The 57,671-nt window shown below is 49.3% G+C and carries 19 protein-coding genes (2 of these 19 only partly in view); all 19 read right to left on the bottom strand.

The window, feature by feature from the left end:
• Positions 1-1,504, bottom strand: partial view of a hypothetical protein gene (locus KVT36_RS06175; RefSeq protein ID WP_217602628.1) — the 5' portion only. It extends 596 nt beyond the left edge of the window; 1,504 of the gene's 2,100 nt are visible here — the first part of the coding sequence; it begins with the start codon at positions 1,502-1,504; the stop codon falls past the left edge of the window.
• Positions 1,505-1,522: 18 nt separating this feature from the next.
• Positions 1,523-3,274, bottom strand: a complete 1,752-nt coding sequence (locus tag KVT36_RS06170; protein ID WP_217602627.1) for a carbamoyltransferase — start codon at positions 3,272-3,274, stop codon at positions 1,523-1,525.
• Between the two features lie 58 nt (positions 3,275-3,332).
• On the bottom strand, positions 3,333-5,714 hold the full coding sequence (locus KVT36_RS06165) for an ABC transporter permease (RefSeq protein WP_217602626.1): 2,382 nt from the start codon (positions 5,712-5,714) through the stop codon (positions 3,333-3,335).
• A 74-nt stretch (positions 5,715-5,788) separates the two neighbouring features.
• Positions 5,789-10,513, bottom strand: coding sequence for a non-ribosomal peptide synthetase (locus KVT36_RS06160; protein WP_217602625.1), 4,725 nt, complete (start codon positions 10,511-10,513; stop codon positions 5,789-5,791).
• A complete protein-coding gene (locus KVT36_RS06155) occupies positions 10,494-11,219 on the bottom strand; it encodes a thioesterase II family protein (protein WP_217602624.1) in 726 nt (241 codons plus the stop codon). Before KVT36_RS06155 ends, KVT36_RS06160 begins: the two co-directional genes overlap by 20 nt.
• 4 nt (positions 11,220-11,223) lie before the next feature.
• On the bottom strand, positions 11,224-12,879 hold the full coding sequence (locus KVT36_RS06150) for a cyclic peptide export ABC transporter (RefSeq protein WP_217602623.1): 1,656 nt from the start codon (positions 12,877-12,879) through the stop codon (positions 11,224-11,226).
• A gap of 38 nt (positions 12,880-12,917) precedes the next feature.
• A complete protein-coding gene (locus KVT36_RS06145) occupies positions 12,918-20,072 on the bottom strand; it encodes a non-ribosomal peptide synthetase (protein ID WP_217602622.1) in 7,155 nt (2,384 codons plus the stop codon).
• Between the two features lie 20 nt (positions 20,073-20,092).
• Positions 20,093-27,157: a non-ribosomal peptide synthetase gene (locus KVT36_RS06140; RefSeq protein ID WP_217602621.1), complete on the bottom strand. Its 7,065-nt coding sequence runs from the start codon at positions 27,155-27,157 to the stop codon at positions 20,093-20,095.
• Entirely contained in the window at positions 27,154-28,776 is a 1,623-nt protein-coding gene (locus KVT36_RS06135) for an MBL fold metallo-hydrolase (protein ID WP_217602620.1), read from the bottom strand. Before KVT36_RS06135 ends, KVT36_RS06140 begins: the two co-directional genes overlap by 4 nt.
• Before the next feature lie 19 nt (positions 28,777-28,795).
• On the bottom strand, positions 28,796-32,008 hold the full coding sequence (locus tag KVT36_RS06130) for a condensation domain-containing protein (RefSeq protein WP_217602619.1): 3,213 nt from the start codon (positions 32,006-32,008) through the stop codon (positions 28,796-28,798).
• 13 nt (positions 32,009-32,021) lie between these two features.
• Positions 32,022-33,953: a methylaspartate mutase subunit E gene (locus tag KVT36_RS06125; protein WP_217602618.1), complete on the bottom strand. Its 1,932-nt coding sequence runs from the start codon at positions 33,951-33,953 to the stop codon at positions 32,022-32,024.
• 29 nt (positions 33,954-33,982) lie between these two features.
• The gene (locus tag KVT36_RS06120; protein ID WP_217602617.1) at positions 33,983-34,708 is read right to left on the bottom strand and encodes an aspartate/glutamate racemase family protein; all 726 of its coding nucleotides are present in this window, start codon (positions 34,706-34,708) and stop codon (positions 33,983-33,985) included.
• Between the two features lie 15 nt (positions 34,709-34,723).
• Positions 34,724-35,101, bottom strand: a complete 378-nt coding sequence (locus KVT36_RS06115) for a TauD/TfdA family dioxygenase (RefSeq protein WP_217602616.1) — start codon at positions 35,099-35,101, stop codon at positions 34,724-34,726.
• Entirely contained in the window at positions 35,005-35,688 is a 684-nt protein-coding gene (locus KVT36_RS06110) for a TauD/TfdA family dioxygenase (RefSeq protein ID WP_217602615.1), read from the bottom strand. Before KVT36_RS06110 ends, KVT36_RS06115 begins: the two co-directional genes overlap by 97 nt.
• Positions 35,689-35,715: 27 nt before the next feature.
• Positions 35,716-37,593 (bottom strand): asparagine synthase (glutamine-hydrolyzing), encoded by a 1,878-nt coding sequence (gene asnB, locus KVT36_RS06105; RefSeq protein ID WP_217602614.1) that lies wholly within the window; start codon positions 37,591-37,593, stop codon positions 35,716-35,718.
• Between the two features lie 21 nt (positions 37,594-37,614).
• Complete coding sequence (locus tag KVT36_RS06100; protein WP_217602613.1) at positions 37,615-41,565, bottom strand: condensation domain-containing protein; 3,951 nt, start codon at positions 41,563-41,565, stop codon at positions 37,615-37,617.
• Between the two features lies 1 nt (position 41,566).
• Positions 41,567-43,237, bottom strand: coding sequence for a carbamoyltransferase N-terminal domain-containing protein (locus KVT36_RS06095; RefSeq protein WP_217602612.1), 1,671 nt, complete (start codon positions 43,235-43,237; stop codon positions 41,567-41,569).
• Positions 43,234-44,958, bottom strand: a complete 1,725-nt coding sequence (locus KVT36_RS06090; protein ID WP_217602611.1) for a carbamoyltransferase N-terminal domain-containing protein — start codon at positions 44,956-44,958, stop codon at positions 43,234-43,236. Before KVT36_RS06090 ends, KVT36_RS06095 begins: the two co-directional genes overlap by 4 nt.
• A gap of 17 nt (positions 44,959-44,975) precedes the next feature.
• A protein-coding gene (locus KVT36_RS06085) for a non-ribosomal peptide synthetase (protein ID WP_217602610.1) crosses the window boundary here: on the bottom strand, positions 44,976-57,671 show its 3' portion. 1,761 nt of this gene lie beyond the right edge of the window; 12,696 of the gene's 14,457 nt are visible here — the last part of the coding sequence; its start codon lies off the right edge, out of view — the gene reads right to left on this strand; its stop codon occupies positions 44,976-44,978.

The raw sequence follows: 57,671 nt of genomic DNA, 5'->3' as shown, positions 1-57,671 counted from the left end.
GTCCTCCTTCATACTGCCGCATTTCCCCATCTGAGATTATTTCTTCAAATGACTTACAAAAGAAGGTAGATGCATGCCTGGATGAAAAATCAATGAAGCGCAGCATAGTGTCTTTTATCCGGTTGGAGAATCCAACGGATCTATTGCAGTGATATTGAAGAATAGCCTGTGGCTGACCGTTATGCGCATTATGTATGGCTGCGCCAAAGTGTGCAACAGCCTGCACATGCCTATCGGGATACAGGGCAGATGCATGGATGCTTTCAGCATCAACGGGTTTACCGGTAGCCAGCCCTATTATAGCAGCTGCAGTATGCCGCATGGCCAGTTTGATGCCTTCTACGGTAAGGTGGCAATAATCAAGGAACAGGCTTTTGTCCGGTATTTTATCCGGGAAAGCGGAGGCAAATACCGCTGGCAGATCTATTATTTTAATTCCCAGCCGGGGCGCTTCAGCTAAGATCTGTTCCCGTATAACTTTATAACAACGGGGTTTTGTGACGCCCCCGGTAAATAACACCGTATCCCTGGATGATTCAAAACAATCCCTTGCAGCTGCATATTGCCTGCCGGTAGCGTAGTAATGGCCCAGCAGCTCATATCCCAGTGGATTGGATGGATTCAGCGCTACCATGCGGGCAGCTGCTGTGCCCAGCTTTTCCATGTCAGCGCCGGCCTGCTCTGCCAGATCTTTAGCCTGCAGCCATTCCTTCATTTTCTCCTCCGGCAACCACAACAGCCCTTGTTCTATATGATCACTTTTCCAATCCATCAGGTTAAATTCCGGGATCACAAAAACAACCGGTATGCCTTTTACTGTTAAGGAGGCGGACAGCTGTTCGAGGCATTGAGTAACCAGGTCCCTAAACCTGTTTGACAGGAAGTCTTTTATGCCGGGAAAACCATCCTGCCTGAATATTTCCAATATGGTATTCACATCTTCCTCATTCAGTGTATCTGCCAGGGCAGGATCCCAGTTATTACCGGCAAAGATCACCGCCATATCCGGCTCCAGGGCGGTGCAGGCGTCCGCCAGCTCCAGCAGCTCTTTCATACTTATGCTGGTCTTTGCAAGGTCTACTACTTCTGCATTCCAGGGGCTGCTCTTTTCATTAAGGATCGCTTCCAGCTCCCTGGCCACATTATAGTGCGGATCATACAAATATCCTCTTGCTACAGATTCACCTAACAGCACTAATCTTTTTTTACTGCTTTTTGCCGGTAACTCATTTATATTGGCCCATAATGCCCATTCAATCTGCCGGGCTGCATCCCTGCTGTAAAAGCTTTTCCCATCTTCCACCGTTTTTTTCCAAATGCCTATTGCAGTATTATGCGCTGCTTTTGTTCCGCTATCAGCTGCCTCCTCATATGCGGGATCATATTTATTACCAGCCAGTTGCGCCAGCAGCGGTTCACATGCTGCACTGATGTTACCCGCGCTTATGTGACGGGCAAGTTCCGCCGCAATAATTTTCAAGTCGTCAGACGGCCTGTTTTCCATATCGTATTTTATAAGGAGTTATATAAAGGTGTATACATCGTGCTGGATCCCGCTTTTCCCGGGAAAAGTATAGAGCAAAAGGTATTTCAGTATGTCCAGGCTGTTCTCCTCCCTGTCAATGATGAAATCTTCTATTACCAGGCAATCAATGTCGGTGGTAACAAAACAGCGTATAGCATCTTCAGGGGTGCATACTATCGGTTCGCCTTTGATATTAAAAGAGGTGTTTAATAAAATAGGGCAACCCGTAAGGGAGCCAAATGCTTCCAGCAATCCATAAAAACGTTCATTTGTATCCCTGTGCACGGTTTGTACCCTTGCAGAACCATCTACATGCGTAATAGCAGGTAATTCCAGTGATGAAATAACCTGGCAGGTTTCCAGCATGAAGGGGGAATGATGATCCAGGTTAAAATGCTCCCGCGCTTTTACATCCAGTATTGCGGGGGCAAATGGCCTGAAGCCTTCCCGTTTTTTAACCATGGCATTTATACGGTCGCGCATATCGGGATTCCTGGGATCAGCGAGGATAGACCTTGCTCCCAGGGAGCGGGGACCAAATTCCATACGGCCCTGGAACCAGCCGATCACTTTTCCTTCACTGATCTTCCTGGCTGTAAGCTCCAGCAGCATGTTCTCATTTTCCCTGCAGTTAATGTATTCAACAGAAGTAGATTCCAGTAAGCGGTGCACTTCATCAGTGCTAAAAGAGGGGCCCAGGTATACATGCTGCAGCCTGTTCCGGGCCGGCCTTTCACCATTCAACTCTAAATGCGCCATTGCAGCAGCGCCTATTGCACCGCCGGCGTCATTTGCTGCCGGCTGCACAAACAATTTTTTAAAAGGCCCGTTCCTGAGTATGTGCCCATTGGCTACGCAATTCAAGGCTACTCCGCCGGCCATGCACAAATTTTCTGTATTGACTTTGTTGTGCAGGTAAAAGGTTTTTTCAAGCAATATTTCTTCCAATACTACCTGCAGGCTTTTGGCTATATCTGCATGGAACTGGTTTAAGGGAGCATCCTCCTGTCGGGGCGCTTTTCCAAATAATTCCGGCAGCAGATCAGTATACATGCAGCGGCTGCTCATAAAGCCAAAGTATTGCATCTCCAAACGGTACTGCCCTGCTTCTTTTACTGATATTAATTTCCGGATGTTATCTGCGTATAAGGGTTTGCCATAGGGCGCCAGGCCCATTACTTTATATTCACCATCGTTTACGCCAAATCCAAGGTAACTGGTAATGGTGCTATACAGCAGGCCAAGGGAGTCAGGAAATTCAACCTCTTCAAAGATCTGCAGATTATCCCTGTCACCTTTTCCGTAAGTGGTAGTGGCCCATTCGCCTACACCATCTACCGTGAGTACTGCTGCTTCTTCAAATCCCGAAAAAAAGAAGCTGCTGGCGGCATGGGATAAATGATGGTCTATAAATTTAACCTGCCCCTCAAAGCCTAACTGTTCCCTGATTGCCGATGCCACCATATTGGGTTGCAGCCGGGTTAAAAGTCCGGGCTTATTTCCCCATACGCCGCTCCATAACTGGCGCGCCAGCTTTTTTTCAGGGTTTTCATAATAGGCAATACAATCTATGTCCGCAATAGTAAGGCCTGACTGTTCCAGGCAATATTTAAAGGCCTGTACCGGTATGGAGGGATCGGCTTTAATACGGGTAAAGCGCTCCTCTTCCGCAGCTGCTTTTAGTATGCCGTCCTGCAATAGGCAGCAGGCCGCGTCATGAAAGAACGCGGAGATTCCTACAATATTCATAATTAATCCTGTTTTAAACGGGAAGCAGAGAGTAAGGGGTAAATAAATTAACGGGCGTTTATTCTGATCTTAAACTTTTCAGGGGATTTGCAACCGCTGTTCTAACAGCCTGGTAGCTGGTTGTAACGGTGGTGATAAAGATCGCAATAAAAGCTGCTGCTAAAAAAGCGCCAACACCTATATTGATACGGTAAGCATATTTTTGCAGCCAGTTTTGCAGAAAGAACCAGGCCAACGGCGATGCAATCAGGCAGCTGATAGCTACCAGTATCATAAAATCTTTAAGCAACAACATCCACAGCTGTAAAACGGAAGCTCCCAGCACTTTCCTGACGCCTATTTCCTTGGTGCGCTGCTCTGCCACATAAGCTGCTAATCCCACAAGACCCAGGCAGGAAATAAGAATGGAAAGGCTTGCAAATAAGCCGGCTAGTTTCCCTAAAAAAAGTTCAAGATTAAATTTACCGGCATATACTTCACTTACAAACCGGTAATTGTAGGGATACCCGGGGCTATACTTGTTAAATACCTGCTTAAGCTTCTCCACCACCAGCTCAGGATCTGCATCAGGCGTTAACCGGTACATAATAGTATTACCGACGCTCTGGGCGGGATTGTAAACAAACATGGTAGGTTCTACAGAGGCGAAAGGTGATTCCATCAATGCATCCTTCACCACGCCGGTTATTCTAAGCTTTACGGTATCATGCCAGGTTATGCTCTGGTCCAGCGGTTCCTTCAGGCGCAACCTTTTTACTGCGGCTTCATTCAGGATCACACTCAGGGAATCCGCGTCAACACTTCCTAAAAAGTCCCTCCCCTGCTTAAGCTGCATGCCCAATGTTTTAAAATAATCTGTGGCAATAGCAATAGTACCCATGCTGCCAAAGGTTTCATCTGCACGTTTACCCGGCCAGTAATCAATTTTGGAATGCGAATAAATATTGGTGGCCGGGCTGGATGCTTTGGTCACACTTTCCACAATGCCACTTTGCAGCAATTCATCTTTAAGCGCAACATAATTATGGCTCAGATCCTCATTGTCGTTTGTCATCATTAAGCGGCTGATGTTGTAACCTATGGGGCGGTTCTTTGCGTGCTGCATTTGCTGATAAACAATGATGGTGCTTATGATCAGCGCTACGGAGCAGGAGAATTGCAGTACGATCAGCACTTTTCTTGGGATGGTACCTCCTTTCCCTGTTTTTAAATTTCCTTTCAGCACTTTCACGGGTCTGAAAGAAGAGAGATAAAAGGCAGGACGGCAACCGGCTATAAAACCCGTGATCAGCACATAAGCTATCATTAAACACCAGAACGTACCGCTCAGGAACGGGATGCTTAACCTACGCCCGGTTAGTACGGCAAAACCAGGCAGCGCCAGCTGCACCAGCACTATTGAAATGATGAAAGCAAAAAAAGTGATCAGGATGGATTCTATTAAAAATTGCATCACCAGGTGGCTCTTCCGGGAACCCAGCGCTTTCCTGATCCCAACCTCCTTCGCCCTTTTTCCCGAACGGGCCGTGGAAAGGTTTATAAAATTTATACACGCAATCAACAATACCAATATGCCTATTATCCCAAACATCCGTATATAGTCAATAAACCCGCCTGCTTCTTTTCCGTTCTTATAATCAGAATACAGGTGCCAGTTCTTCATTGGCTGCATAATGATCTCTGTATTCACGCTGGGATCATTATTTTTTGCAATATTTTTCATTTTGTTCGCCACCTTTTCATAACTTGCTTTCTCCTGCAGCTGCGCAAACACCTGGAATGAGTTTTCCTTCCATCCCCCTCTCCTGGCGGCTTTCACCCAATCTGTTGTTTGTTCAAAAAAGCTGAAAGGGATCAGGTATTTAAACTGAAAGGTAGAATTAGCCGGTAAGTCCGCCAACACACCTGTAACCTTCAGGTCATAGATATTATCAACCCGTACTATTTTATCCAACGGATCTTCATTGCCAAACAAAGCGGCTGCGGTGGATGCAGTTAATACAATTGAATAGGGCTGCTGCAATACGGTGGCAGCATTCCCCTGCAGTAAGGGATACCGGAACATTTTTAAAAAGTCCGCTCCAACCTGCCCGCCATTCAGATAGAATTTGCGGTTACCTGCCATTAATCCATGCGGTCCCATCCAATCTGTTTCCGCTACATATTTAATTTCAGGAATACTCATGCGCAGGGCATCTGCCAATGCCAGGGAAGTAGAGCTGTAAGTGGTTATTTCCCCGTTGTTATCTGCATTCATCTTAACCTGGTACAGATCTTCATAACCAGGCAGGAACCTATCATAGGACTGTTCACTGTATACCCATAACCCGATCAGCAGGGCCACTGCCATGCCAATAGCCAGGCCCAGTATATTCAGGGTTGTATAAACCTTATCATTAACAATATTTCTCCAGGCTGTTTTAAAATAGCTTCTAAACATAACTGCTTATTTTATTCCTGTAAAGCGGGGGATGGGATAACACTATTAAGACACTTTATTTTCTGTATAAAGGTTTAAAGCCCCTGCATATAGGTAATAAAGTCATCTATCATGGCGCGGATAGACTCACTGGTGTACAGGCTGCTATCATATTCTGCGCTGATGGTCAATCCTTCTTCAGTGGTCACAAATCCAAGCTGCATATCAAATGGGGTTAACATGATACTGTTGGCCGGATCCGGTAATAATTTTATATCAAAACCGTTGGTCAGCTCACGGAACACCTGGTCACTTACATGATAATGAGCGGCATCATCATATTTCAGGTTCACTTTCCACACGGTAGTCCGAAGGTCTACACCCGGCGGCGTTAATTCCAGTAAATATCCAAGCAGGCTGGCTGCAGTATACCGGATCATTTCCAGGTTAGCCTGTTTTACTTTATACACCTGCGCTGCAAAATCGTCCTGCTCTTCAAAGGTGGTCCTTACTAATACAGCCCTGGAATAACTGCCTATCTGATCTTCCAGGCCGGCGTGATCCCGTCCATGAAGATCCGCTCCGATCACAATATCCAGCTGCCCGGTCTTATGATGAAGGTAACTTTTAAAAGCGGCCTGCAGTACTACAAAAAGGCTTGCTGAAAAACGGCCCGCATATATTTTTAACTGCTCATACAAAGGACGCTGAACCGGAAAATGAAGTTCATGAACAATGCGCTTTGAAAAGTCACCAGAGCGTTCCTTTTGCTCAGCCGGAATAATGAGATCGTCCGGGAGGGTAGTATAACGCTGCCGCCAGTAAGCATCATGCGATTGCCAGTTTGCCCTTTCATAGGCCAGTACAAAGGAAAGATACTCTTTGAACTGGTACCGTAAGGGGGGCAGCTGCGGCAGCTGTTGCTGATCATAAGCTTTATAAGCAGTGAACAGGTCCCTGGCCATTATTTCTATAGTCCAGGTATCTGAAATTACATGATGGATCCTTATAGACACGATATGTTTATCATGACTGATCTTTAACACGCGTACCAGGAACAAAGGCCCCTGTTCAAAATCAAACTGGTGATCCTTAAAATAGATAAAGTTTGCGGCAGCTTCATCCAGTATATCTTCCTGTACAGCTTCGCTATACTCAGGAAAATGAGAAAGGGCTGCCTGATCCAATATTTTCATCACACATTTCCCATCCAGGAAACGGAAAGTGGCACGCAGGCTTTCATGCCGCTCAATCAAAAACTGCACTGCTTTTTTAAAGGGCCCGATATTAAAGCCACCATTTATTTCCAGAATAAGCGACATTAATCCATGCCGTTTATCATGCTGCTTATATTCCTCATCATGATACATGTTCACCCAGTACTGCTGGCCGCCTGTAACTTCATAAAAGGTTTCATTGCCTGCTTCTATCCGGAAAGTATGGCCATTTATTTCAGCGGGCGAATTATGCTGCTGGTCCTGCTTCTTTAATTCATTGCACAGCGCCCTTATAGTTGTATATGTAAAGATGTTGTTGAGCGTTGTTTGCACACCAAATGCTTTATAGATCAATGAGATCATTCTTATTGCCTTTATCGAGTGCCCGCCCAGCGCAAAGAAATCGTCTGATACACCTACTTTTTCGCGATAAAATACTTCCTCCCATATCTCCGCCATCTTTTGCTCCATCTCATTTTCCGGGGATATGTAACCAGGTCCCTGCAACAATTCCGGTAATGGAGGCAACTGCTTTTTATCTATTTTACCACTGGCAGTAAGCGGCAGATCGTTCAAACTAACATAAACGGCCGGATGCATATATAAGGGCAGGCAGGAATGCAGATACATCCGTACTCCTTCCTCATCCGGCTGCCCCTCCCAGATAATATATGCTGCCAGCATATTGTCGCCGTTTACCTGGCGGGCCACTACCACCCCATCTTTGATGCCTTTATATTTTATTAAGGCGGCAGTTACTTCCTCCAATTCAATACGGTATCCCCGGATCTTTACCTGGTCATCATCACGGCCAAGGAATGCCAGGTTGCCATCCCATAACCAGCGGGCTATATCACCGGTATCGTATAAACGCCCTATTTCCGGGTGCTCAATAAACTTCTTTTCTGTAAGCGCCTGGTTATTCAAATAACCCCTTGCCAGCTGAATGCCGCCAATAAACAAACGCCCTTTGGCGCCCAGTGGCTGCAGTTTATTGTTATTATCTAGTATATATAAACCGGTATTTGCAACCGGCTTTCCTATTGGTACCTGGTTTAATGCCTGTGCATTTTCCGGCAGGCGCCAGTAGCTCACATCTATAGCCGCCTCTGTTGGCCCATACAGGTTGTACAGGGATGCATGCCCCATGCTTTCCTTAAATTTAAGCACGTGATTTACTTTCAGCGCTTCCCCGCTGCATATAACTCTTCTGAGCGATGAACAATCATCTTTTTCTACATCTGCCAGGAACACTTCCAGCATAGATGGTACAAAGTGAAGAGTGGTAATAGCTTCCCTTTCTATCACTTCTTTAAGGTAACGGTTGTCTCGGTTCCCACCCGGCACAGCCACTATTAACCGGGCCCCGGTGCATAAGGGCCATAAAAATTCCCATACCGATACATCAAAACAAAAAGTTGTTTTTTGCAGCACCCGGTCGTCTTCCTGTAACTGGAAATATTCCTGCATCCAGTAAAGACGGTTTACGATCGCAGCATGTTCGATCATTACTCCTTTTGGCCGGCCGGTAGAGCCGGATGTATAGATCACATAAGCCAGGTTGCGGGGATCAGGATCCATATCAATGTTTGCATCCGGCATAGACTGAATCATGCTCCGTTCAGCGATCATATTTAAAACCTCCACGCCGGCTATATTTTCTATGAAGGACGCAGCACCGTCTGTTATTACCAGCTTTGCACCGGTATCCTGTAAAATATAGCGAACACGTTCTTCAGGATAAAGCGGGTCAACCGGCACATAGGCCGCCCCTGCCTTGAGTATGGCAATAATAGCTATCACCATTTCCATAGACCTTTCCATGCATACCGGCACAAGCGTTTCTGTAGTTACGCCCTTCTGCATTAACAGCCTGGCTAACTGGCTGGCTACCTTATCCAGCGCTTTGTAGCTTAACCGTTCTTCTTTAAAAACAACGGCTACGGCATCGGGGGTACGCTTTGCCTGCTGTTCCAGTAAATGCTTAAGGGTTAAACCGGGAGTATAAACCCGGTGTGTATCATTAAACCCGTTCAATAACACATGCTGCTCCCTCTGGCCTAGATACTCCAGCTCCTGCAACGGCAGGTGCGGGTAAGTGATAACAGCGTGCAGCCATTGTTTGAAATGAGCTGCCATATTTTCAATACGCTGCGGAACAAACAATTCCTTATTATATACAATTGACAGCTGTAGCCCATCTTCTTTTTCCTGGAAATCATAGGTCAGATCAAACATGCTTACTTTACTGCTCAGCAATTCCTGCGATTCCAGCGTTGTGCTTGTATTGGCGTTATACTCATCTTCTTTTTTTTCATAAATGATCATCAGGTCAAACAACGGGTTCCTGCTGCGGTCCCCGGCTACATCCAGGTCTTCTATCAGCAGATCAAACGGATAGAGCTGGTGCTCCAATCCATCCAGCACTACCTGCTTCACGTGCCGGAGCAGCTCATAAAAAGTATTTTCACCGGAAAACCTGCTGCGGAACACGACTGTGTTCACATATAATCCTACCTGCCCATCCAGGTCCGCATGCGACCTGGCGCTGACCGGCGTACCTATCATAATATCCTGCTGGCCGGTATAGCGGAAAAAAATACCACTCAGCGCGGCTACCAATACTGCAAAAATGTTGGTGCCTGCTTCTAAACCCAGCGCAGTTAAACGGTTCTTTAATTCCTGGTCCAGCCAAACTTCTTTGCTGCTGCCCTCATACCGCCTGATTGCAGGCCTTGGGTAATCAGTAGTTAGATCCAGCACTGGCAGATCGCCCTCCATTTGCATATTCCAATAGGCGCGATGGCTGCCAGCGCCCTTTTCCTGCAATGTCTGGCGCTGCCATGCTGTGTAATGCCGGTACTGGACCGGCAGCGGCGCCTCTGCTGTGTGCTGCTGCGTGAGATTTTGCTCATACAACCATTGCAGCTCATTTAACAACAGCTTCATGGACCAGCCATCTGCAATAATATGATGCACATTGAAACAGAAGATATATTCCCTGTTACTGCAGTAAATCAGTTTAATGCGGAACAGGGGGCCTTTTTCCAGATCAAATACGTAACTGGCCTCTTCCTCTAAACAATCCTGCAACAAGGTTTGCTGCCGGGCCGCATCCTCAAGATGTATATACAAAACCGGGGAAGGCAATATTCCTTTGTTGCAGACCCGTTGTTTTATTTCCCCGTTCAGTGAAAAGAATACAGTACGCAGGCTTTCATGCCTGTCCATCAGCTGCTGTACGGCTTTTTCCAGCATCCGGGGTTCCGGGATCCCTTTAAACCCGGATATAGAGAGCGTATTATAGGCACTTTTCCCTTCTTCCAGCTGGTGTATGATCCATAACCGCCGCTGGGCATATGAAACATCGTAGTATTCCTGATCCTCTATGAGTGGAATATTACTGTGTTTCTTATAGGAATAACCTTTCAGCGCATTAATGATATCAACCTTTCTTTCCTTTATCTGCTCCAGTATACCTGATGACAGCTGCTGCCGTGCGCCGCTTATTTTCAGCTGTTCACCGGCCAGCTGCATATGAATATCAGCTGCATGCAGCTGTGCAATAAAGTCAAATATGTTATCAGATTGCACCGTTTTCATCTTTCAAAGCGTAAGTGTAAAGCGCGTGGGTGATCATTTCCAGGATCTCCCGGCCGTAATTGAAAATAAAGAAATGGCCTCCGGGCAGCTTGCGGAACGTTACTGTAGCAAAGGTCTCCAGCTGCCAGGGTTTTATTTTTTCGTCTGTTATACTTTCCTCACTGCCTGTTATAACGGTAAAGGGTATATCCAGCCGGGCAGGCTCCTCATAACGGAAACTTTCCACTGCCTGGAAATCTGCTCTTATAATGGGCAGGAACAGATCCAGCAGCTTATGGTCTTTCAGCACAATGTCCGGCATACCACCCATTTGCTGCAGGTCTGCAACCAGCTCCTCCTGTGACATCCGGTGCCGTACCTTCCTGCTGAACAGAATGGAAGGAGCGCCTTTCCCGGTCAGGAACAGGTGCAGCGGTGCATTCAGCTTTTCCTGAGTTATTCTTTTGGCCAGCAGGTAACATAAGAGGGCGCCCATGCTATGCCCGTATAAGGCGTATGGCTGGCTCAGGCGCGGCCTTATCTGCGCCATAATATCCTCTACCATAACATGCAGGTCTGTAAGCAGGGGTTCTGAATAGCGTATACCCCTGCCCGGTAGCTCCAGCGGTATAATGGTTAAGGCTTCCGGGGCCAGCTCCGTAAACCGGTAATAAGCGGTTTTACTACCGCCTGCAAAGGGAAGACAGAATAAATTGATACGCAGCATATACTTATTGTAAGGAAAGCGTACGGTCTGTTCTTTGATCTGACAGCACTTTACCGTAACCAAACTTTATAATACGATCGCAGCAATGGTAAAAATCATCATCGTGCGTAATGGCTACAATGGTTTTTCCTTCTGCTTTGAGATTGGATAATAGAATTTCATAGAAGTAGTGGCGGAAGGCAGGATCCTGCTCTGCGGCCCATTCATCCAGCATTATAAACGGGTTCTCTTCCAGCAGGGCATAGATCAGCGCCAGGCGTTTTTGCTGACCTTTTGATAAATGAATGTCCAGCATATTATGCTTGTCATCCATCCTTAAAATGCCATTAAGCTTTAATAAGGCTATCAGCCCTGCCAGCCGTTCGCCTTCAGGGTTCAGATCAAAACCATCATAATTTTCACCAAACAGGTAACCATTGGTATAAATGGCCGACATACGGTTGCGGTACACCGCCCTGTTATCCTCCGTTACCGGTATATTATTCAGGTAAATAGTGCCTTCTGATGGGCGGTACAAACCGGTGAGCAAATAGGCAAAAGTGGTTTTGCCACTGCCGTTACCTCCTGCTATAAATACGGTTTCATGTTCTTTTATTTCAAGGCTCAGAGGGCCCAGCACAAAGTTGCGCTGTTCCCGGGTATCAAAGTATTCAAACTTCACCTGTTCAAAACGGATACTCCGGAAAGGTCCAAAGTCGTCCGTTTGCGCTCCGGTAGTTTCCTGCGTAATGTGGGCCTTTACCTTAGCGTTAAACTCATCCAGCCTTTGCAGCGCTATCTTTACGTTCGTATAGGTGGGCACCAGGGTAATAAGCACCGCTACAGGCCCCATCAGGTACAGGATGGTGATAAGAAAGGCGGTTACATTTTCCTGGTCCAGGCTGAACATGCGGGGCAGCAGGAACATAATGGCGCCCAGGGTCAGGTACCAGCTGTAGTTGCCGGTAAGCTCATTATCCAGGTAACGGGTGCTGGCTTTAATACTAAGGGCTTTGCTTTCGTTAATGTTCTTTTCCAGGAAACCGGTGTGAATATTTTCATTACGGGTAAAACGCATTTTTGTTTCCCTGAATCCACCCAGCAGATCGCCCAGGTATTTCCAGAAATTGTTCTGCATATTCCTGATCAGGTTCAGCTGCTTTTCCACACTCCGGTTCCTGACCAGGTAGAATATCAGCAAACCCGTCATCATCAGCATGATCAATGCGGCACCGGTGACCGACATTAAAAACAGGTATACAAAACAACAGGCCACTGTTATCAGCGCATTCATCATGTTCATGAACACCTCCGGCAAATTGCTAAGCATATTAATATCGCCCATGGCCGTAAACACTTTTTCATTGCCCAGCTTCTCAAATTCCTGGTAGTTGGCATGCTTCAGCTTCCGCAGGATAGATATCTGCAGGTCTGAGCGTATATCCGTAGTAAGACTAACCATATAGGTGTGAAACACCTTACTTACGATCAATGATACAGTTACCAATGCCAGGAACAGCAACCAGTCATACCGGGGCAGGAAAGGCAATGGAGTGCGTGTGATGGTTTTATTGATGAACATCAGCAATCCTGTATTCAGCAAACCGTTGAAGATGCTCAATATTGCCAGGAACAGGTAAAATGATCTTGACCTGCCAAAAAGGATTTTCAGGAATTCCAATACAATAATTTGAGAGGATGAGTGAATAATTAAACGGCTCAGAGGATCACTTCTTCCACATCCGGAAGGCCTTTCCCCTCACTGAGGGTACTGATATTCTTCAGCAGCAGGGTGTTTTCTATTTCTGCGGCAAGTTTTTCCACCGTGGGGTTCCTGAAGATAGCAGCTACATTAATATCTGCGTGCAGCTCTTTCTGCAGCCTGAAAACCACCTGCACTGCTTTAAGCGAATGCCCGCCAAGATCAAAGAAATTATCCTTAATGCTTACCTGCTCTCTTCCTAATGTTTCTTCCCAGATGGCGCAGAATTTTTTCTGAAGGTCTGTAGACGGTGCTACATAAGCATTATGCGGGGTACTGATCCTGGTGGGGTCGGGCAACGCTGCCTTATCTATTTTACCATTAATAGTGAGCGGAAACCTATCCAGCATTATAAAATAGGCCGGGATCATGTAATCAGGCAGCCACTTTTCCAGGTGGGCTTTCAGCTGGTGCTGGGCAACAGGCTTCTTCATCACCAGGTAAGCGGCCAGGTAAGGTTCCTGTTGCGCATCTTTCCGGTCTGTTACATACGCTTCGCTTACATCCGGGTGTTTCAACAGCAGCTGTTCTATTTCTCCCAGCTCAATCCTGTGGGCCCTTATTTTTACCTGCCTGTCTTTACGGCCCAAACATACCAGCTCATTATTTTCCAGGCGGCGGCCCATATCACCTGTCCTGAAAACTTTTAATCCCTGCAGGGCAGGCACGGCTACAAATTTTTCTTCCGTTAGTTCCGGGCGGTTCAGGTAACCACGCCCCAGGCCCGCGCCGGCTATGCATATTTCACCGGCTACGCCTTCAGGCACCGGCCGTAATTTATCATCCAGCAAAAATATTCCGTTGTTCAGCAAAGGCTGCCCAATGGGCAATATTGCTTTTTCTTTCAGCTGCGCTATATCGGTTACTTTGTAACAGCAGTTATCTACCGCACATTCTGTTAAACCATATTCATTCAACAGCAGCGGCGGTTCCTGCGGACCGTATAATTCAAACAGGGACAGGACCAGCGGCTGCGGCAGCACTTCTCCGCCTATCAGCCAATAAAACACCGGCGTATCGCCACCCGGGAAACAACTCACTAACAGCTGTAAGAAAGAAGGCGTACCATCTGTGAGTGTTATCTGATGCCGGCTATAATACTCCCATAAACCGGTGCCCGACTTTTTAACATCATCCGGCACTATATACAGGCTGTGGCCATTTAACAGGGCCAGGAAAAGCTGTTTTCCAAAGGGATCAAATACTACCGGCGCAATGGCGGCCATCCGTAAAGGATGCTCAGTGCTCAACGCTAATAAATGATGGAGGCCATTAGTCAGGTTCACCAGTGAATGATGTTCTATGAGGCTGCCTTTGGGCTGCCCGGTGGTACCGGATGTATAGATACAGCAAGCCAGGTCTTTTGCCGTGACATTGCCGGCAATATCTTCAGTGCCGGTTTTCAGCATATCCAGCTCCAGGTCGGCCGCAAACACATTGCCCTCATAATCTTCCAGCTTCATTAAGTGATCTGATTGTGTAATGATCACTTTGGGAAGCGCATCGCGGAGTATGTATTGCAGGCGCTCTGCCGGATGCGCAGGATCCAGCGGCAGGTAAGCGGCACCGGCTTTTAAAACCGCCAGGATGCTCAGCACCGTATGGTCTGATTTATCCAGCAGGATAGCTACCTTATCATCAGCAGTGATGTTATAGGCTTCACGCAAATGTGCTGCCAGCTGGTTACTTTTTGCATGCAGCTCCTGGTAAGTCCAGCTGCGGCCTTCATACCACAATGCCTGTCTTTCGCCAAAAGCGGCGGCACTCTGCTGCCACCGGGCTACCAGCGTATCTTTTGCTGTGTGATCTGTCATTGCCAGTTTGGCCATGCGTGTGCCAGCCTGTAATTTTTCCAGCTCAGCGCTATCTGCCAGGGAAAGATCATCTATTACCTGCAATGGATCCTGCAGGCATGACAACAGCAGCTGCTGCAGGTGTATTCCCATGTTATTGGCAAAATGTGCAGTATACAGGGCACTGTTAAATACCAGCTTTAAAGTAATATCGTTATCCGATTCATAAAAGTCAAAGGTGAGGTCAAACCGGCTGATGTCTGTATCCAGCGGGTAATCATCCACTTCAATACCTTCCATAAGCAGCTCGTTACCCTGCCCGCCGACATGCTGATACACCGCCATAATATCAAACAGGGCGGAACGGCTGGCATCCCGTTCCAGGTTCAGCTCATCTATCAGCAGGTCCAGCGGAAAATCTTTATGTTTATTAGCATTGGCAACTACTTTCTTTACTTTTTCCAGCAGGCTTATAAAAGTATCTGCCGGTGATACGGATGTTCTGAGCGGCAGTGTATTTACATAAAAGCCTACCTGGTTTTCCAGGTCATAATGCCCTCTTTCCGTAACGGTAGCGCCTACCACTATTTCCTGCTGTGCAGCGTAGCGGTATAACAGGACGTTGAGCGCAGCAAACAGGGTCATGAATGTAGTGGCATCCTGCTGCTTACCTAATTCTCTAAGCTGTTGCTGTACGGTACTGTCAATGGTAAAAAACAGTGTTTCCCCGCGGAAGGTTTGCACAGAGGGCCGTGGCTTATCTGTAGGCAGGTTCAGCACCGGTATTTCACCGGCAAACTGCTGCAGCCAATACTGGCGGTGCTCCTGAAAAATTTCTTTTTTCGTTTGCTGCACCTGCCAGGCGGTATAATCTTTATACTGTATGTTCAGCGGCGGCATGGTCACCGGTTGCCCGTTATTACAGGCATTGTAAACATGCAGCAGCTCGCGGATAATTATCTCGCTCGACCATCCATCGGAAATGATATGGTGCAGCGTAAAGCTGAATATAAATTTGTCTGCTTCCAGCTGTATAAGCTGCGCCAGTATGATAGGTCCTTTAAAAAGATCAAAGCGTGTATCCACCACTTTTTCCACCAGCTGGCGGGCCAGCTCATAACGGTTTGTTTCCCTGCTGATGTCCTGGAACTTCATGCGAAAACCTGAGGCGCCGGGGTCCAGCACTTTTTGCCGGGGTGTGCCATCTATGGTCAGCAGCACGGTGCGCAGGCTTTCATGTCGCCGGATCAGTGTATCAAATGCCGTTTCCAGCGCAATAATGTTCAAATGCCCGTTCAGCACATAGGTAGTGGGAATGTTGTACACATTGCCTTCTACCAGGAAGTTCAGGATCCATAATCGTTTCTGTGCAAAAGAAACATTATAGTGTTCCTGCTCCTCCAGGGGCTGGATCTGTTCAAACACTACTTCCTGCAGCTGCTCATCCTGCGGTAACAGGGTATCAATATAAGCTGCCAGATCTTTCACGGTATAATAGTCGAAGAACAGCTCAAACTCAATAGTTATGCCCAGCTCCTTTTCAATCCTGTTCACGATCTGAATGCCAATGAGCGAATGTCCGCCCACTTCAAAAAAATCGTCTGTGATGCTGATGCTGTCTGACTTTAATACCTCCTGCCATATGTTCAGCATTTTGCTTTCTGTTGGCGTCAGCTGATCCGGTTTTGCAGGTACGGCCTGTAAGGGTTGTGTTGTTTTACCTGTAAGGAAGTAGGGATTAATAAATGCGCCGGGATCAAAAGGCACTATTGCTACGTTAGCGCTGTTAAGCTGCAGGGTGTAATAAAATGCGGCTATACCATCTTTTACTTTTACCGGCTGCAGGCCCAGTACAGGCATTTCCTGAAGGACCGGCTCATCGCGCCCGGTATCCCAGCCTGGCCAGTTAATGGCCCGGTAAAAGGTGCTGCCTGCGGCTGAGCGGTATAACGCATAGGCATCTTCAAAAGCGTTGGCAACGGTATACGCTGTGCTGTATTTTTTAGGCACCAGCGCATTCAGTGAGGAGCATAATACAAAGAACTGCGGTTCCAGCTCCTGCAGCTGCTCATCCAGCAGAACAGTGCCCTGCACCTTTGCGGCCAGGGCCTGCCTGAAACTGTTTTGTGTAAGCTGATCAAAAGGAATATTTTCTATTGCCAGTCCGGCAGCATGCAATACACCATCCACCTGCTGATACCTGTTTTTAATGTTATTGATCACAGTTTGCAAAGTGGCGGCATCACTGATATCCACGGCCTGATACTCTACCCTGGCGTCCAGCTTTTCCAGCGCTGTTAAGGCCTTTATTCTTTCCTGTATGGCCCGGTCCTCATTGCCGCCGGCCAGTATATTCTTCCAAAGCCGTTTATGCGGCAGCGTTGTTCTGCCCAGCACAATAAAATTGCTCCGTTTCTGGCGCGCTATGGACAAGCTAAGGGCCAGGCCTATGCCTGTGGCGCCACCAGTTACCAGGTAAGTACCATTCTCCGGGAACCATTCTATTTCTTCATAAGCCGGCAGCAGTGTTTCTGCGCGGCCCAGCTGCGCCACATAACGTTTATTATTGCGGTAGGCGCTGTAACCAATGCCGGTGGCCGTTTGCAGCTCCTGCAAAATAACAGGCAGGTACTGCGTTGCTGTACTGTCCAGATCTATGCTGCGGATATTCAGCCAGGGATGCTCTGCCTGTATGCCTTTCAACAGGGCGGTATACATGGCCTGGAAAGGGTTAGCGGGATCAGCAGGCATGACCTGGCAGGCATTTACGGTGGTTAACAGCACGCTGCATCCTTTATCTGAGAACAGGTGGCTGGCTGTTCTCAGCACATTGAACAGCGTATATACACCATTCATAGCCTGTTCCATTTGTGCGGATAAGGGTCCGTTTATATTATCTGCACCTGATAAACAGATAATACCATTCAGCTGCCCGGCATTTTGCAGCACCTGGGTTATGGCGCTTTCACTTGTTGCGGCGGTAAGCTCCAGGAAATGGATATTATTCTGCTGTGCCGTAAGCTGCTGTTTAAGCTCCAGCGCCAGCGGATGGCCGGCGGGTGCAGCCAGCAGCAGGTTGCGGCCCGTAAGGGTTTGCTGGTCCGGCAGCAATGCCTCTTCTACCCACTGAAAATTATAACACCAATCCTTCACTTTATCAAAACGGTGATCTTCTCCCAGCCAGCAGCGTTCCCGGTCAAAGCGGTAAGCCGGCAGCTCTGTTCTGCTGCTGCCGGCAAAGGGCCATAAGGCGGCCATATTAACCGGTACCTGCAGCTGGAATAAAGTGGCCAGGCAGGTAAGGATATTATCTTTATGCCCGGTGGCCAGGGGCACCACTTTAAATTGTGCGTCTGCAGGCGGCATCTTGTTTATCTGCCGGGAAATATCGCCAACAGGGCCCATTTCCATGAACGCTACCCGTTCTGTTTTAAAACGGTTCAGCAGCGTGGCAGTACGCTTTTCCAGCTCCTGGTCCTGGCCCGGCGTATATCGCAATACGGCCTGCACGGCTTCCTCCAGCGGCATGGCAGCGGTAATGGCGGCTATGACTATTTTACCTACATCGCTCCCTACCATGGTGGTGATATGAACACCGGCATGCGCCAGCAATTTATACAGGCTATACTGGAAAACAAACTGCTGAAAGTGTGGATCACCGGCCTGCTCCCCGGCCAAAGCTGCACATTGCTGATAAAATTCAGCAAATACAGGATGTACAGCATATGCCTGCGCCAGCTCAGGATAAGCTTCAGACCAATCTGAGAACAGGCATACCTGTTTGGGATAATCTTCTGGAGAAGAAGGCAGCAGCGCTGCATCAGAAAGGGATTGGAGGGATAACTCCAGCTCTTTAGCAGTACCGCCCCATACTACAAGACGGTATTTATGATGCTTTCTGCCCACTGCCAGCGTATAACTTACATCTTCAGGTGAAAGCGAGGGCTGTTCTCCCAGGTGCTGCAACAGCGCCTGCATATTTTCTTTCAGGGAAACCTGCGTTTGGGCTGATAACAGTAAAGGGTATACGTCTTTTGGAGCAGGCCTGTTACTGTCATCGCGTGCAGGCGCTTCCGTTACCACCACATGGCAGTTGGTGCCGGTTAACCCAAAGGAGCTTACCCCTGCTATGCGCCGGCTGCAGCCGTCCGGCAAGGCCCAGGGACGTAAGGTATCATTAATATATACCGGTGAATTTGCAAAATCTATAAAGGGGTTGGGCTCATTAAAATGCAGGGTAGGAAAGAGCTGCTGCTGTTTCAATGACAGCACTGCCTTTACAAGTCCGGCCAGCCCGGCTACACAGTCCGTATGTCCTATATTGGATTTAACGGCAGATACGGCGCAAAAATGTTTGTTGTCCGTAAACCTGGCAAAGGCCTGGCCCATACCTTCTATTTCAATCGGGTCGCCCAGCTTTGTGCCGGTGCCATGCGCTTCAATATAAGTGACCTCACGTGGATCAATCCCTGCTTTTTCCCATGCTTCCACAATCACTTCTGCCTGGGCCGTACTGCTGGGCGCTGTAAGGCTGCCGGATAAATTGGCATCCTGGTTCACTGCTGCGCCTTTTATTACGGCATGAATAATATCACGGTCTGCCAGTGCGGCTTCCAAAGGTTTCAGTAATAAACATACGGCACCTTCACCAGCGCTGGTGCCATCTGCCCGGGCCGAAAAGGTACGGGCTTTACCACCCGGCGATATGATGCCCAGGTGATCGATGCTGCTTTTCTTACGGGGAAACAGGTTAATGCTTACGCCGCCTACCAGCGCGGTATCACATTCACCCGCAGCCAGGTCATTGCAGGCCTGGTGCAGGGCCACCAGGGAAGAGGAGCAGGTAGTATCCACCATCACTGCTTTTTGGCGCAGGTTAAAGAACCGGGCTACACGGCCGGCCATAATGCTGCTCATGTTACCGGTGTACAGGGTAGGTTCTATTTCACGAGCCAGCTCATAATACTGCAGCATGGTATCGCCTATATACACCCCGGTGCGGGTGTTATTAAAGTGCTCATAGTTATAACCGGCATTTTCAAATGCTTCATATGCTATTTCCATCAGGATCCTTTGCTCCGGCGACATATTGCGCGCCTCTGAGCGCGAAATGCCAAAAAAGGCAGGATCAAAAAGATCAATATCCTCCAGGTAGCCCAGCAGCTGGTATGCTTCTCTCATGGAAAGGTTCGTGTTCTTTTTACGCCTGGCAGATATTTCCCTGACGCTATCGCGCCCGCCTGCGAGGTTTTCCTGAAACTCCCGGAGTGTAGCGGCTTCCGGCATCCTGATGCCTATGCCTATAATTGCGATATCCATGGTGTTAATATTTAAATGTCTTAGAAATCTATTACCGCTACGGCGGGTGCATTGCCGGTCATATTACCGGTGCTTAGCTCCAGCAGGCCGGCCTGCTGCCGGATGGTGGGATGATCAAACAAAGCGCTGATCCTGAGCTGTACATTAAAGGACTGGCGTATTAAATCGTATAGCCGTACTATTTTGAGGGAGTTGCCGCCCATTGCAAAAAAATTATCGCAAACGCCTACCTGCTGCAGATCCAGTGTTTCTTTCCAGAGATCCAGCAATCGCGCTTCCATATTGTTCTCCGGCAATACCGGCGGGCCGGCATCATAGGTGGCCTCTGCAGGCGCAGGCAGCTCCTGGCGGCTTATTTTACCATTTACATTCAAGGGCATTTTTTCCAGCGGCACACAGTAAGCCGGTACCATAAAAGCGGGCAGGGTTTGTAACAGGTGCCCGCGCATGGTTACCGCGGGTATGGGTGTAGTGGTTGTATAATAACAGGCCAGCTCATAGCGGCCTTCCTTATCCTCCACAGCTATTACTACTGCGGCGGTAATGCCCGGATATAACAAGGCGGCGGCCTCTATTTCCGCCGGTTCTATACGGTATCCCCTTATCTTCAGCTGATCATCTGCGCGGCCCAGGTACTCAAGCTCTCCTTCTTCCGTCCAGCGCGCCAGATCGCCGCTGCGGTATAAGCGGTTACCTGCTCCATACGGATCATTGATAAACCGTTCATTTGTAAGCGCAGCGCGGTTCAGATATCCATTGCCCACACCGGCGCCGCCTATAAATATTTCCCCGGTGGCGTTTACCGGCTGAAAATGTAAGGCGGCATCTAAAATATACAGCTGTGTGTTGTTAATGGGCAGGCCAATGGAAGCTGCTTCTGCCGGTTTACGTATATCCTTTACCGTACATCCTACGGTGGTTTCCGTAGGCCCGTATTCATTAAATATACGGATGGCCGGATTTAAGCTTTTCAGCAGCCGGATCTGCGATTCCCGGATGGCCTCCCCGCCCAGGATCACAGTTTGTATGTTGCAATGCCCTGATGTAAGGCCGGCCAGCAGGTCGATATGTGAAGGGGTTAGCTTCAGGGTGTTTATTTCCTGCTGCTGTTCAAAAAGGTAGAATAACAAGTCAGCTGTTTCCGCTTCACTGTCAAACAGCACCAGCTTATCGCCACGGAGCAGGCCGGAAAACAGCGCGGTAATGCTCAGGTCAAAAGAAAGGGAAGTGAACAGGCCAAAACAATGTCCTGCTCCATTGCTGAAATAATAAGTATTGGCCCATTCCAGGTAGTTAACAAGGTTTGACATATTGATGCCCACCCCTTTTGGCTGCCCGGTGGAACCGGAAGTATACAGCACATAAGCCAGCCGGTCATTCAGAGGGGTAACAGGCGCCGGCAGATTATCTGTTCCTTCTGTATCCAGCAGGTCCATGGCTATCACTTCATGCTGATAATACTCACTCAGCGCAAATAAATTATCTGAGGTGGTAAGCAGCAAATGGATATCCGCATCCTCTAGCAAAAATTGCTTGCGGTCTGCAGGCAATGCCATATCAACGGGTAAAAAGGCTGCGCCGGCTTTGAGTATGCCCCATACGGCCAGCACCATCAGCTCTGTTCTTTCCAGCATAATGCCTACCAGCTTTCCTTCACCTGCCTGGTATTGCTGCTGCAGGTAGCCGGCGAGTACTGTGCTCCGCCGGTGAAGCTCAGCATAGGTGAGCTCTTTTTGTTTATAAACCAGGGCTACCTGGTCCGGGTGTGCAGCAGCCTGCGCTTCAAACCTGTCAATAAGGGCCGTTACCGGATAGGTTACTGGGTTGCCACTGCCCAAAGCAATCAGCTGCTGTTTTTCCTGCGGCGGTGTTATATCCAGCGCTGTGATCACAGCATCCGGATGGGCCAGCACTTCTTTCAACAGCCATTCCCACTGCAGCAGGATCCGTTCCATAAATACAGGCGTATATACCTCGCCGTTATAGTCTAACCGTATGGTAAGGCTGCTGCCTGGTATAAAGCGGATATTAAGATCATAATGAGGTTTTTCAAAGATATGCGGTTCATAGATCTCCGGCAGATCAGCTGCTGTGGCCTCTCCGCTGCTTAACTGCTGTTCTGTTGAAGGATAGTTATCAAACAGCATGATATGATCTATCTGCACCGGAAGACCACTTAATGCCTGTGTTTCAGCAAGGCTCTGGTAATGATAAGGCTCGCTTTCCAGGGCTTGTTGCTGTACTTCTTTTAAAAGCTGTGATACGGTGGTATTACTGCTGAACCGGATCCTTACCGGTATGGTATTAATGAAAAGCCCTACAATGCTGTCTGACCCGGGGATGGCCAGCGGCCGGCCGGATACTACGCTGCCAAAAACAACATCCTCTGTATTATTATACCTGGCCAGCAGTATGCCCCATATACATTGCATAATGGTGTTCAGTGTTACCTGGCACCTGGCCGCCAGCTGGCTCAATCCTGCTGTAACAGCAGCATCCAGCGGCAGCTCCTGTGTATTTTTTTTGCCGGCTGCGGTGGTCCGTTTTTTTCCCGGCAAAGCCGTGGTCTTTTCAAAAGCCGACAAATACTGCTGCCAGTAAGCTTTTGCGGCCGCCTTATCCTGCTCCTCTATCCATTTAATGTAGGTATTATATGGCAGCGCAGATGGCAGATCAATATGCGTGCCTTCCTGCAGGTTATTATAAATGTGGTAGTACTCGCGGATCAGAATGCCTTCACACCATGCATCCATCAGCAGGTGGTGATGCGTCCACACAAACTCATACTCATCTGACGATAGCCTGAAAATGGCTACCCGCAGCAGCGGGCCGGAGGCAAGCTCAAAAGCCTGCTGCTGGTCCTTCCTTTTAAAATCCTGCAGGTAGGCCTGCTGATCGTTCCTTTCACGCAGGTCTTCAAACAAACAACCTGCTTCCTGGTGCTTTAATACAACCTGCACCGGTCTTTTAAGCGCCTCGTACAGGAACACCGTGCGTAAAATATTATGACGGCTGGTAAGATGCTCTATGCTGGCCTTTACCAGCGCAGGGCGCAGCTTAGGCGCCTTTACGCGGTAAGAAAGCTGCTGGATATAGGCCGGCGCATCGTTATACAAACAGGAGAACAAAATACCTTCCTGCATTGGTGAAAGCGGGTAAAGATCCTGCACAGCATACTGCCGGCAAATAACAGCCAGGTCCTGTTCGCTGATGTGCTTATAGGTAAGGTCCGCAGGTGTAAGCGTTACCTGCTCCCTGGCGGCTGTATATGTTATAAGCTCCTGTAAGCGCTGCTGCAGCTGGTCAAAGAACAACGGTATGGCGGCGGTACCATCTGCCCGGCTTTCCAGGCCCACATGCAGCTGACCTTCTGTAATAACGGCTGTTATTTCCAAAGCATATGGAGAGGGCGCTGATACATCGTGCTCCCGGCCGTGCGGCTCGTCTGAAAGACTAAAAATGCCATTGGATGCATCTGCGTTAAAATGGCCCAGGTAATTGAAAAGCAGCGGCACATTCACACCGGCTGGTAAATGATCATCCGCCAGGTATTTGAGCACACCATATCCAACACCTTTACCCGGCACCTTGCGGATAACCTCTTTTACCGTGATAACGGCATCTTTCAGATCCCGGGCCGTACCCAGGTCAAACACCACAGGATAAATACTGGTGAACCAGCCAACCGTGCGGCTTACATCCATACCAGGCATCACCGGTTCGCGGCCATGGCCTTCCAGCATAACTGCGGTAGCAGGTGTTTGCCAAACATCTTTACAGGCCAGGGTTACAGCAGTAAGCAACAGATCCTGCACTTCCGTATTAAAGCTCCTGTTGGCTCTTCCGGTAAGCAACGATGTGTGCACACGGTCCAGTGAAAAGGTATAACGCTGTGCTCCTGCCTGGGCCAACTGCAGCTGTACAGGTGTTGAAAGCTGTTGAATGGCCTGCAATTGTGCCAGCCAGTATAGCTTTTCTTTTAACGCTACGGGGCTGCCGGCATACGCTGCCAGCTGTGTTGCCCAAAATTTATAGGCATCTGTTTTAAGCGGTAGCTGCAACGGAAGGCCTGCTTCATACTGCTCATCCAGCGCAGACAGGTCTTCCAGCAATATGCGGAATGATACCGCATCCATTACCAGGTGATGTACGATGATCAGCAGGCGGCTGCCATCCTTTACATGGAAAAGCCCCAGCTGCATAAGCGGTCCTTCTTCCAGGTGCACGCCATGCTGCAGCTCATCCGCGGCTGCGCTGAACATATCTGCGGTATAATCTTTTTCCTCCCAGTCAAACACCTGCAGGGCAGGCATAACCATGGTATCCCGGTTCTGCTGGATCCATTCTCCGTGCTGTTGTTTGAAAACAATACGCAGCGCGTCATGATGCTGCAGCAGGAACTTGAAAAGCGCGGTTATCTTTTCCGGGGCAACCCGGGTATTATATTGTAACAGTACTGATTGATTGTAGTGATGCGGGGCCTGTGCATGCACAGCAAAAAATTCCCGCTGCACCGGCGTAAGGGGCAGCTCGCCGGTTACCGGCTGCTGATCCGTCAGCCTTTCCAGCGTTTTTATTACCAGCGCCAATTCTTCAATAGTGGGGTATTGAAAAACATCCCTTACCTCCATTTTATATCCCATGCCATGCAGCTGGGAAGCCATCTGTATGGCCTTAATGGAATCGCCGCCGTTCAGGAAAAAATTATTCCGTATGCCGGCAGCCGGCATACCCAGCACCTGCTGCCATATGCCAGCCAGCAGCTGCTGCATGGGTGTTACCGGCGGCGTATATACCTCTCCGTTATCATTATCTTCTGCCCAGGGATCAGGCAGCGCCTGTTTATTTATTTTACCGTTAACGGTTAGCGGCATTTGTTTCATTATCCGGTACCAGGCAGGCAGCATATATATGGGTAAATACTGCTCCAGCGCTGCCTTTACTGCGGCGGCATCCAGGTGCGGATTACCGGTCCAGTAGGCTGCTATCACATTCCTGCCATCCCTTTCCCGGGTAACAGCTACGGCTTCTTTAATGCCGGGGATCCTTTGCATGGCGGCTTCCACATCACCCAGCTCAATACGGTAGCCATTTACCTTTACCTGGTTATCCAGGCGCCCCATGCAAATAATGTTGCCGTCCGGCAGCCATTTACCTATGTCCCCGGTCAGGTATAGCTTACCTGTAAATGCGCTGTAAGGGCTGTCAATAAATTTTTCTGCAGTCAGCTCCGGGCGGTTCAGGTAACCACGGCCCACACCTTTTCCAAGTATCCCGATCTGCCCATAGCTGCCTACCGGCACCATCCGGTTGTCTGCATCCAGTATCAGCACCTGGTTATTAGGCAGTGGCCGGCCTATAGACACCGGCGCATCTTCCTGCAAAACATCGGGATTTACCAGGCCGCAAATATTATCCACACAGCATTCTGTTAACCCATATTCATTAATAACAGCTATCTGTTGTCCGCTTGCGGTAAAGAAATCATATAACCGTAACAGTGGCGCTGCGTGTAATCTTTCGCCACCTATCATAAAATAGCGGAGCTGCAGCGGTAATGCCGGCAGGTTATCCACCAGGATATTTAATAAGGAAGGGGTGCCATCGGTCAGCTCAATGTGATGATGGCTGTAAAAGCTCCACAGGTCTGTGGCGCTGCGTTTCACTGCATCCGGTACTATATGCAGGGTATGCCCCTGCAGCAGCGCCAGGAAGAACTGTTTCCAGAAGGGATCAAACACGGTAGCCGCTACTACCGCCATTTGCATATGCGCGGCTGATGGAAAAAAGGTATTGCATAGGCCGGTCACCAGGTTCACCACCGCTTCCTGCGTTATCATAGCTCCTTTGGGTATACCCGTAGTGCCGGAGGTGTAAAGTATATAAGCCAGGTTTTGCGGGGTTACCGATAGCGGAAAATTTCCTGCAGCCATATTCAGCAGCTGCAGCTGTATATCCATCGCAAACACGGTTCCTTCATATCCTTCCAGCAGCGCAAACTGCGCAGAATGGGTGATTATAACAGCAGGGCGTGCATCATCCAGTATTGTATGCACGCGCTCCTGCGGGGATTGCGGGTCAATGATAAGGAAGGCTGCACCGGCCTTCAGTATGCCCATTACGGCTATGCCTATATCCAGCGAGCGGTCTAACAATACACCAATGATAGCATCTTCCTTAACACCATCCTGCTGTTTTAAATAAGCGGCCAGGCGGTTGGCCTGTTCATTTAATGCAGCATATGTTAAGGGTTCTTCTCCGTATTGCAGGGCTATTTGTCCGGGTGTTCTTTCCACCTGCTCTTCAAACAGGGCTGCCAGTGTCTTATGCGGAAAGCTGACCGCATTTTCGTTGAACGCAAAGAAAACCTGGTTCCGTTCTGCGGTTTCCAGCAGCTCCACTTTATCCAACGGTACCTTTACGCTCAGGTGAGCGTCCAGCTGTTGCAGCAAATGGCTGTAACGGGCCATAAAATCTTCTGCAGCAGTGTTTTCCACCAGGTGTGCGCTATAACGCAGCGTGGCCTGCAGCTGCCCTTCTGCTGTGTGTTCCAGCAGCAGCATCCATTTCACTTTCTTTTCATTAACACCGGCATCCTGCAAAGGGGCGTAGCGGAATCCTATGCTATGGATCAGCGGCTCCTCAATATTGCGGTCTGCAAAACGGTTACTCAGAACGGTATAGTCCGTACAGTCATATGTTCTGCTTTGCTGTACAGCGGCAGCAACTTCGCGTATATAACTGCCCATATCCTGTGCAGCATTTATGTACAGGTTATGGAACAGCGGCATACAGGCGCCTGCATCCCGCATAAGCGGGGAGTATACCAGCAGCTGTCTTCCCCGGAAATATTTACCGGTCAGAAAACCGAACATGGCCAGGTAGATCACATACTCACTCAGCGCATTTCCTTTCCCCAGGCGGGAAACAGCACTGACTGCGGCCTCTGGCAGCATTTTTGTTACCACGGCCTGTTGTGCATTACCTGCACCTGTATGGTAGAAAGCAGTGGGCAAAACAACATCCGCCAGTTTCTTATACCAGTATTCTTCCGCCAGTTTTTGCTGCATTGTTGGATCTGTCATACAGAAAGAATTGAAGCTTCCTTTTTATAAACGATCTCTTTTTCTCCAAACAGCCTTTCTGCATTGATCTGCATTTCCTTGCATACCTGCAGTAGCTTGTTGGATGCAATAATGGGAGAGGATTCTTCTGTGTACTTTAGCGACATAATATAATTGAGCCAGGGCTCCTGTCCCATGGCATATACATATACATCTTTCGGCTTAAAGCGGTACACCAGGTCAATGCCTTCTTTAAAATTGCTTCCCCTTAACCTCCGTGAATGGTCCTTTTCCTTTGGCAGCGCTTCCGGCAGCAATGGACCATAGAGCCAGGACAGGGGTGCACCGTCGCACTCCATGCCCAGGAACAATACATCTATATCCCCGATCACCTGCTGTATATGCTCATATACTTTAGGTTCGTGATTACAGGAATCTGCAGCTAACAAAATAGACAATTCATTATCCAGCCTTACATGGTGGCACATTTTTGTGCGGATGTCCAGGTCGGAATGCTCGCCCAGGAAGGGCAGGCCGGTTATGGTGCAGCCGGGCATTTCTACCGTATCCAGCTCGTCTATTTCTATCACATTATGAAAACCCAGGTTATTGAGCATCATCTTTACACTAGGATCCTGCAGGGCGCCTGTGCCGTTACGCGGCACAATAATATGCCTGATCTTATGCCGCAATTGTATCATGGTCTCTATCAGAATATGATCCTGGTGGTTATGTGTGATCACTACATAATCTATTACATCCGGCAGATCTGAATAAGTGAACCGTGAAATGTGTGAGTTATATCCATAACTGATAACAGGATCGGAAAGGATGCTTACATTCTTTGATTCTATGAGGATACAGGCATGACCAAAATACCGGGTGCGGATGTAATCCCCGTCATATTTGGCATATACTTCCGGCGCGTCTGTAGTAAAAAAAGTACGGAACAACGCATCATCTTCTTCCCCGATGCCCATTTTTTCTTTGATATAGCTATATGAACCGGGTTCCCGCTGCATGCGGAACAGCTCATCCAGCACAGGGCTGTTAAAAGGCATACGTATATGTACTGTATCTGTAGTTGTTTGCAGCCTGGGTGTGCTTAAAATAAAGGGGCGGTCATCCTCTTCTATCAGGTAAAAAGAAATGCTCTGCAGCTCCGGTTTATAAAATTCACTTTTATACAACAGCGATTCAAAAAAACGAAAAGAGGGCTGGTTATTAACATCGTAAAACAGCTCTACATATCCCTTTAATATATCGGGTACTTTTTCATACAGCTCCTGCATAGATGCGCCGGTTGCCTCTGTTTTCAACAGCTTGCAAAGCTGCTGCACAGCTTTGGCAAATTCTATTAACCGGCTGTTATTAGTAAGGGTAGCTTCTTTTAACTGTTTAACCTCCTCCTTACGGTTGCCATCATAATCCATGAACGGGCCGCCCAGCAGCTTAGGATCTTTTACTGCTTCTGCATGGATCTGCGGGGCCAGTATATAGGAGTTCATGATCTTGATATGCCGGCCCAGTATGTTCATGGCTGCCGTGGCGGGAGATATCAGGTGCGGCCAGGCATACCACTGGTCAAACAGGGGCTCCGGCACAACATTACGTTTCAGGTAAACAAAATCGTTTTTCATGGCTTACATAATTTTTTTGTCAGAAACTGAATTCAATACCGGCTATGTCCTTGTTCAGCACCGGCGTTGTCACATCCGCCGTGATCTGTTCCAGGGAAGCATCCGGGTTTTGCAGCACCTTTAATAATATTTTTTCCAGGCTGGTGAGCAACATACGGGCAGTACTTTCGCGGAACAGGTCTCCGCTATATTCCAGTGATAGCTGCAGCATGTCATGCGCTGCAGATCCATGAAACCAGAGGTCAGATTTAATACCGCTGAAATCCAGTGGATAGGGCCTAACATTTAGCGCATTGGCGGGGGTTGCCATATTGATGCGGTCATGCCAGGTAAAGCCAATATCAAAAACCGGCGCGCGGTTCGGCTTACGTGTTATCTGAAGATCTTCCAGTATCATATCAAACGGATAATCCTGGTGCTGGCCTACAGTAGCTGTTATGTCCCTTACCTGCTGTAACAGGGCAGTGAAGGTATCCTGTGGATCTATTCGTACGGCTACCGGCAGGGTATTCACATAAAAGCCGATCTGCGTTTCCAGGTCGGGGTGATTGCGGCAGGCCCAGGGCGTACCAATGATCACCTGGCGCTGGCCGGTAAACCGGTAGGCTAATGCTTTTATAGCTGCCAGCAGCAATACAAAGGGGCCTGTTCTATGCTGCAGCGCCAGCGTAAGTAATTGTTTAGAGGCGGTAGTATCCATTTCCAGCTCCGCACTACCGCCAGCGGCTGTACGTAATTCCGGTCTTGGAAAATCAAGCGGCAGCGGTACATCCGTTAACCTGCCGTTTAGCTGTGTATGCCAGTAGGCCTGATGCTCCTGCCGTGCTGTTGTATCCAGCTGCCGGTTATGCCAGGCTGCAAAATCTTTATACTGTATCCGTAAAGCAGGCAATATTACATCCATCCCCTGCTCCAGGGAATGGTAAGCCTGCAGTAATTCGCTGAAAAATACTTCCTCTGACCACTGATCTGTTATAATATGGTGCATATTGAGGAAGAAAACATAGCTGTTTGCAGACAGGCGGTAAAGAGCCGTGCGCAGCAAACGGTCTGCAGACAGGTTGAAGGGGACTGCTGCCGCTGTGAGTAACAGGCGGTTCAGCACAATCGCCTGGTCTGTTTCATTGCGCAGGTCCACGTATTCCAATGTGAATTGAACGGTTCCTGCGGGGTGGATCTGCTGTACGGGCCTGCCGTTAGCCAGCACAAAATTGGTGCGCAGGATCTCATGCCGGCCAACAATGGCTTCCAGCGCTTTTTCCAGCGCAACTGTGTTCAGACCGCCTTCCAGCTCAAAGGCCTGTGGAATGTTGTAGGCATAGGAACCGGGATCTATTTGCCAGAGCGCCCATAAACGTTTTTGCGCATGCGATAGCTCATAATATTCCTGTGGCGCACATACCGGTATGGGCTCCTGTTCAGTTTTACCCAGGCGCTCTACCAGCGCACTTAAGCGGGCAATGGTCTGGTTATTAAAGATCTCCACCACCTTTACCTGCACTTTAAATTCCCTGGAGATGCGGGTGATCAGCTGAATAGCTTTCAACGAGTTGCCGCCTGTTGTAAAAAAAGATTCGTTACGTCCAACCTGCTGCTTCCGCAACACCTCTTTCCAGATCTGTTCCATCTGCAGCTCCGTATTACTCTGGGGAGATTCATATCCTGCAATACCCGTGTGCAGGTCTGGTTCGGGCAGCGCCTTTTTATCCACCTTGCCACTGGGGGTTAGCGGAAATTCCTGCAGGCAAACAAAATAAACAGGGATCATTGTTTCCGTTAAAACAGTGCGGAGAAAGGACCTCAGGTCCTCAGCAGTGATCTGTTTATTGGTATAATAACATACCAATTCATAACGGCCTTCTTCATCCTGCCGGGTTTTTATCACAGCTTCCTGTATACCGGGCATCTGTAATACTGCCTGCTCTACCTCACCCAGCTCTACCCGTACGCCATTGATCTTTACCTGGTCATCCACCCGGCCTATTACTTCAATAGTTTGATCTTCCAGGTACCTTCCCAGGTCGCCGGTGCGGTATACAATATCTTCCCGGCCGCTTACCAGCGGATTCTGTACAAACACCATACTGGTCAGCGCATCATCATTATAATAACCTTTTGTCCAGTAAGGTGTTTTTATATATACTTCGCCCAGCTCACCCGCGCGGCACAGGTGGTTATGATTAATAATAGCGATGGCGGTATTATCAATAGGCTTACCTACCGGCAGCACCTGTGCGGGATTGGCTGGCAGGGCGGATACCCGGTAAAAGGTTTTGGCCATAGTGGTTTCCGATGTGCCATAGAGGTTAATGATCTGCGTGTGCTCACCGGCTGCGGCGCGCCATTTCATTACATCTCTTGCATACAATGGCTCGCCTGCCAGGAAAATGTATTGCAGGTTATGTAATAATGCAGGATCCACCGGCGCCTGTTCCAGCTGCCTGGTGATCAGCTTCCACATAGCCGGCACACAATGTATAAGGCTTACCTGGTTTTGTATGAGCCACTGCACCAGCAGGGCGGTATTATTTCGTGTAGCCTCTCCCGGTATATGAAGGGTGCCGCCCACACTCAACGGCAGCAGCACATCGCGGAACGATGCATCAAACACCATACTCGTTAGCTGGCTTACATGGCAATGTTCATCCAGTCCAAACTCCCTTACCTGCCAGCTGATAAAATGCGCCAGCCCCTTTATGGAGCCTACAATAGCTTTACCGGCGCCGGTACTGCCGGATGTGTAAATGATATAGCTACTGTCTTTATAACGATCTGCTACCGGCGGTTCCGGCTGCATGACAGCAGGTTGCAGCTGTTGTATGCTCCCATCATCATCCAGCACCAATAATATAATATGGTGATCTTTTAACGCATTGAGGAAGGTTTGGGCCCTGGGTAAAAGATCTTTGGTCACCACCAGGCAGCTAAACCTGGTTTGTGCATAAATGTCCAGCAGCTTTTTGTCCGGGTAGGCGCTGCTTAATGGCAGATAAATAAGGTCTGTTTTAAAGAGCGCCAGCATGGCGGTTACCCATTTAATACCCGGCGGCATTAGTACAGCGGCCCGGTTACCGGGCTGCAGGCCGGCCAGCAGGCAGGTTTCAGCCAGCTTATCTACACCGGCTTTCAGCTGTTTGTAGCTGATGGCGGCATTTTCTTCCGTGATGGCAATTTTATCAGCATATTGTGCAGCATGCTGCTCTAAGATGGTATGTAGTAATTCCTGGCTCATATTAAGCAATTGATTAATCAACATAAGTGGCATCCAGCGGCCACGCTTTGTACTCATTTTTCCAGATGCGGCTCAGGTCTTTTTCCAGCAGGGAAAACAGGCTGGGGTCGCGTTCCATATTTTTCCGGATCAATGTTTTTTCATAGTGGAAGCTTTTGGTATCCTCATCAAAGGGCAGGTTGCCAAAATCCAGGAAGCGGATAGCGCCATCCACATCGCGGATACAGGTAACTTTATTCTGATTGTAAATATTGGGTGACCAGAAAATGTCCAACACACCGGTTTCAAAGGCTTTTACCATGCCTTTTGAAACCATTCCCCCACCCAGGTCCAGCACGGCTTGCATGATCTGGTTCACTTCATGTATGATACGCTGCGTTTCCTCACGGATACGGGGTTCATTCACCCTCACCTCTTTAGCTACGGCCATGGCCTTTTTGCAAAGCTGCAGCGCATTTATATTATCGTTGGTAGTGGGGATACGGAATGATTCTGCTGCAGTTTTTACCATCATTTTGGTGGCCTTCGCCAGGCTGGCAGTGATGCACGAATTAAAGATCAGCTCCTCTGAGCGGGCATAGTCTGAAGGAAAAGCGGCCATATACTGGTGAAACACAGTGGTAACGCGGCAATCCTTAAAGCCAAACCGGTGCAGGTATTTGTTGGTACATGCTTCCAGCGCGCGGATAGCGGCAATATCCTGGATGCGGTTGCCCTGCTCCGCATAACCCAGCGCCAGGCTTTTTACGCCCTGCTGCGCACTTAACAAAGCCTGTATCACATTTACCGAAATGGCAATGGAAGGCGCTATCAGCGTGGCGGTGAGCACACCAAAATATTCCCGGTTCACGGCAAACCCGGTATGCTGCTCATACAATGCGCATAAACGGTCAATGTATTGCCAGTTCTTTACAGATTCAACAGGACTGGTAAGCTTATCATAGGGCATTAAATAACAGATAGCGCCGCCTTCCAGCCCTGAAATGCCTGATTGCAAGGCTATTTCATAGGTGAAGCGGTGATCAGGCCCGCCGGCACGAAGCTGAAAAGGCGTTCTCATACTGTTCACCAGCCGTTTTACTTCGCTTACGCCATACACCGGAATAGGGAATCCGTTCAGCGCAGATGTTTTTCTGCCCAGCGAAATATCCCTGAACTCCTTTGCCTTTTCATACAGCTTGCTGCGGCAGGCTGCATCCAGCTGCACGGAACTGATATCGCTGCCGGCCATTTCCAGCGCCTGCAGCTTACTGATCTGCTCTTTTATATCTGCTACGCCTGTACGCGGCTGCAACAGCACATTACCACCACTTTTTTTACGCTGCCACAACAGGCGGTCCAGCGAATAGCGGGGTTTTTCAAAGTGATCGGGGTTCACATCATTGCCTGTATGCCATTCCGTAAGCACCAGCTTGCGCTCCATTTGCAGGGCGTGCTCACTGTAACGGCTATCCGACAAACTATCATAATTCAGGGGCGGATGTACACGAATGTCCTTTCCTGCCCTGGCGGCATTGCGTTTGGGAATGTTATAACGGACAATATCTTTTTGCACATCATCCAGTATAAGGCTAAAGGCTACTGTTTTGGGATATACGTTGGTAAATCCCATTGAAAGGAATTTCTTTTTTACCTGGTGGTCCGACATGCTTACAGCCAGGCTGCCGCCCAGGTACCAAAGCTTAGGCGTATCATTGGCCAGCTTAAAGGCGTGGATGGATTGTTCAAAGTCCTGCAGATAAAGCTCTGCATGCCCGTTCTTATTGGAGATCATAATAATATCAAACGAAGCGGCATACTTAAAAAAATCTGCAATGCTGTTCCGGATCCCCAGGTTCAGCACATTAAAACCGGCCTCCCTGAAACCCAGCGCCAGCAGGCCAATGCCTATAGAATGCGCATCGTCGCCCAATCCGCCTATCAGTAATTGATGTTGGTCCGGCATATAATTATTTTAGAGGGTAAACAAGGCATTCAGCTTAAATTATAACAGTACTTAACGGCTTCCATGGCCAGCAGGTCCATTACATCTGCATAGGGAATATCCAACGCATCTGCGTGCAGCAAAATGGAAACTTCCGAACAACCGCCTACGATCATATCTACCTGCTGTGTTCTGAGCTTTTCTACTGCGCCAAAGAACAGCTCTTTTGCCGCATCACTGATATTACCGGATTTAAGCCCTCCGGGCATATACAGTGATTGCATGAACAGGGTTTCCTGCTGCTCATCATCCAGCGTAATGATGTTTATACCGGTATCGCATAAACGATGAAAGATACCTGCCTGTATAGCGCCGGTGGAGGCCAGTAGGCCTATGCGCCGCACATGCGGCTGAGCGTTCTGCAAATATGAGGACAGCGCTTCCACCGGGTGCAGTATATATGCGGGCGTGTGCTGCTGCAGCTTATTGTAATAGTAATAAGCGGTTACGCAGGCCATCACGATCGCTTCCACGTTATAGGTACTAAATCCGCTTACGGACCGGATCAGCTCCTCTTCGGGAGAGGGGCCTTCATATAGAATGGCCCGGGTACGGTCCGGTATGCAGGCATTGCTATGCAGCAGGATCTCAATAAAATCCTGGTCTTTGGTTACCGGTGAATAGTCCACTACTTTCTGCATCAGCAATACGCCGGCACGGGCGCCCATGCCGCCTATGATGCCCAGCTTTTTCCTGTTGGGGGTTATTGTTTGCATAACTTGCGGGGTTGCTTATTTGCAGAGGTATACCACTATTTTCCGCTGCCCGGTATAAGGCATGCGGCCATGGCTGGTTAACATATTATCCACCAGCAGCAGATCGCCCTGCTGCCAGCTGCGCAGCTTTCTTTGCTGCTCAATAGTACTGATCACAGCAGCTACTGTTTCATTGCTGATCTTTGTGCCATCTCCGAAAGATGCATATAATGGCAGCTCTTCCTCATCACCATTCACCAGCTCCAGCAAGCCTTCATAATACTCCTGGTCAAAATGGGAAGGGTGGTATAGCTCCGCTACGCTGAACCAAACCTCTGCGCCGGTTTTGGGGTGCTTACGTACAGGCGGGCGTAGGCTTCCAGCTTTAGTCCTCCGTCTGCCTTCCAGTGCCATAACATGGCTTCTTTCTGACAGTATTGCTCTACCAGTGCTTTATCATTTGTTTTAAAAGTTTCCTGCCAGGAAGGTCCCAGTCCCTGCCCGTTGTGCAGGTTACGCACATACCTTACCTGCTTACGCCGGTATTCTTCCACAATGGCCGGGTCCAGCGCACGCAGTACCGCACGGCTGTCTGCCAGGGGCGTTTCTCCCCCGGTTGCCGATGGAATAAGACAGGCAAACAAAAGCCGGGAAGGCCAGTGGTTTGCATAAGACAGCTCATTATGCATTTTAATGGGGAAGCTGGAATCATATTCCGTAGAGATATACACGTTAGAAGACAAGCGGCGGCGCTGATAGCTGATATCAATATAATCCGTAAACTCCTCCTCTATGGCGCCGGCTACTGCACCAAAACTTTCAGTGGCAGCAATCTCCAGTCCCTGCACCAGCAGGGCGCCGCTTTCCAGCAATGCAGCTTCCGCCTCATCCCGGTGCAGGTTATACCATGCAATAAATTCTGCAGGATCGGTTTTACCTGCAAACTCCAGCACGTGGGGAAATCCCTTTTTCTTTATTTCAGGATAAAAAATGGTGGACATAAGGAAAGTGATTTGGGTATGAAAAAATCAGAGATCAGGCAATCCAAACAATTCCAGGAATATATTGAACGTAAGCACTACTATCAGCAGATCATTCTCATAAGAGGTATGCAGCCTGAAGTTATCTTTGCTGTACATTTTTTTTAGCCGCTCAATAGTATCGGGATTAAAATATCCCTGCCGCCTGATCCGGTCATAAGAAAGCAGGTCATTGATCCAGGGCAGGTTGCTACGCAGCAGCTCCGGGCTGCCTGGCGCCACCCATCCGTATTTTTGCCGGGTGCAAATTTCCTGCGGCACATATTTAGCTGCTATTTTTTTCAGAATATATTTCTCCACCAGGTTATTCAGCTTCAGGTCATAGGGAATGGTTTTCATAAACTCCACCACGTTGATATCCAGGAATGGATACCGCCCTTCTACCCCATTGGCATAGTTCACACGGTCGCAATGATCTGCTATCAGGTGATCTGATAAGCGGAGCTTAAGATCGAGGTACGAACGTTTGTTGAAGTGGTGCCGGTCGCGCAGCTTTTCCTTATCAACAAATTCATGGCGGAAACAGTCAAACTCCGGATACCTGTGCTGCAGGGTACTGGCATACATCGCCCTTTTCGTTTCTTCCAGCTCCCTTTCATTATTCTCATAAAAAAAGGACGGGTCTCCCCATAACCGTTCCCGGATAGCTTCATCCAGCAGCTCCTCTACCTGTTTAATACCTGCAGCAGCATGGTTGGTCATGCGCTGTACATCAAAGCGGTAGCCGAAATACCCACCCAGCAGCTCATCCGCTCCTTCGCCGGAAAGGATCACCTTTACTTTTCTTTCCCGTACTTTTTCAGAAAGCGCCAGCGAACAGGTATTGTAAGTTTCGCGCAGCGGTGTTTCAGAAAAGTATACTGCCGATTCCAGCCGGCGCTGTACTTCCATGCTGTCAAAAGGCACTGCATTACGGTACGATTGTACATGGCTGGCCATGAGCTGCTGGTAATGGCTTTCATCTATTTCATGATCACCGGGAAATACAATGGAAAAAGATTCGTAATTCCGGTCGCCTGTTCGTTTCATTAGTGCGCCTATCAGGGAAGAATCTAATCCGCCACTGAGGTAAAAGCCTACCGGTACATCCGCATTCAGGCGGTATTTAACGGCCTGGAGCAGCAATGCTTCCAGTCCTTCTTCATAATATGCATCCGGCCTGCGTTCCAGCGGTTCCGACATGGTGGGATAATAAAGGTCCCAGTATTCCCGCTGAACAGCCTGCGTATCTTCCAGCCACAGGTAGTGTCCGGGTTTAAGGCTGTGGATATCCCTGAACATAGTGGCGGGGCTGATATTGCCTGGTAAGGAAAAAAGCTGGTCCAGGCCTGTAAGGTTTACCTCTCTGCGCACCTGCGGATGTTTCAGCAATGCCTTGATCTCCGAAGCAAACAGCCAGGAATCCTTTACCTGCGTATAAAACAAAGGGCAAATGCCGAAATGGTCCCTGGCCAGGAACAGTGCCTGCTTCTGCTGATCGTACAGGGCAAATGCAAATTGTCCGTTCAGCCGGTGCAGCAGCGCAGTGCCATACTCCTGGTACAAATGCACGATCACTTCCACATCACAGTCTGAAGCAAAGCGATAACCTTTTGCCTGCAGCTCCTGCCGCAGCTCTTTATAGTTATATATTTCCCCGTTGCATATTAAAGCAAGCTTCCCATCGCTGCTAAAGAAAGGCTGATTACCGTTAGTGCTGATATCAATAATACTAAGGCGTTTAAAGCCAAGGCCTGCCTGGCCGTTCACAAAAACAGCTTCATCATCCGGTCCGCGGTGATGCAGGGCCTGGGTCATGGCAGCAACAAATTCCTTATTTACTGGCTGCCCCCGGAGGGTATTAAAAATGCCGGCAATTCCACACATAGGCGTACGTTGATTACAGGATCATATATCCTGTATAGCTTTTATAAAATCATCAAAGATGGCTTTTTCCTGTTGGGAGGCGGGGGCTATGGCGGCTACCATAGCAGCAACAGGCGGGTTTTCCGGCACCTGCTGCAGAATAGAGATGAACCCATCCCTTACCTTTTCAATAGTGCTTTCCTTTATTAAGGCAGTATCATATTCCATCAGCACATCCAGGTGGCCATTATTCTCAGATACCAATATCAGCAGGTCAAATTTGCTGATATGAATATCCGGTTCTATGCTTTCCACTTCCAGCGCCTGCATGGTGCCGGCATTATAACGCCGGCTGTTTTCCATATTCTGCAGGGTAAGCATAATATCAAACAGCGGGGTACGGCTCATGTCCCTTTCCAGCTGCAGATCATCCACCAGCAGGTCAAACGGATAAACGCCGTGCTCATATGCCTGCAATGTATTTTCCTTTACTTTCTGCAGCAGCTGCGCAAAGGTGAGCTCCGGGTGAAAGCGGGTACGGATAGCCAGTGTATTCACATAAAAACCCATCTGGTTTTCCAGATCCACATGATCGCGGTTAGCCAGCGAAGTGCCTACTGTAATATCATGCTGTCCTGAAAAGCGGTAGAGTAATACATACAGTCCGGTCAGCAGCACCATAAACAAAGTGGCATTATGTTCAAGCGCACAGGCGTTCAATGTTTCCAGCACGGTATTGTCTATCACAAATTCGTGTATACGTCCCTGGTAGGCCTTTACCGGCGGCCTCGTAAAGTCCGAAGGGAAGCCAAGCGGCGGCGCTGGTTCGCTGAACTGCTGCAGCCAGTATTGTTTATGCGGTTCAAATGCTCCATTCCTGATCTGCTCATTTTGCCAGGCAGCATAATCTTTATACTGTATTTCCAGCGGAGGCAGCGGCTTTGACCTGCCTTCCGCAAAGGCGCGGTAAAAGGTAAGCAGGTCATGTATCAGCACACCGTTAGACCAACCGTCTGTTATAATATGGTGCAGGTTCAGCAGGATAATGTAATCCTGCTCTCCGGTCTGTATCACCAGCGCATCCAGCAAGGGCCCTGTGTGCAGGTTTAAATGCCGGGCGGCCTGCCCCTTGCAATGGACCAGCGCATCTGCTTCAGGGGCGGCATGTTCACGGTAGTCGTAGTACTGAAGGGTAAAACCAATTTCAGGGGTAGCCAGTACTGTTTGCACCAACTCATCGCCCTCCATGGTAAATGTGGTACGTAATATTTCATGCCGGTCTATAAGCGCTTCAAATGCTTTTTCCAGCAAATGCATGTTCAGTGGAGAGCCTACTTTATAGAGCCCCGGCTGGTTATAGGCAATTGCTCCTTCCGGTGACTGGCTGAGGATCCACAATCTTTTCTGGGCATGGGATACTTCATACTGCGCCTTTAGCGGCAGCTTTTTGATCTGTAACATTCCGGCGGGTGATTGCAGCGCAGCTGCATCCAGGTAACCGGCCAAAGACCGAATGGTAGGAAAGCGGAAAAAATCATCAAAGCTAATGGCAGTATTAAACTGCTGCCTTACCCGGTTAATGATCTGGTTTGCTATAAGAGAATGACCGCCCAGCTCAAAAAAATTATCATCGTATGCCAGTGGCTCCTGCTTTAACACATCTTTCCAGATACGATAGATCTTTTGCGCTGTACCGGATATTTCTTCTATGTAACCGGTCAAAGCTGCTATGGTGGGATAATCAAACAGATCTTCAAAATCCAGGCGAAAGCCCAAGGCGGTATTTATGCGGTTAATTACCTGCGTGGCTTTGATGGAATCCCCGCCCAGCTCAAAAAAGTTATTGTCCGGGCGGCAATCTGCCAGCTGCAATATTTCTTTCCAGTATTTTTTTATGTCGCCGGCCAGGCCTGTGCTTACTTCCTGCTGTACCGGTGCTGTGGTAACTGCGGTGGTAAGCGGCAGCTCCCGTAGCCAGCTGCGTTTTTTACGGAACTGGTAGCCAGGCAGCGGAATACGTTTACCCGGCAGATGGGCGCTATATTTTTTCCAGTCTGCAGGCGCCTGTTGCTCATACAAAACCCTTACCAGCAGATCACCCTGTTCCAGGTTAACAAAAGTACATGCCTTCAATGCGGCTGCCTGCCGTTGCAATTCCTGTGATAAGGCTCCTGGCCGGCGCCCCATACTTACCAGCACCATGCGGCCTTTTTCTGTTTCCCGCTGTAACCAGGCAGCTACCCTGGCAGGCAGGTTATCCGTATTATCTGTAGCTGCGCCGGATAATTGCTCCCAGGCAGCAGCCAGTGTTATTTCACCTTTAATAACAGCTACCATATAACGGCCACCGTTGGCTGCCATTATATCCGTTGTGCTGATACCGCGCGCTTCCAGCCATTTATAAAAATCGTACTGGGATTGATAGTGAGCCAGGGTATTATCTCCTTCATCCAATATGAACACCAGCTTATGCAGCGGTTTTGTTGCTGCAGGCTTATTGCTTTCAAGCCACTGGCGCATCTGTTCACGTGCCTGTTCCATACCGGCGGCACTTATAGCTACCCGGTGCTCATAATGTTTACGGCCGTGCCAAAGTGTATAACTTATTGCCGGCAACAGATCGTCTTCCGCAGTGTCTAAATACGCCAGCAGCGCTTTTACATTATCCGCTAATGCTTCAGGCGTTTGTGCGCTTACCGGCAGCAGGTAAGCCGGTAAATGTGCTGCGGGCATCACCGCAGCTGCCGGTGCTTCTTCCAGCACCATATGGCAATTGGTGCCGCTCAGGCCTATGGAGCTTACACCCGCATAACGCGGGCCATTTTCAGATAGCCATGGCCGTAGCTGACGGTTAACAAACACTGCCGACCTGTTAAAATTGATTTGCGGATGCGGCGCTTCAAAATGGATATTGGGGAACAGCTCCTTATGCTGCAGGGATAATACTGTTTTCAGCAAACCTGCTATACCGGCCGCCGAACGGGTATGGCCGATATTTGATTTGATAGTACCTATGGGACAAAACTGTTTATCATCTGTATAACCATTAAAGGCAAGGGTAAAGCCGCCTACTTCAATATTATCGCCCAGCACAGTTCCGGAGCCATGCGCTTCCATGTACCCGGCCAGGCTGAGATCTATGCCGGCTTTTTTCCAGGCCAGCCGGATCACTTCTGCCTGCGCTTCACTATCCGGAGCCGTGATACTGGCGGAGCGGCCTGCATTACAGTTCACCGCCGATCCTTTTATAACAGCGTGGATAATATCACCATCTGCCAGGGCTTTGTCCAAACGTTTCAGCAGCACGCAGGCAACTGCTTCTCCATGCGACATGCCATTGGCCTGTGCGGAAAAAGCTTTTGATCTGCCATCCGGCGCATCCAGGTCCAAACCTATGGGTTCCTTATACGGGAAAAGATACAAATTGGCGCCACCTGCCAGCGCCAGATCCGCATCGCCTAATATCAGCTCATTACAAGCCAGGTGTACGGCCAGCAGGGACGAGGAGCAGGTGGTATCTACGGTAAGTGCGTTGCCCCTGAGATCAAACTGCCGGCTGAGCATGGATGCCAGGAAAGCCTTGGTATTACCGGAGGCCAGTGTGGGCACAAATGTTTCTGCCAGCTTATAATATTCCAGGGAAGCATCTGCTATAAAAACAGCCGTATTGCTTCCTTTCAGCTGTTCTATAGCATAGGCTGCATTTTCAATAGTTTCGTACGCCACTTCCAGCAGCAGCCGCAAATGCGGGTCCATGGTCTGTGCTTCGCCTGCTGATATATTGAACAGCTGATGATCAAATACATCTATATCTTCCAAGTAACCGCAGGTCATATATTCCCGCTGCGGATCAAGCGTTGTTCTTTTGACCCTTTCTGCGGAAATACTGCCCACACTATCTTTTCCCTGCGCCAGCAAACCGTATAACTGCTGCAGGTTCCCTGCACCGGGAAAACGTCCGGCCATTCCAATGATCGCTATATCTTGCTGCATTTTAAATGCTGGTATTATAAGTAGGAGATAAAAGCTGGAAGCTGTGCTTTTCTGTTTTTTCGTATAGCCGGTTATTACACCACACATAGTTCACCTCATTCCAGGCCATGGCAGAAGCAGCGTCCGGGAAAAAGCCTCTCCCGTTCAAATTGGCGCTGGTATTACACAACAGCGGTATTCCACTCAGCTGTTTATAGGCCATTAACAGCTCATAGATCACCGGGTTATCCGTACTGTTCACTGTTTGCAGGCGGGCAGTACCATCCAGGTGGCAAACGGCAGGGATCCTGTCTTTCCAGGCTGGCCTTACTTTGTGGTCAAACAGCATATATGGGTCCCGTATGCCCGGTTCAAAAATATCCGGCGCATCTTCTTCCAGACAAATGGGCGCTACGGGCCGGTAAGATTCCCTGCTTTTAATTTTATTCAATACCTCTTTCATTGCGGCATCTGTTGCGGGCGCCAGAATGCTGCGGTTACCCAGGGCCCGGGGCCCCAGCTCTGCCGCACCATTGAGGAAAACCACCGGCTCATTTTTTTCAAAGAGCAGCTGCGCCAGCTCCTGTACGGTAGTTTCCTGCGTTATCCATTTTTCATCCGCACCATTATTTATTGCTGCCGGGCCGCTGTACACATTCCAGTCCAGCGCATAGTTAGTGCCGGCCGTGATCATTTCACAACAGGCTGTTCCCAGCGCACTGCCTGAATCATTGGGAAAAGGCGGTACCCATACCTCTTTAAACAATCCGGTATTGCGGATAGCGCTGTTCCATTTTATATTCAATGCGCAGCCGCCTGCAAAGCAAAGGTTGGGCTGCCTGCCCGGGTATCTTTTTATTTTAGCTGTTAGTTTTTCTACCAGCAGCTGTTCCAGGAAAACATGAAAGGTGTGCAGAATATCTTCATCCCGGTAATTACGTCCCTGTACCTGCTGAAGAAAAGTTTTGGAAAAACTATTAGCAAACTGCATATTCTTTTGCCCCGGTGCATCATAGATGCTGCGAAAGACCGGTAGCAGCTCAGGTTTCAGCTCACCCAGCGCAATGTAGGCCATCACCTTCCCCGCTACGGATAGCTGATCATTCACCACACCTTCCTTTACTTTATAGGGGCCGAAGTGCTGGGAAAAGATGCTATAGATATTACCGATGAGCATAAATAACACGCCCAGGTTCTCTACACTGCCTGTTTTATGATGGAAATAAAAAAGCTGCGGATACATGCCGCCATCCCAGATAAGCACAAATGCATCTTCCTGCTGGTTTGCAAAAGGACTGGTACAATATGCGCCGGCAATATGCCCTGCTACATGCTGGTAGCTGGCATAGCTTAACCCGCTAAAACCCGGCATATCAAAACACTGGCGTTCCAGTATGTTCTCGCGCATTACCATGCTGCCGTAACCGGCCAGCTTAACCGGAAAATTTCCTTTGCCCAGGTTGATGGTGATCTGTTCTTCCGGCGCCCAGCCGTCCAATACCAGCCGGTCTATGCTGTTAAATGAATAGCCGTATTGCTGCAGCAGCTGCTCCAGCCGGTCCATTTCAATATTGAAATGCATGTAACGGGGTGCGTTGTCCAGCTTCTCCATTTCAATACAGCACACCAGCTGCTGGTCGTCAATAAGCGCCAATGCGCCGTCGTGCGTTAGTTTAATGCCACATATTATCATAGTGCCGCTTCCTTAAAGGTTATACCGGAGTTAAACTGTATCTTCTCTATGCGCGTATACAATACCTCATCGCTCCATATGTAATTAACGCCGTTCCATTCTGCTGCTGATCTTACATCCGGAAAAAAACCACTGCCTTTGTAATTGGCGCTGGTATTGCATAACAGCGGAATACCGCTTAGTTTTTCATAGGCTTTTAACAGGGCTGCTATTACGCTGTTCTCCTGTTCATTCACGGTTTGCAGGCGTGCCGTTCCATCCAGGTGGCATACGGCAGGTATGCGCTCTGCCCATCCGGGCCTTACCAGGTGATCAAATAACATATAAGGATCGTGTGTGCCGGGGTCAAACATGGTTACAGCATTTTCTTCCAGGCATATGGGAGATACCGGGCGGTAAGCTTCCCTGTCCTTTACACGGTTTAATATATCTTTCATGCCGGGGTGGGTGGCATCCGCCAGTATGCTCCTGTTACCTAATGCACGGGGTCCCAGCTCTGCGCGGCCGTTAATGAACACTACCGGTTCTTTGGTTTCATACAGCAGCCTGGCCAGCATTTCCACGGTGCAGTCTTTTTCTTCCCAGCCGGGAATAACACTGCTCTTTACCACTGCGGGCCCGCTGTAAACATCCCATTTCAACGCCCAGCGGCCGGTGGTTACCGCCATTTCTGCGCAAGCCATTCCAATGGCGCTGCCGGAATCATTCGGGAACGGCGGCACATACACCTCTTTAAAAAGCGGCATGCTGCGAATGGCGCTGTTCCATTTTATATTAAGCGCGCAACCGCCGGCTATACAGAGGTTGGCACAGTTACGGTTAAAACGTTTGATCTTTTTCTCCAGCTTCTCCTGCAACATTTTTTCCAGGTATAAATGAAAGGTGCAGAGGATATCTTCATCCTGGTATCCTTGTCCATTTACCAGCTCCTTGAATTTGTTGGCAAATACATTGGCAAAACCCATTGGTTTGTCATAGCATTTTTCATAGATCTTGTCAAATATGGGCAGCAGCTCATGTCTTTCTTCTCCCAATGCTATGTAAGCCATTACTTTTCCAGCTACAGAGAGATCGTCTTTTGCAAAATTGCCGGTTACTTTAAAAGGACCAAAGTGCTGTGAAAAGATGGTATAGATATTCCCGATCATCAGGAACAAAGGGCCTATATTTTCAATGGCGCCTGCCTTGGCATGCACAAAATACAGGCGGGGATACATACCGCCGTCCCATATCATCACATAGGCATCCTCCTGCCGGGCAGCAAAAGGGCTGGTGCAATAGGCGCTCATAATATGCCCGGTTACATGCAGGTAGCTGGTATAAGAAAACTCGCCGGCGCCTATCTTTAAACCGGTAAATTCCAGCGGTGTTAATACATTATGCCGGGGCTCCCTTTCCTGGTATTGTGCGATGAACAACCGGAAACTTTCTGGCCCGTTCCTGCAATCCAGGAAATTATTTTCCTTCCCGATATGCAAGCGCGGCTGAAGGGCCAGCGCTTCATCATCATACCCGCCCCAGCCATCTATGGCAAACCGGTGTATATCGCTGAGGGCAATGCCTTCACTACGGAGTATATCCGTTATAGTTATATGGTTGTCGATGGAAGCATAACGGGGGTTGTTATTTAATTTTTCCAGTTCAGTGCTAAATAACAGCTGGTTGTTATTTACTACGGCAATACAACCATCGTGCGTAAGCTTAAGACCGCAGATCATCATAGTTTGTAAATAATTAATTACAGTTCAATAAGGTTTATGTCTTTTGAGGCGCTGCTGCTGCTTTTCAGAGAAGCGGGGCTTAACAGGGCGCTTTGTTTGCTGATAGTGGGATGGCTGAACAGCTGGTGTATTTCCAGCTGATCGGGAAATATTTCCTGGATAGCGTTATACAGCCGGATCACCTTCAGGGAATTGCCGCCCAGGTCAAAGAAGTTGTCGTGCAAACCTATATGGCTGCTTTCCAGCACTGCTTCCCATAAGGTTAACAGCGTACGGGCGGCTTCTCCGGCCGGCGGTTCTACAGGGCTATTCGTGTTACGGGGCAATGCTGAACGGGGATCAGGTAAAGCGGCCTTGTTAACTTTGCCGTGCTCATTTAACGGCAGCTGCTGTAAGGGTATTAACCAGGCCGGCAGCATATAGACCGGCAGCTTTTGCTGCAGGTGGCTGCGCAGGTCTGCAGGGGCAATAACACCATCGCTCACAAAATAGGCTGCTATCTGCAGCTCTGCCTGGCTATCCTGTATAACGGTTACGTATACCTGCTGTATGCCCTGGTGTTGTAAGATAACCTGCTCTATTTCTGCAAGCTCAATGCGGTAGCCATTTACTTTTACCTGTCTGTCTGCACGGCCCAGGAATTCTATGGTACCATCCGCATGCCATTTACCCAGGTCGCCGGTGCAGTACAAACGGCCCTCACCATATGGATTGCGAATGAATTTTTTTGCTGTTTGCTCTTCGTCATACAAATACCCTCTGGATACACCTGCACCTGCAATACAGATCTCTCCCGGAAAACCTATGGGTACCTGCTGCCGGTGGCCATCCAGTATGTAGATGGCGGTATTGGGCAAGGGCCGTCCTATGTTGCAGTACGCTGCGGCATCTTCATTGGTAATGCACCAGGTGGAATCTACGGTGGCCTCTGTAACGCCATATACATTCATTAAGGTGCTGCGCCCGTTCAACAGCGCATGATACCTGGTAACCAGCACGGGGCTTAATGCTTCCCCGCCGGCTAGTGTGTAAGCCGGGAAATGCTTATCAGGCTGTATGTGCTTTAATATATAGTTGAGATAACCGGGCGTAACATCCCACACATCTATGCGGTGCTGTAGAAGGGTTGTTACCAATGCTTTAGGATCCTTATGCGTGGTTTCCGGTATCAGCATCAGTGCGGCGCCGGCAAGGAGCGGCGGAAACAGCTGTTTTACAGATGAATCAAAACTTACAGATGCATTCACCATCACCTTTAAGGGCCTGGCATGCTGCTTATAGATCACGGTATGCAGCCATGCGGAGAGGTTTACTACGGAATGATGTTCTACCATCACGCCTTTGGGGCGGCCGGTGGTACCGGAAGTGTAAATTACATATGCCAGGCTGTCCGGCGTATTTACGGCAGGCAGGTTTTGCGAAGGTAACGTTGAAAGCTGCGCCTCATCCGGCACCAGGTACGTACAGGCGCCTGCAGTATCTATATAAGCCTGTTCTGTGATTAATACCTTTAAACGGCTGTTCTCCGCAATGTATATTTTTCTTTCAGGCGGATAGGCCGGATCAATGGGCACATAGGCAGCTCCTGATTTAAGGATACCGAGGATACCGGTCAGCAGCTTTTCAGAACGGTCCATCATAATACCTACCCTTTCATTGGGTTGTACCTGGTACATGTTTCGCAGTAGCGCGGCCAGGCGGTTGGCCTGTTTATTCAGCTGCCGGTAGCTGAGCACTTTTTCTTCAAACAGCAGCGCCGGATTATCAGGCGTGGCTTGTACCTGTTGTTCAAACAGGCTTACCAGTGTTTCACCTGGCGGCCGTGGGGCGGCGGTATTGTTAAAGGCAGCCAGCGTTGCCTGTTCTGCCGGTGAAAGGTAAGTGAATGCATTCAGCGTTAATGCCGGTTGCTGCACAATAACATTCAGCAGCTGCCGGTAGTGTTCCAGCATGCGGGTTATCCAGCTGCTGTCATATAGATCTGTGTTGTAAACTACGTTTATTGCCAGGCCATTTTTTTGTTGGGTAAAGGTGATGGTAAGGTCATACTTACTCTGTGTAGCCGGTACCGTTACCTCCTTCCAGTGCAGGTTCTCCAGTGTTCCGGCGGTGGCTTCATTGCGGCTGTCGCGGAATACTGCCATTATATCAAATAAGGGAGAACGGCTGATGTCGCGCTTTAGCTGCAGCTCTTCCAGCAGCTTGTCAAACGGGTAGTACTGGTGCTCCAGCGCATTCAGCAACATCTCTTTTACGCGGCCCAGCAGCTGAATAAAGCTCATCTTCCCGTTCAGCGTGGTTCTCAGCACCAGCGTATTTACATAAAAACCTACCTGGTCTTCCATATCCGGGTGCCACCTGCCGCTTGCAGGTGTACCTATCAAAATATCTTCCTGCCCGGTATAGCGGTAACACAGGGTTTTAAACGCTCCTATAAGCAGCATAAAAAGCGTGGCCTGGTTACCGGCTGCCAATTGTGACAGCGCTGCTGCAGTATCATCTCCCAACCATATCCCAGCCTCACTGCCCTGGTAGGTTTTAACGGCGGGCCGCAGGCGGGCGCCGGGCAGATCCAGCACAGGTATAGGGCCACCCAGCTGCTGTAACCAGTAAGCCTGCATTTTTTCGCCCCAGCCAGTGGCAAACAGCTGCTGCTGCCAGGCTGCAAAATCACGGTATTGGATCTTTAACGGCGGCAATGTACCTGTTAGCTGCCCGTATGCTGGCAGGATCTCCTGCATTATAACGTTCATGGATATACCATCGGAAATGGTATGATGCATACATACTATGAAAAAGTAATCTTCATCTGCATATCGCAATAAGGTGAGCTGCAGCAAGGGGCCGTTCTCCAGGTCAAATGCATACTGCATATAGGCGCCGGCTGCTTCCGGCGCAAGGGCTTCCCGGCCGCGCATATCCACCTGCTGTATCAGTTCTGCCTGCGGCAGTTCTGCATTTATTTTTTGCCGTACTTCCCCGTTCACCATTATAAAAGTGGTGCGCAGGCTTTCGTGCCTGGCTATCAGTGAGCGGTAGGCTTTGGCCAGCCTGGCCTGATCCAGCTTACCGCTTAGCTGGTATACGCTGCTCATGTTGTAGGCCGCGCTGTTCTTTTCCAGGCGGTCCAGGATCCATAAGCGGCGTTGCATGTGCGATGGGACGTAGTGCACCTGCTCTTCCAGCACCGGTATATTTTCGGCTGCCGGGCTGCTTTGGGTAATAAGGGCCGCCAGCTGCTCAATGGTAGGGTTCATGAACAGGTCCCGTAAAACCAGTTGTACTCCAAAGTGCCGGATAATACTATGTACCACCTGCATTGCATTCAGAGAATGCCCGCCGGCTGTAAAGAAATTATCCTTTACGCCTATACGCTCCTGATCCAGCACCTGCGCCCAGATGGCCGACAGCGCCTGCTCAACCGGCGTAACTGCTGCAACAAACGTATTATGTGCAGTTGCTGTTGTGGTTTGCAGTAATAAGTTACGGTCTATTTTACCGTTAGGGGTTAAAGGGAATTCCTTCAGCCAGTGTACCTGCGCCGGTACCATATAGGCCGGCAATTGCTGTTGCAGCCTTTCCTGTATCAGCTGCGGGTTAATAACCGTGGGCGCTGTATAATATGCTGCCAGGTATTGATCACCGGCATTTTTATAAATGCCCGTTACCAGCGCGCCCTGCACACCCGGCACCTGCAACAGCGCCAGTTCAATTTCACCAGGCTCTATACGGTAACCTCTTATTTTCAGCTGCTGATCTTTTCTGCCCAGAAATTCCAGGTTGCCATCCGGCAGCCATTTGCCTATATCGCCGGTAAGGTAAAGTGTGGCGCCTTCGTAAAAAGGATCCGGTATAAATTTCTGAGCCGTTAAGGCGGGCTGGTTCAGGTAACTGCCTGCCACCCCGGGGCCTGCAATAGCAATTTCCCCTTTTACACCGGGTGGCAGCAGGTTCATATGTGCATCTACAATATAAATCCGTTTGCCGTCAATGGGCCGGCCAATGGTCACTGTTGCATCCTGTGGCTTAAACACATAGCAGGTGCTGTAAGTAGTATCTTCAGAGGGCCCGTATAAATTCCTTAAACGTATATTCGTTTGAGTTATTTGTTCTGCAAGACCTGGGTATAAAGGTTCACCAGCCAGGTTAATGCTTTTAACATTATCCGTTAACATCCCGTTCTTTAACAGCTGGTCCATTACACTGGGCACTGTATTGATCAGGATATTGCGGTCTGCTTCCAGGTGATCAGCTATGTGCAGCCCGGATTGCAGCACCCGCACACTTTTCCCTGCGCCCAGGGGATACAGCAGCTCAAAAACAGACAGGTCAAAACAGTAAGAGGTAACTGCATATACAATATCTGCCTGGTCTGCTGCAAACTCCCGTTGCGCCCAGCTTATCAGCGACCATAAATTATAGTGTGTGATGGGAATGCCTTTAGGCTGCCCGGTGGAGACAGAGGTATAGATCACATAAGCCTGGTCATGTATGCTGCGGGTTAGGGGCAAAGGCCACACCACAGGCTGTTCTGCAGCCAGCAGCTGCGGAGTTGTAATGCAATGAACAGGCGGTGTAAAATGATGTACATACTGTTCTTCTGTTATGGCGGCTGTAAGCCCGCTATCGCTGATAATATGCGCAATACGGTTGGGCGGATAGGCCGGATCAACAGGTACATAAGCAGCACCGGAGAATAGGATGCCCAGCAAGGCGGCTACCATTTTCTCAGAACGGTCTACCATTAAACCTACCCTGTCATTAGGCCGTACGCCTGCTACCGTATGCAGGTAGCCAGCTATGCGCTGCGCCTGTTGCAGCAGCTCATGATATGGCATTATGGCAGTACCGCAAACAACAGCGGTGTGCTGCGGATGCCCGTGGGCAGCTGCTTCCAGCAGGTCTGTAACAAACCTGGGCGGCTCCTGTAAAGGCATAACAGGCAGGCTGTATTGCTGCAGCAGCTGTTGCTGCGCTGCAGCGCTCATTAATGGCAGCCGGTTAAGCTGGGTATGCGGTGCTACGGTAACATGTTCAAGTATGTTCCTGTAATGTTCCAGCAAACGTGCTATGGCAGGCTGCTCAAACAGGTCCGTACTGTATTCAAGCACCAGCTGCAGCTGAGCGCCGGTTTCATATACATAAAGAGTAAGATCAAATTTACTGCTGACGGTTTCCAGCCAGTAAGGAGCGGTTTGCAGCGCTGCGGAGCTATCAATGGTATGCTGTGTACGTGCATCCTGCTGCATGGCCAGCATCACATCAAATAAAGGCGAGTGGCTCAGATCCCGCTCCTGCTGCAGCGCCTTCACCATTTCATCAAAGGGATACAGCTGATGTGCAAAAGCTTCCAGCACATTTTCCTTTACCCGCTGCAGTAATTTTTCAAAACTGTCATTGCCGGAAAAGATAGTTCTGAGCGGCAGCGTATTTACATAACAGCCTACCTGGTTTTCCAGGCCGCCTGCTTCCCTGCCAGATACCGGCGTGCCGGTTACAATATCTTCCTGTCCGCTGTAGCGGTACAACAATGCTTTTAAAGCGGCCAGCAGCAGCATAAACAGCGTGGCGCCACTACCGGCCGATAATTCATGCAGCCTGCTTACCAACACAGCATCCAGCTCCATAAGAACAGCGCTGCCACGGCTGCTGCGGATCCGGGGGCGCGGAAAGTCCAGTGGTAATTCCAGCAACGGCGCCGGTACAGCAAACTGCTGCTGCCAGTATTGCCGGTGTAAGGCCAGGTTCTCATCAACAGCAGGGCTGTTCATGAAATGCGCATAGTCCTTATACTGCAAATGCAACGGAGGTAATACATCTTCTTTGCAAGCCGCTGCATAAAGCGTTTCCAGCTCACGGAACAATATATTTACAGACCAGCCATCGGACACAATATGATGCACCGCTAACAGCAAGATCCATGCCTCGTCCTGCAGCTGCAACAGCTGCACATTGAACAAGGGGCCCTGTGCAAGATCAAAATGGCTATGCTGCAGGGTTTGTATAATGTTGTGGATCCTCTGCTCCTGCTGCTCCTGTTGCCGCAGATCTGTATAAATTATTTTACAGGAGAGATCATCCGCCACATGGATCACCTGCCGCAGCTCACCCTCCACCATTGCAAAGGTGGTGCGTAAACTTTCATGACGGGCCACCAATGCGTTAAAACATTGTTCCAGCAAATGAGGCTGCAATTTTCCCTGCAGGCGTGTACCGGCGTAAATATGATAGGCGCCCTCGTCGTATCCCAGCTGGGTAAGCAGCCATATCCTTTTCTGCGCATGCGATACCTGGTAGTTTGCCTGCGCAGGCGCCTGCTCTATTTTATAAGACACGGCTGCTGCTGAAAGCAGGCCGGCCATTTCATGTAATAATGGATGAATGAACACATCACGCAAGGGCAGCTGTACCTGCCATTGTTCCTGCAGGCGGCTTACCAGCTGCGTGGCTTTAATGGAATTGCCGCCCAGGGCAAAGAAGTTATCGGTACGGTTAACTACAGCTGTTTCCAGGACCGTACTCCATAATGCAGACAAGCGCTGCTCCCACAGCGTATTCAGCGCAGCAGCTGTTTCAGCAGCTGTTAGCGCCTGCAGGGCCGTTAGATCTGTTTTGCCGTTGGTCGTAACAGGGAAAGCCTCCAGCTGTATAAATTCAGCAGGGATCATGTAATAGGGCAGCTTGCCGGATAACCAGCTCTTTATTGCTGCTGCCTCAAAATTTTCTGTTATTATGTATGCCCTGAGGGTAGTGTTGCCGGCAGCTGCCATTACCAGCGCATCCTGTATGGCAGGATGCGTAAGTAATACTTTTTCTATTTCCGCCGGCTCTACACGGTAACCGTTGATCTTTACCTGGCTGTCTTTCCTGCCTGTAAAGTAAATATTCCCTTCCTCGTCCCATACTCCCAGGTCGCCGGTTTTATACAGGCGGCTGCCCGGCTTAAAGGGATGTGGAATAAACCGCTCCCTGGTTTCTGCTTCCAGGTGCAGGTAACCATTGGCCAGGCCTGCACCTGCAATATGGATCTCCCCTGCTATACCGGGTAACACCAGCTCCTGCTGCTCATTTAACAGATATACCTCCCGGTTGGGAATGGGCTTGCCTATACAGGCGGCATCATCCGCAGCTTTTACGGGATGGTAGGTAGCGCATACTGTTGTTTCCGTAGGCCCATAGGTGTTATAGATAGCTACCTTTCCTGTCAGCTGTTGAATATGGGCGCCGGTCAGCCGGTCGCCACCGCTAATGAGTATACGCAGCGCGCCCAGGTCCGTGGCATGTTTATCCAGCGCAGCTATTACAGGCGGCGTAGTGCTTAATAGGGTAGCCTGCTCCTGCCGCATCAGCTGTAACAGGCGGTCAATATCGCGGCCGCCTTCGGGTAATACCAGCACTGTTGCGCCGCTGCATAAAGCAGGAAATATTTCTTCTATGGATACATCAAATGCCGGTGATGATTGCTGGATCACCCGGTCATTGCTGTTAAGGGAAAAATAACGGATAAAGGTTTGCACATAATCTGCCAGGGCGGCATGGGATACCTGTATGCCTTTGGGCCGGCCGGTGGAGCCGGAGGTATACATAATATACGCCAGGTCATCCGGCTGCACGGCATAGGCAGGCGCTGCCATTACGGGGGCCGACCATTGAAAGCTGCTGAGATCCAGTACAGGCGTCTCCGTTAGCTGTACCTGCTGCAGGCCGGCCGCGGTAGTAATTACCAGGTCAATACCGGCATGCGTTACCATAAAACGGATGCGCTCTGCAGGATACTCTGCATCCAGCGGCACATAAGCCGCGCCGGTCCTTAACACTGCCAGTATGCTGATGATAAGATTGGCTGAACGTTCCAGTAAAATACCTACCCGCTTGCCCGGGCCGCCGGCCTGCAGCTCACAAAGCTGTGCAGATAACCGTGCTGCCTTTTCCTGTAACTGCTGGTAAGTAAGTATCGTACCCTTTTCATACAGGGCAGCCTGTGATGCAAACTGCGCGGCAGCCTGCTCCAGCAATGGCATTACCGTATTTGCAGGATAAGTTATTGTTTGCGGGGTGTTAAAGGTATGTAACAGCCGCTGTTCTTCTGCAGCGGTTAACAGGCTGTAGCGGTGCAGCGGCAGATCAGGATCTGCAGCTACCTGCTCACAGAGGTATTCAAAACAAGCGGCCAGGCGGCTCACCTGTGCTTCACTAAAGATACGTGTATCATAACGCAGCCTTAAGAACCATTGCTGTTCCAGCTCAATAAATTCTATCAGCAGGCTGCCTACGCTGGTGCCGTTATCTATTTCTTCTATCTGCTGTAAAGCAACAGGACCGGCTGCGCGCAGGTGCTCAAAGTTCTGCAGCACCAGCATTACATCAAATAAAGGATTGCGGTTAATATCCCGGCCCATATCCAAATGCGCTATCAGCTCCTCTACCGGGAACTCCTGGTGAGCAAAAGCTTCTTCCACCGTTTGTTTTACTGCAGTCAATAAAACATTGAACGACAGTTCTGCATTAAACGCAGTATACAGCGGTAATATATTCAGGTAATAACCTACCTGGTTTTCCAGCGCAGTATGGTGCCGGCCGGCTGTGGGTGTGGCAATGATCATTTGCTGCTGCCCGGTAAGCCTGAATAACAACAGCTTCCATACTGCCAGCAGTACGGTGAACAGGGTTACATCATTCCCCTTTGACAGCTGCATAAGCTGCTGCTGCCAGCGGGCAGATAACGGGAACTGCAGTTTTTTACCTTCAAAACCTGCTTCCGGCGTATGCTTAATAAAGGGAAATGTAAGCGCAGGCAGCTGCCCCTGGAAGCGGGATAACCAGTAGCGCCGGTGCGGCTGCATGTTTTCTGATGCCAGCAGCTGCTGCTGCCAGGCTGCATAATCTTTATACTGTACCTGAAGCGGCGGCAGGGCTTCTATCATACCCAGCTCTTTCCACAGCACTTCCATTGACCAGCCATCTGTAATAATATGATGGATGGTAAAGATCACGCGGTATACATTCTCCTGCAGCTGTAACAACTGCACCCTGAAAAGCGGGCCTTTTTCCAGGTCAAAAGGTGTTCTGGAATCTGCCAGGGCCAGGGCTTTCCAGGCTAATGCATCCTTTTCATCCCGCAGATCTTTCCGGGAAAGCGGCAATGGTATATGATCCCGGATCACCACAAAAGGTGTTCCCTGTATACTGGTAAAAGTGCTGCGCAGGCTTTCATGCCGTTGCACCAATTCAGTCAGTGCGTTCTCAAAATGTACGGCTGCTGTTTCACCGGTTATAATAAATGACCAGCACAGGTTATAGGCAAGCGGCAATACTTCCAGCCGCTGCAATACCCAAAGCCTTCTTTGCGACAGGGATAAGGGGTAGTGATCCGCTTTCCCCAGCGGAAGAAGATCCGGCCGGTTCTCTGCGCCTGCTGTTTTAATGCAGGCAGCCATGCTCCTGATGGTGGGATGGGTTAACACTTCCCTTATGGAAATGCTGACGCCAAAAAGATCCTGTATACGTGTTACCACCTGGGTAGCTTTCAATGAATTGCCGCCCAGCTCAAAGAAGCTGGCCAATACGCTGATGTGCGGCTGTTTTAGCACCTGCTGCCATATTTCCAGCAACGCAGCTTCTGTGCTGCCTGCAGGCAATACCATTTCCAGGGTGGTAAGGTCAGCAGGTTCGGGCAAAACCTTCATATCCACCTTACCATTCACATTCACCGGCAGCTGCTCCATGATCACATAAGCAACTGGTATCATGTAGGCCGGTAAATGCTCCAGCAGAAAGAGCTTCAGCGCAGCTGTATCCATTGAGGCCGGCGCTACCAGGTAGGCGGTAAGGCGCCTGCGCTCCGCAATGCCGCTAATGGTTACCACGACATCGGCTATATCTTTATACAGCAGGATCTTCTTCTCTACTTCACCCGGCTCAATACGATAGCCATTCCATTTGAGCTGCGCATCTTTGCGGCCCAGGAAACGTATACTACCGTTTTCCGTCCACAGGCCCATATCACCGGTCCTGTACAGGCGCTCACCCGGTATTGCCGGGTGGTGAATGAATGCTTCCTGGTCCAGCGCAGGGTTAACATAACCCCTGGCCAAACCTTTACCTGCCACATACAGCTGCCCGGCAATGCCCACCGGCACAGGCTGAAAGGCTTCATCCAGTATGTAAATATGATGCTCCGGTAAGGGCCTGCCTATCAGCGATACAGTTTCCGGTGTTGTTATTTTATTATAGGAAACGCATACTGTTGTTTCCGTAGGCCCGTAGGTGTTATATATTGCTACACTGTCCGGCAGCTGGTCTATGTAAGCAGGTTTCAGCACATCTCCCCCGCTGATCAGCAACCGCAGGTTATTAACCCGGCTGGCCTGCGCGTTTATTTCTTTTATAACCAGGGGCGTAGTGCTGAGGATAGTGGCCTGCTCTTTCTCTATAGTCTGCAAAAGGGCGGCTACATTGCGGCCGCCGTCTTTCACAACCACTAATGCAGCACCGGAACTAAAGGCTGCAAATATTTCCTCTACAGATATGTCAAAAACAAGGGCTGATTGCTGTATGACCCGGTCTGCAGGTGTTACGTTAAAATATTGCATAAAAGTCTGTATGTAATTCACCAGGCTTTCATGCCGTATCATTACGCCTTTGGGCTGCCCGGTTGAACCGGAAGTGTATAAGATATATGCTACCTCATCCCCTTTTATCACTATACCCGGATTAACAGCAGCAGTGCCGTTATGGAGTACGGCAGTTACCTGTAACCGGTTATTCACCTGTGCTGTTTGCGGCAAACAGTCTTCATCTGTAAGCAGCCATTGCAGCCCTGCTTCTGCTGTTATGAATAATACCCGCTCCGGTGGATAGGCGGCATCCACCGGCACATAAGCTGCGCCGGTTTTTAATATAGCCAACAGGGTAATGATCATGTTTGCAGAGCGTTCCATCATTAACCCTAAGCGGCGGCCCGGCTGCACGCCTTTTTCTGTGATGAGGTAATGCGCCAGCCGGTTGGCCTGCAGATTCACTTCTTCATAGGAAAGCGGCTGCCCTTCAAAGACCAGGGCTGTTGCATGCGGACTAACGGCTGCCCATTGTTCAAAGGCCTGCAGCACATGCGGATGCTGTAAATCACGTACTGATCCGCGGCCCATATTATGCACTTGTTCTTTTTCTGTCTGGCTTAAAATATCAATGGCAGCTACCGGCGTATCCGGCGCTGACAGCGCGTTTTCCAGCAGGCGGATGAAGTGCCCGGCCATACGCTCCACAGGCGCATCATCAAACAGGTCAGTATTATAACGCAGCTGGAAAAAAAGCTCCGGTCCCTCATAGGTAAATTCCACTTCCAGGTCTACCATGCTGGTAGTAACGGGCATGGATATAGGTTGTACGGTTAGCTGCTCATGCAGCCCTGTTAAGCTAGTGGAACCTTCCAGGTTCTGGAATAACAGGAGTACATTAAACACCGGCGTTCTGCTAAATTCCCGTTCCGGCTGCACATCCGTTATCATTTTATCAAAGGAATAGGCCTGGTGCTGCAAGGCCTGCAAAATGCCCTGCTTCTCCCGCCGCAGCAACCCCTTAAAGCTTTCGTTTGCCTGCACGGGCAGCCGCAATGGCAGCGTGTTCAGGAAACAGCCCAGCTGCAGTTCCAGATCCGGGTGGGTGCGGCCGGCGGTATCTGTGCCTATTACAATATCTGCCTGTTGTGTGTAGCGGAATAACAGTGCGCGCAAGGCGGCCGTAACCAGCATAAATTCCGTACAGCCGTTTTCAAGACAATATTTTTTAATAGCAGCGTGCAGGGTTGGCGGTAGCGCCTGCTTAATGGCATGCCCTGCAAAAGTTTGTACAGCGCTACGCGGCTTTGTGAACGGCAGCTCTACACCTTTGCTGTAACCTGCCAGCGTTTCTTTCCAGAACGCCTGCTGTAAGGGCGCACTGTTACGGGCTGCATTGTAGGCCGCATAATCATGATACTGCAGGCCTGCCCCCCTTAGCTGCTGATGTTGGCGGTACAGCTTTTTTATAAGGTCCATCATCACATTCACAGACCAGCCATCGGCAATGATATGATGAATGGCAAAGAACAGGAGGTATTGTGTATCTGCGAGCTGGTAACAAGTAAAGCGCAATAAGGGGCCCTGTTCCAGGTTAAAAGGCTGTTGGGTTTCCCATAATGCTATCTCTTCCGGAGATGCCTGCTGCTCCCGCAGATCTTTAGATTGCAGCACCACAGCTGCATCCGGATGGCGGCTCACTCTTTGCCGCAGGTTGCCATCCAGGTTCACAAACGTGGTGCGCAGTATATCATATTTCAATAATAGCGTAGTAATGGCATTGTTCAGCGCCGTTAGATCCAATGCACCGTTTATTACAAAACCGCTGTGCAGGTTGTAGGCGGTGCTTTGCACATCCATTTGCTGCAATAACCAAAAGCGCTGTTGTATATCTGTACAGCTGTAATGATCCTGTTCTTCCAGCATGGATACTGCCCCCTCTTTCACAGTGCCTTTTGCAGCCACACAGGCTGCAAGGCGGTCCAGGGATGGATGCCGGAACAGATCGCTGATACTTACATCTGCCTGTAACAGCCTGCGTATATAGCTGATAAAACGGGTAGCTACCAGGCTGTTTAAGCCGGCGGTAAAAAATTCCTGTTCCGGTGACAGTGGCTTCATGCCCAACAGATCTTTCCAGATCCGCGCCAGCTTTTC

The sequence above is a fragment of the Chitinophaga sp. GbtcB8 genome, assembly GCF_019091455.1.
Classification (GTDB): Bacteria; Bacteroidota; Bacteroidia; order Chitinophagales; family Chitinophagaceae; genus Chitinophaga.
The sequence above is the reverse complement of the archived record's forward strand: the minus strand, read 5'-3'. Positions and strand labels throughout refer to the sequence as shown.

Coding starts and splice junctions, on each gene's coding strand:
- KVT36_RS06135 (WP_217602620.1), bottom strand. CDS start 28,776: ATGAAAAACGATTTTGTTTACCTGAAACGTAATGTTGTGCCGGAGCCC.
- KVT36_RS06145 (WP_217602622.1), bottom strand. CDS start 20,072: ATGGATATCGCAATTATAGGCATAGGCATCAGGATGCCGGAAGCCGCT.
- KVT36_RS06125 (WP_217602618.1), bottom strand. CDS start 33,953: ATGCCGGACCAACATCAATTACTGATAGGCGGATTGGGCGACGATGCG.
- KVT36_RS06095 (WP_217602612.1), bottom strand. CDS start 43,237: ATGATAATATGTGGCATTAAACTAACGCACGACGGCGCATTGGCGCTT.
- KVT36_RS06130 (WP_217602619.1), bottom strand. CDS start 32,008: ATGAGCCAGGAATTACTACATACCATCTTAGAGCAGCATGCTGCACAA.
- KVT36_RS06165 (WP_217602626.1), bottom strand. CDS start 5,714: ATGTTTAGAAGCTATTTTAAAACAGCCTGGAGAAATATTGTTAATGAT.
- KVT36_RS06155 (WP_217602624.1), bottom strand. CDS start 11,219: ATGCTGCGTATCAATTTATTCTGTCTTCCCTTTGCAGGCGGTAGTAAA.
- KVT36_RS06140 (WP_217602621.1), bottom strand. CDS start 27,157: ATGACAGATCCAACAATGCAGCAAAAACTGGCGGAAGAATACTGGTAT.
- KVT36_RS06160 (WP_217602625.1), bottom strand. CDS start 10,513: ATGAAAACGGTGCAATCTGATAACATATTTGACTTTATTGCACAGCTG.
- KVT36_RS06110 (WP_217602615.1), bottom strand. CDS start 35,688: ATGTCCACCATTTTTTATCCTGAAATAAAGAAAAAGGGATTTCCCCAC.
- KVT36_RS06170 (WP_217602627.1), bottom strand. CDS start 3,274: ATGAATATTGTAGGAATCTCCGCGTTCTTTCATGACGCGGCCTGCTGC.
- KVT36_RS06115 (WP_217602616.1), bottom strand. CDS start 35,101: ATGGCACTGGAAGGCAGACGGAGGACTAAAGCTGGAAGCCTACGCCCG.
- KVT36_RS06100 (WP_217602613.1), bottom strand. CDS start 41,565: ATGCAGCAAGATATAGCGATCATTGGAATGGCCGGACGTTTTCCCGGT.
- KVT36_RS06120 (WP_217602617.1), bottom strand. CDS start 34,708: ATGCAAACAATAACCCCCAACAGGAAAAAGCTGGGCATCATAGGCGGC.
- KVT36_RS06090 (WP_217602611.1), bottom strand. CDS start 44,958: ATGATGATCTGCGGTCTTAAGCTTACGCACGATGGTTGTATTGCCGTA.
- asnB (WP_217602614.1), bottom strand. CDS start 37,593: ATGTGTGGAATTGCCGGCATTTTTAATACCCTCCGGGGGCAGCCAGTA.